Origin of the sequence: Nocardia africana NBRC 100379, assembly GCF_001612635.1 — a bacterium.
GTDB lineage: Bacteria > Actinomycetota > Actinomycetes > Mycobacteriales > Mycobacteriaceae > Nocardia > Nocardia africana.
Map to the genome: position 1 here is coordinate 1 of NZ_BDAV01000017.1, position 57,105 is coordinate 57,105.

A 57,105-nucleotide genomic window follows, 5' to 3' on the forward strand; every position below is an offset into this window, starting at 1 on the left:
GGGCGCGGCCCCCAGCACCGCGCCCGCCAGTACCAGAACAACGGGAATGATGCTGCCGCGCAGCACCTTTCCGAACATGAGAACTCCTTCGTGAGCTGACGGATCGTCGCAGGGACGGCGCCGCGGAGAGGACGAGGCCCGCCGGGCGATGCTGTGTGAGGGCATCGCCCGGCGGGCGCACCACCGTGGGTGTGTGCACTCCTGAGCGCGGATACGAGGCCGGCGTACCTCTGGGTCCGCGCCGGACCCCACGGCGGCATAGGGCCCGCCGGAACGCGGTGGGAATTCAGGGTTGCCGCGTTCCGGCGGGCAGGTCGGACGACTCAGAGCTTGCCGCCACCGCCCAGCAGCCACGGGTTGAAGCTGCAGGTCAGCGCCGTAGTCTGAGCCGGGTCGAGGGTGTTGAGGATGATCGACAGCACCCGCGGCGAGTACATCATCGTCAGGTGATCCGACAGATCCTGCTCGCATCCCTCCTGGAGTGTGACGTTCTTGACCGTCGCACCGGGCCCGGGCTGGAGGAAGGTCAGATCGTACGGCGTGGTGACCTCGTCGTAGCGGGTGCCGACCACCGTGTAGTCCACGCCCGGCATCGTGTCACCGCCGGCGTTGAGCTGATTGACGAAATCCGAACCGACCGTCTGCTGAATACCGGAGTGGCCCACGAAGATCTCGACCAGTCCGAGCACGTCGATGCCGAAGTTGTTGATGGCGCGGCCCAGTGCCCCGATGCCGTCGAGGGTCGTGCCGTGGTTGGTGGCGCCGAAGGTCATCATGTGATGCACCTTCGCCGCACCACCGTCGAACTTCAGATACCAGCGCGACATCGCACCACCCTGCGAATGGCCGACCAGATTCACCTTCTGGGATCCGGTCGCCGCCAGCACCCGATCCACGAACTGCGCCAACTGCTTCGCCGAATCCTGAATCAAACCGGTGCCGTTGGCGCCCGGCAGCACCGAACCGAGACCGCCGCCCTGAATCAGATTGGACTTGCCGTAATTGAAGGTGAAGACGCAGTAGCCGGCGTCCTTGATGGGCTGGCTGACGAAGGAGAAGTTGTCATAGGCGTTCTCCCACGTCCCGTGCACGAGCACCACCGGCTCCGGATGCGCCGTGGTCGGCTTGCAATTCCAGTCGTTGGTCCCCGGCGGGGCAACGTCCGGATGCAGGAGGCCGTATCCGAACGCGGCCAGGAACGAGCTCTGTGCCGGGCCGTAGCCGATGGTGTCGCTGGAGGTTCCACCCGAGGATCCCGAACTCGAGCCGGAACCGCCGTAGCAGTCACCGGAGCCGTTGCCCGAGCCCGCGCCACTGCCCGAGGTGCAGGCCGAACCGGTGCCGGCGCTGCCGGTGTCGGCGATCGGGTGGGCGGCGGGATTCTTCAGTCCCTGGTCGATGAAGTCGACCAGTTGCTGCTCCTGTTGCTGATCGTTCGACGCCACCGCCGGCTCGGCATCGGCGCCGACCCCAGCGAAGCCCGTCATCAACAGCGAAACCCCCACGACGACCGCGGCGCTCAGCGACCGGCGGCGGGTGTTTGGTCTCATGGGTGAACCTTTCGTCAGAACTTCGGCGTTCTTTGTTGCGATGCGCGACCGCGAGCCGCGCAGCCGAAACTGAACTCAGACGCTAAAGTCGCCGACGAGCCGCCGATACGGACGAAGGCAGTCTCTTCGGAATCTCACGAAGAGGCCGAACGGACCGCAGTGAAGTTACACAGCCGGGCGAATTGCCCGGCGACGGAGGAGCTTTCCCGATATCGGCGCAGTCACAGCAGCAATGTCGAATGTGCCGTGAAATATCCAGCGATACAACCAATTACGACGCAATCACGAACAGATATCGGATTCTCACTGGGAATTGTCCGTCCGGTCCGGTCCACGTGGGTACGTGGCACGGACCACGTCGACTGGAGTCCTGATGCCCGGCATTCGTATCGCACTGCGGCCCACTGGTTTTCGCATACTCGCCGCGGCCGCGCTGGCCGTCGGCGCCCTCACCGCGGTCGGGCTCCCCGCCGCCGCGGCCGATCCGCTCACCGATGCGTCCGGCGCCATCCAACAGCTGCGCGACGTGAGCGATCCGCTGCCGCCGCTGCCCGTACCGCACGGGCCGACCACCGCGATCGTGGTGCTCGGTTACGGACTGCTACCCGACGGCGGCATGCGCCCCGAACTCGTCGCCCGGCTGCAGGCGGCGCTCGTGCAGGCGGTGGTATCGCCGGCCTCGCCGATCATCGTCACCGGCGGAAATCCGCGCGGCGGCACCACCGAAGCCGACGCCATGGCCCGCTGGCTCGTCGCCCACGGCACCGCCCCCGAACGGATCCACATCGAATCACGCGCCAGCGACACCATCGAAAACGCCACCAACGCCGCGGAAATGATGCACGCGCTCGGCGCCGGCGATGCGGTGGTCGTCACCTCGGCCGACCACATGCCCCGCGCCGTAGCCGATTTCGTCGATGCGGGCGTGGCGGTGGTGGGCACGGTCAGCCCGCAGAATCTGCCGCCGGTGGTGCTGGAGGTGTTCGGGCCACAGCAGTGAATCCGGAGCAGCGGTGAATCCGGAGCAGCGGTGAATCCGGAGCCGCCGGCAGTCTCAGCGCGGACCCCAGGTCCGCGCGATACCGAGTCCGGCGGCCAGCGCATCCCACGCCGAGGGCAGCGCGGCGGTGAAATCCGGCCAGGAATGTGTCCCGGCGGGGATGTACCGCACGGTGGCCGGGATGTTCAGCTCGGCGAGCCGCGCGGCGAACCGTTCGGTGCACGTGCGCGCCCCCGCCTCCAGCACCACGCCTCCGCCCGCGGATCGCAGCGCACCGGCGATGTCGTGCGCGGTGGCGATCGCGGTCAGATCCGGTGGACTCGGCAGGCCCGTGGCCGCCGACAGATAGATCGGGGTGCCGCGCAGGGTGTCGGCGCCCAGATAACTGTCGTGGGCCGCCCATTCCGGCGAATTCGGTGGGCCCCAGAGGTTTTCGGGGTTCCCCCCGCGCGAGGCCACGGTGATGCGAGTGACGGCCTGGCCGACCTCGTCCGAGGTGGAATAACAGCCGCTGATGCCCGCGACCGCGCGATAGAACCCGGGGTGACGCTGCGCCAGCATCATCGCCGCCTGTGCGCCCATCGACACCCCCGCGACGGCCCGGCGCCCGTCGGCATGCAGATATTTCTCCACGATCGGCGGCAGCTCCTCGACGAGGAAGGTCTCCCAGCGGTTGAGGCCCAGGTTCTGGTCGTAGTGGTCCCAGTCGGCGTACATACTGCCGACGCCGTCACCGGGCAGCACCACGTCCACCGGCTTGCCGGCGAAGAAGCGCGCGGCATAGCCGTCGGTGAGCCAGCCCGAGGTCGCCGCACCCTCCACGCCGTCGAGCAGATAGAGGGTGGGCCGCGGTTCGCTCCCGGCGCCGTGCAGCACATCGATGGGCACCACCCGATGCATCGCGGCGGAGGCGACATACAGCCGCTCCCAGCCCGGCGCGCGTATTTCGCTGCGCACCAATTCCGTTCGCGTCACGGCGGGGTCGACCGCCGGCGGGGCCGGAGGCGGCGGCGCGGCGGGATCGGCGCACACCGGGGCGGCCGCCATCGCGCCGGCGGCCACGGCCAGGGCGGCGCCCAGCGCCGCACGGGTGATCACCGCCGCACCACCGCCGGACCGTCCGCGAACGCCGCTTCCCGGGCGCGCGCTCGTTCCCGCCGTTCCCGGAAGCGGTCCGCCGTCTTCTCCAGAGCGGCCAGGTAGGCGGCCAGTTCGTCGCGCGCCCGCTCCCCCGGACCGGTCAGGTCGGTGCGGTCGAACACGTGCCAATTGCGCAGCACCGGACGCAGCACCGACTCCAGATGCTGCGGCGGATCGTAGATGCCGTGGGCGGCCAGCAGCAGCGCGTGCCGCCGGAAGCCCGGCCGGGCCGGCCCGGGCATGCGGAAGCCCGTGACCGCCTCGGTGATCGCACGCATCATCGCGTCCGGTGCCAGCTCGAGGGCGGCCCGGGAGATGTTGCGGTAGAAAATCATATGCAGGTTCTCGTCGGTGGCGATGCGCGACAGCATCCGGTCGGCGATCGGTTCACCACAGGCGATGCCGGTGTTGCGGTGACTGATCCGGGTGGCCAGCTCCTGCAGTGTCACACAGGCCAACCCGCGCAGCAACCGCGGGGCCTCAGGGTCGGAGACGCCGCTGGTCGGCTGCGTCATCCGGGCACGCTCCAGCGCAACGGGATCCACCGCGCGGGTCACCACCAGGTAGTCGCGGATCACGAGGGCGTGGCGGTTCTCCTCGGCGGTCCAGCATCCCACCCACGTTCCCCATACCCCGCCGGCACCGAACGTGTCGGTGATCACACGATGGTAGGAGGGCAGATCGTCCTCGGCGAGCAGAGTGGTCACCAGCGCTACCCGCGCCACCTCCGGCAACGCCGATTGTTCGGGCTCCCAAACGCTTCCGCCCAGCGCCGCGAAATTGCGGCCTTGGCCCCAGGGCACGTAGTCGTGCGGATGCCAGGCGCGCGACTTGCGCAGATGATCGGCGAGACAGCGTTCGGCGACGGGCTCCAGCTCGTGCAGCAGGGCGCGATCGGTCACGGCGACGGTCACGCGAACTCCTCTGTGCGCGAATCGGTTCCGAGATCCAAGGCCAGCAACGCCAGGCTCGCCCGCGCGAGACCGTCCGGGCGGGCCAGCTCGATTCCGGTCAACCGCTCGATACGCCGCACCCGCTGCGCGACACTGTTCGGGTGAATCGCCATTCGCGCGGCGGTCGATTTGCGGTCCGAACCCGAATCCACATAGGCGCGAAGGGTTTCCAGTAGATCCGGATGCGCCCGCAACGGTCCGAGCACCGCCGCCAGATGCGCACGCGCCGGGCCGGGGCGGGTCAGCTGGTACTCCACCGCTACGTCGGCGATTTCGTAGAGACCCGGCGGGCGGCCCAGGGCGCGGACCAGTTCCAGCAGTTCGTGAGCCTGGGCGGCCAGCTCCGGGATGCGTGCGGTGGGACCGGTGACGACGGTCGCGGTCAGCGGTACCGAGGCCGCCGCGGACAGGACGTCCAGCGTGTCGGCGGTCAGTACCGGGGCGTCGATCCGGGTGGTGGCATCGGGGTCGTCCACCGGCACCAGCACGGTGCCGCCGTCGACCGACAGCAGTGACAGGGCCCGCGAACCCAGCACCGGCGCCAGGGCGCTCTGCAGCCGGCGCAGTTTGCGGCGCGCCACGGTCTCGGCATTGCGACGCGGATCGGATTCGCCGGGATGCGGGGCGATCGACAGCGCCACCACCTGATAGGCGGGCGCGACCGCGATCCCGGTGCGGCGGGCCAGTGCCGCGCGGCCGTGTCCGCTGAGCAGGGCGGTGACCAGGGTCTGGGCCGCGGTCTGATGATGCCGGGCCGCCGAGCGGTGTTCGTCGAGATAGGCGGCCGAGGTCGCCACCGTCACCGTCTCCAGCAGGCGCAGCGCCTGCTCGGCGTCGGCGAACAGCGTCTCGCCGTCACCGCGGCCATCGGCGATATCGCTGAACGCGCGCCGCACCGCTTCGTGGTAGGCGCGCAGCACGGTGTCGAGGTCGATGCCCTCGCGCGCCCAGGCGCCGGCCCGGCCGACCAATTCAGCCAGACGCGCGGCATCGGCCGGTTCCGGATCGGGTGCGGCGACCATATCGGCGGCCAGGGCCAGGCATTCACGCACCCCCGCGCCGAATTCGGCGGTGGAGTCGGAATGCGGCGCGGGCGCGTCGGTGCGCACGCTTCGGGTCAGAGTCGCCACCAGGCTGGGTGCGGATGGTGTCATCGGGTCGCTCCAGAATCTGTGCCCGCGCGAAGTGTGCCCGCCGGATGCCTTGGGGTGAGGGTGCACCCGGCGGGCGGTTCCACTGCTACGCACAGTGACCGCGTCGAGGAAGGGGTTGGAAGTCCTGGTGCCGCGGGTCGAGCTGTGCGCCGTGAGCGGCGGCTTCGAGTCGGGAGCCGCTCACCGGTGGCCGGTCCGGCGTCCGCAGTGCCGACCTCCTCTCCTTCCGGAAGGTGCGGGTGCGCCGGTTGCCGAACGCGGCACCGTCCGCGCAAAAACCGGTGCCGCGTTCACATCACGGTACGGCCACGGAATCGCCTCCAACCCGAAACACCGGCGATCCGATGACAATTCATGAATCGCAGCCGGGGCGGCTGGGGTCGCGGCACAAAGTGGCGCGACCCTGGCACGAGCGACCGAAGCGGCCGTTCAGCATTCGCTGGGGGCCCGCGCCCCCTGCAATCGCTGATCGACCCAGCTCATCGCCTCCGGATATCCCAGTCCCGCCGCGATGATGTGTTCGCCGGGCACGCTGCGATACACCGCCGCGACTCCCAGTGAGCACTGATCACGATAGAATTCGCGCGCCCCGGCGGCCGGAATCCAGAATTCCTGTTCGCCGTTGTAGACATACAGCGGCACAGCGGATTTCATGCCCTGCATCCGGGTCACCCGGTAGATGTCGCCGGCCAGTGCGCTGTGCAGCGGATCGGGGGTGTCGGCGGCGATATCGATCGGCAGTGACAGCACCCCGGGGACGGCGAACACACCGGCGCAGGTGTCCTTGAGCGGCGAGAGGGCCGCCCACCGGGCCAGATTGTTCATCCGGGCCAGGATTTCCGGACGCTCCCGTCCCACCCCGAAGGTGGCGGCCAGGAACACGCCCGAGGCGAAGTTGGCGTTCATGCTCTGCGAGAGGATCTGATAGTCGGCCGGCACCCCGCCCAAGGCCGCGCCGACGATCAGCGGCGCCAATTCCGGTGCGTAGGAATCGATCAGCGCCACCGCGCCGCGGGTGGCGATGGCACCACCGGAGTATCCGTGCATGGCGTAGCGGCTGGCGCCGAATTCCGCGGGCAGCGCCGCGCGCATCGCCCGGATCGCGTCGAGGACGGCGTGTCCGGCCACGAAGGGCTCGGCATAGGCCATCCGCGGTCCCTCGTGATCGGGAATCAGCACCGCGTACCCGCGCAACAGCGCCAAGTGGGTGGTGGGCGGGACGAAATCGGTGGTGCCGGTGTCACCGGAGAAACCGTGCGCGAGCGTGTAGCCGGGCGTACAGGTCCGGCCCAGCGCGTCGATGGGCAGGTTGTTCACCAGCACCGGCCGCGATCCCGGCCCCGTCCACGGTGCGGCCGGAATCGCCAGGGTCGCAGTCGCGTACGAGGGTGCGTCGTGGGCATCGGTGGTGCGGTACTTCACCTGCAGCGCCTGCCGCACGGGCACCACCAGCAGCGGTGCGGCGGTCGCCGTCACATCCCGGGTCGCGATCACATCACCGGGACGCAGCCCGGCGAGATCCGCGGGCCAGTCGTCGAGCAGCGGATCACCCACCGGCGAGGGCATGACGGCCTGCTGCAGCCGGGCCAGGTCGGCGGTGACACCGGTCTCCCCCGCGGCCGCCTGATCGGCCACCGGGATGGGCGGCGGCGGAATCACGACGTTGAGCCACTGCTGCAGTTGCGCGAGCCCCGGCGCCGGCGGATTCGACCGTGCCGGATCCGGATCCTGGGGTGCGAGCGGTTGCGCCGGCGGACCGGGTAAGGCGATCGCCGGTAACGGCAAGGCCGGCAAGGGAAGCGGCGGCTGGGCCGCTGCGGTACCCGCAACAGGACCGCAACCGATCAGCAGTACCGTCACCAGAACATGCCGTATTCGCATGGCGCACCCCACTAAAGCTCACCGCTGGTCCCCGTGCGCTGCCAACCCGAGTTCCGCGCTGAACCAGGTGGTTCGAGACTACCGGCGCGAATCCGGCTGTCCGGGCGGCGTGTTCGGATCGTGTGCGGCGCGAGTCCGCATCGATATCGAATTCGTGGCGCGCGAACGGTGTGGGGCCGGCGCGCTCAGCAGTTGCTCGGCACCGGCTGAGCGTGCATGCGGCCGTCGAGCCAGTTCAGCACCTGCGGCAGGCCCAGCACGGCCGCGGTGAGGTGGTCGGGCACCGGGATGGCCTCCGACTGGACCGTCACCCCGGCCTGGCACCAGCGCCGATCGGTATTGACGATCGAGTCCACCGGGATCAGGCCGTCGATGGGCGAATGCCATTCGAGGACCGGCATATTCGGCACGCTGTCGGTGTAGAGCTCGAGACTGTTGTCCTCGACCACCTTGCGCGCGACCGGGTCCTCGGTCATCGAGGTGGTTTTCGCGAACTCGCTCACCCCGTGCCCCGCACCCGCGGCCAGCAGTCCGTTGGTGCAACTGTTGGCCATCACCTGCCGCACCGCCATGCCCTTGTCGTTGAGCTGGTCCGACAGCGGGAACCGGTCCGGGTATTCGCGTTCCAGGCCGAGGCCGGCCGCCATCGCCAGGCCGAAGGCCGGATGCGAGCCGTATCCCAGGCCCTCCAGCATCTTCACCATGTTCATCGGCACGCCGCCGGCCGCGGCCCCGGCGATGCGCAGGTCCGGCGTGTAGACCGGCGCCAGCGCGGCCGCCCACGCGGTGGCCATGCCGCCGCCGGAGTAGCCGGCCATCGTCACCGGACTGTGTTCGAGTTTCAGATCGGCGGCGTGCTGCACCGCGCGAATGCCGTCCAAGGTGATCTGACCACCCAGACGTGCTGCACCGTAAGCGAATTGCGGCCCGAGATGGTCGGGCATCGCGATACTCCAGCCGCGCTGCAGCACCACGTTGTAGGCCGGCGCCTCGCGCACCATCAGATCCGGGTTCTTGGTGTAGAGCACGTGGGAGACGCCGCAATCGGTGCCCAGGCCATTGATGATGGTCTGATACGACAGCAGCGGGCCGTCGACCGCGCGCCTGTGCGGCGTCAGGACGGTGGTGGTCGCCGCGATCGGCTTGCCCTCGGAATTGGTCGAGCGGAACTTGATCAGCGTGATGTCGGTGTCGGGGAAGATGTCCAGCGGCGGTAGCGGTTTCGTCGCCAGCACATCGCCCGGCTTGTGCTCGGCGATGTCGGCCGGCGCGGCGTAGAACGGATCCGGGTCCGGTGCCGGGTAGATCGGTTGCGCCGGTGCGGAAGTCGTGGCGGCAGCGAACAGCAACAGACTGCCGGCGGCGACGCTCAGCGCCCGCCGGACCGCGGTGAGGCCCATGAGCCAAGAGATTATCGCGCGCGCGAGGCAACCCGAAATCGGCGCCGCCGGTCCTGAGAAATCACAAGTCCGGCGCGCGGCGGCCTGTGTTACGCGATGAATTCCGCACTGAAACCTGTTCGGGTTACCCGCTGGTACGTAGCTTCGTTCCTGCACCGATGCAAAGGAGCACGGCTATGGACATCTCCGAAACGGTCCCCGACGTCCCCACTCGCCGGATCACGGTCTACTTCGGTGGCACCGGCCCAGATGGCGAGATGGTGCTGGAATACGCCGCCACCCGCGCCGAAGCCTGGGAGTTCGCCGCCGCCGCGGTGCATTCCGGGCTGGCCGTCACCGTGGACGGCATGGTCCGGCCCGGCCTGCGACCGCTGCCCTGCCGCCGATTGTGGCATTGAGGAACCGAATCGCGTCCCGGCGACTGTGAGCGATCACAACGGCCCGCCGACCTGCTTCGATTTCCGCACAGACGATTCGCGAAGCACTCTCGGCCCCCGGCCCGCCGGTTAGCGTTATCCGCCGGAACAGATAGTTTGGGAGTAGAAGGAGTCAGTGATGACCGTCGACAGCTCCAGCAGGTCCAGTCTCACCTTCTCGGGACGGCCCATGTCGTCGCCGTTGAAGGATGTGTGGTCGCTGTCGCGGCACATGGTCGGCCACTTCGTCGAAAACGTCGCCCCCTGCGGCACCCTGCCCGGCGACGCCATCCACGGCGACATCACCACCATCACCCGCACCTGCCTCGAACTCGCCATCAGCCTCCTCGACGGCCGCGACATCCCCGAAAAAACCGAACGCCTCAAAGACGCCGCCGCCGCCTGGGCCCGCGAAGGCGTCCCCATCGACACCATCCACCACGCCATCCACGAAGGCTTCAAAATCGGCTTCGACCTCGTCGTCACCAACGCCACCACCAAAACCCGCACCAACACCGGCAACAGCAGCGGTAACGGAGACGGTGGCAGTGGCAGCGGCAGTGCCGGTGGCAGTGCCGGTGGCAGTGCCGGTGGCAGTGGCAGTGGCGGTGGCAGTGGCAGTGGCGGTGGCAGTGGCAGTGGCGGTGGCGGTGGCGGTGAACCCACACTCACCCTCACCCACACCGACTACACCAACCTCCTCCAAGGCGCCAAACTCCTCGTCGAAATCCTCGACACCATGACCACCGCCGTCTCCGGCGCCTACGTCCGCGAACTCCGCGCCGTCGTCTCCGAACACCACAACGCCGTCCACACCCTCACCTCAGCACTCCTCGGCGGCCACCCCACCAGCACCATGGCCCGCGAATGCGGCATCGAAATCGCCGACAACTACCACATCCTCGCCCTCCACATCCCCCCACACCCCGACCAAGCCAACCCCCACCTCGACCCCACCATCATCGCCCGCCGCAAACTCCGCCGCATCCAAGCCGCCCTCGCCACCACCACCCACACCACCACCCTCTCCCTCCTCTCCACCGACGGCGGCACCCTCCTCATCCCCACCACCACACCCACCGACCTCGACACCCTCATCACCCACCTCTCCCACGCCGCCCGCGTCCCCATCACCGCCACCACCACAACCACCCCCACCACCGACATCCCCACCGCCACCGACCAAACCCACCAACTCCTCGACATGGTCACCCGCCTCGGATCAATCCCCGGCCTCTACCGCTTCGACGACCTCGCCCTCGAATACCAACTCACCCGCCCCGGACCCGGCCGCGACCACCTCGGCACCCTCCTCAACCCCCTCGACCACCACCCCGAACTCCTCACCACCCTCCAAACCCACATCGCCAACAACCTCAACCGCCAACGCACCGCCCGACTCCTCCACGTCCACACCAACACCGTCGACTACCGCCTCAAACGCATCGCCCAACTCACCGGATTCGACCCCACCCAAGCCAGCGGACTCTGGTACCTCCGCAGCGCCCTCGTCGCCCGCACCTACACCACCGCATGAAAACGGCACCTGAAAACACAGGTGAAAGAACGCTGCCGACAGCGGCTGTGGAATGATCGAGTTCCCTTGCCAGAGCAGGGCATCGGGGGTAATTCTTCGAGGGTGACAGTCGATCGGGCGCAGACGTCCTCGCGCCGGCGCAACTGGGAACAACTGCCTGCGGCCACCCGTGCGGCGGTCGAAGCGGTGACCGGTCCGGTCGCACGGGCCGATTCGGTGATCGCCGGATTCAGCAGCCAACTCGCGACGGTCATCGAGACGGCCGACGGCCGGACCTTCATCAAGGGTGTGCCGCAACGAGATCCGGAGGTGTGGACCCAGCACCGCGAGGCCGCCCTGGCCCGTCACGTGACTCCGGTGGGCCCACGGTTACGGTGGCAGATCGCGGCCGGCGGGTGGGATCTGCTGGGATTCGAGTTCATCGCAGGACATTTCGCGGACTACCGCGTCGACGCCGATCTCACCGCCACCGCGGCCGCGATGTCCGCGCTGACCCGGCTGCACCCGCCCGCCGAGGTCGAACTCAAGGACGCCGAGGTCCGCTGGGGCGCCTATCTCGACGACGACGCCGACACCGCGGTTTTCGCGGGCGACGCCCTGCTGCACACCGACTGGAACTACAGCAACGTCATCATCGACCACGCCGAGGCCCGGCTTGTGGACTGGCCGTGGGCGACGCGGGGCGCGGCGTGGATCGACCCCGGATGCTGGATCGTCTGGCTCATCTTCGCCGGCCACGATCCGGCCGCCGCCGAGTCCTGGGCCGCGCAGGTCCCGGCCTGGCACCGCGCCTCCGAGCGCGACCTGCGCATCTTCTCCGGCGCGCTGGCCGCGGAATGGACGGCGACGGCCAACCGCAGCCCCAACGTATGGACCCACGGCCTGCGCGACGCCGCCCGCCGGTGGGCCGCCCACCGCGACCGTTGAGCGCCCGGCCGGACTAGCGGCGGGAACCGTTCGCGGCGGCGATCACTCCGTCGAGACGACTCGCGGTGATCTGGCGGGCGGCATTGGACACCGCGGTGATCATCGCACTGCCGAACGCGCCGTGCCGATCGAACAGGGTCGCGGTGCCGGCGGCGATTCCGTTGCGGCTCAAGTGATTATCGGCCTCGAGACCGATGTCGGCGCCGTCGGGCATCCGCACCAGGGCCAGCGTCAGGTCGGTGTTGATGAAGCCCACCCCGGCACTGGACCAGTTGGTCACCATGCTGGTCTGTTCGGCGGCCATCGCGGCCACCACGAACGGCGAGGGCCGCTCCCCGTCGACCACGTTCACCGGATGCTGCCAGCTGCGTTTGCGGCTGCCGTTCTCGTGTTCGGAGGGCACTCGCGACCAGTGTGCGGAATCGTCGCTGTGCCACAGCGGCGCATTCGGCACATCGGAGGGAGGCGCCACCTCGAGCGAGGGCGGCACCGGCGGCCGATCGCGGGTCCAGATATCGCCCGGCGGTTGCTCGGACGGCTGCAGGAAGACCACCGAGGCGCGTGCCGCGGGTTCGCCGTCCTGGGTCACGACCGCATCGGCGAGCCGGATGCGCTTACCGTCGCGCACGCGGGTCGTGGCGACCGACAGTTCCCGCATGCGCGCGGGCTTGAACAGGTCCACGGTCAGCCGCACCGGCACGAAGCCGTCGGTGGCGTGCTCGTTGTCCAGAGCCCGCGCGAGCAGCCCGCACAGCGCCGGCCCGACCACCTGATCGGCCGACCACTGGCTGGCCGCCATTCGGTTCGGGGCGAAGCCCTCGCCGTCCACCGCGAAATATCCGTGCGAGTTGTCCACCGCGCGTGCCTGTCTCCTCGGGCCGCCACCGGTGAGCACCGCGGGCGGCCACCGTCGGCGACAGCCCGCGCTCGCCGTCGGCGACTGATCTTGCTGGTCCAGGCAGATATAGCACGGCAACGAGAACCGGTTCCACGCCGGGCCCGCTGCCCGGGACACCACCGACGCGCTCGGCAGCGCGTCCGATCATGATCGGCGTGTCGTTCTCCGGCGCCAATACCATATTTTTTCGGCGAGAGAACCAGCCGTCCGGTCCGTGTGGAAACAGTGCAGCAAGCCACCCGCCCGCCATGGCCGGCGTGCCGGTCCGCATATCACCCCCGCTATGGGAATCGGCGCCGGAATTCCTGCCGGACGGAGGGCTCTCACACAGGTCGGCAGCAACCCGTCAGCAGCCGAAAACCATGCCCTGACCGGGGATTCGATGTTGCAGATGTGCTTGCATATGATCTCGCGGCCACCCTAGACTCGAGCTGCAAGGCAATGCAGGGGACTACCCGTGAGCCGTAGGGTGAACCGGAAGCCAATTTTCGCTGAAGGAAACCATGCGGCCTGGCGTCAGGGGCGTTCGTATGAACCAGCCAATGGGCCTCGGTCGGCTCGGAGTGATGGACAGGGACCGGACCGGGCATCACATTAATTCGCGGGAAACCGCAACATCTTTCGTCATCAGTGCGGTCGAGTCCACCGGTGCGGCCACACGCGACGATTTCGATATCGATCGCATCGTCACCACCGCGCACGCGATGGTGAACGATTGGGATTTCGACGCGATGCAACCGGAAGCTTTCTGGCGCATCGCATCCAGTTGCATCAAACAGTAGATCGAGACGGAAGTGGTAGCCGCCGACCCTCGGGTCGGCGGCTACTGCTGCCTTCGAGGCACCGAGACATCCCGGCGCCGGATCGGCTCTAGACAGAGTCGGACAGGTCGGCCGCGGCCTTCTTCATCATCTCTCGCGACCGCTCCGGCGGTTCGGCCTGCACACTGAGCCGATCCATGACCTGGCGGTAGAGCTCCAGGTCCTGCTGGCGATCCAAATACAGTGCGCTGGTGAGCTGTTCGAGGTACACGATATCGGGCAGTTCGGGTTCGGCGAAGCGCAGCATCGTGAACGAGCTGCCCGCCGCCGCATGGCCGCCGGCCGCATACGGCAGTACCTGGATGGTCACGTTCGGCTTCATCGAGACCTCGACCAGGTGGTCGAGCTGTGCGCGCAGCACCTGCTCACCGCCGATCGGCCGGTGCAGCACCGCTTCGTCGAGGACGGCCCACAGCGTCGGCGCTCCGGGGCGGTCCAGAATTTCCTGGCGCTTCTTGCGCAGTTCCACTCGGCGGGCGGCCTCGGCGTTCTCGTGACCGAGCGCCACCACCGAGCGGGTGTACTCCTCGGTCTGCAGCAGACCGGGGACGAGCTGACCTTCGAAGGTGCGGATCGACTTCGACGCGTGTTCCAGACCCAGGTAGGTCTCGAACCATTGGGGCAGCAGATCGTTGTAGCTGTGCCACCACCCCGGCTGGTTCGCGCGGCTCACCAGATCGAGGAACATCTCCCGCTCTTCGGCGTTGTCCACGCCGTAGAGCGTCAGCAGATCGCGAACATCGCGTTCCTTGAAACCGGTGCGCCCCAACTCGAGTCGGCTGATCTTGGCGTGTGAGCCACGGATGTGCTCGCCGGCCGCCTCACGCGTGATACCGGCGGCTTCCCGCAGTTTGCGGAGCTGTCCGCCCACCGCGATCCGAAGCGCTGTCGGACCGCGTTCGGCGACAAGCGAATCCACACGGCCGATCCGGACGGGCTCTGCCATCATGAGGTCTACTCCGATGCTCGACGATCACCGGCGATAAGGGTACAGCCACCGAGAGCAGCTGGTCGAACATCAGGTAAGCCTGCCTCGCCGCGTACCGACACCGCGTCGAATGCCATGCTACCGCCGCTCAGGCCAGATCGTCGAACTCTCCGCTCTTCGCGCCACGGAGAAACGCGTCGATCTCGGGACGGGTGTAGACGAGCACCGCTCCCTCGGGATCACGCGAGTTGCGCACGGCAACCAGGCCGTTGGACAAATCGGCCAATTCGACACAGTTCCCGCTCGGATTGCTGAACGTGCTCTTGCGCCACGCGGCTTCGGACAGGCGGCCGGCTGTGGTGGCAGTGGAATCGGTCATGACTGTCTCCAGGGTTCGTGGTGGCCGAGCTCGGCAGCAGTGGCCCGCACTCGGCGATCCGGATTGATCGAGCTGATGCCTATCTTCAGCTCTTGCATATGTTCGAGCAAATGTACTTGCATCTGAAACCGACGCTTTGAACGATAGCACGGGGGTTGGCTCGGATCGAGCCCTCCGGAAAATCACAAAAACCAAGGGCGACAAGGCCTTTTCCATTGACTCGTCATCTTTCGAACCGGCCTCCGGGCACCCGAGAACGGTGTCCGACCGGTCGGTTTCGGGTCTCTACCGGGGCGGATGGCACATTCCGCGCGGATCCGCACACCGGATGCGACCGTTTCGGTTACCGTCTCGCGCACCCGGCATCGGCAACCGCCGGACGGGACTCGAGCGTCGGAACCGGGAGCAGGAGGGAATCGGTGCCGCCAAGACAGCAGCAGACGAGCCGGGAACGTGAGATTCGGACCGATATCCCGCATACCGCGCGGATCTGGAACTACTGGATGGGTGGGCGCCAGAATTACGAGGTCGATCGCCGGGTCGGCAGCGCGGCAACCGAACTCGATCCCGGTATCACCGCCCTGGCGGCCGAGAGCCGCCGCTTTCTCCGGCGCGTGGTCGACCATCTCGCCGGCGACCTCGGGATCACCCAATTTCTCGACATCGGCGCGGGACTGCTCGCCACGGACAACACCCATGAGGTCGCGTGCCGGCGCAACCCGGCGGCCCGGGTCGTGTATGTGGACAACGATCCTCTGGTGCTCACCCACGGCCGGACGCTGCTGACCGATCCGCGAGCCGTCTATCTCGATGCGGATCTGCGCGAACCGGACCGGCTGTTCGCCCGTGCCGCAGACATTCTCGATCTCGACCGTCCGGTCGCGGTCATGTTCATGGGCGTGCTGGGCCACTGCGAACGCATCGGCGAACTTCGCGCGGTCGTCGCGGACTCGATGGCGCGGGTCTGCCGCGGCAGCTACCTCGCCTACTGGGACGGCACCACCGACAGCACAGATTTCGTCCGGATGTGCGCGACGTACGAAAACGTCACGGCCGTACCGTATTTCCCGCGCGACCATTGCGAGTTGCGCTCCATCTTCACGAAGCTGGAGTTGCTCGAACCCGGCTTCGTGCCACTGACTCGATGGCGCCGGCCGGCCGGCGAACCGGTGCCGACCGTGCCGGTGTCGGGCTACGGCGGGCTGGCGCGCAAACCCTGATCACCCGTTGGGGCACAACACTTCCGATCACCGACGAGTGTGCAGATGTACTTGCATTTGCTCCTTGCAGCGCCGTAAACTCGATCGCACGACATGGCCGGACCACGCCGGAGCAGGCAGGCCGGAAGCAGCGGGAGGCCGTGCCGAAAACGTTCGCCTCCGCAATCTTTTCGCCAACGGTCGAGGGCATTTCATGAACCAACTGCTCCAGCATTCCGGTACATGCGATCACGGCATATCCGAGCACCGCACATCCGGTGCCGATCAGGTCGGTGACTGCGCGACCGAACCCCGAGAACTCACCTACCCCCGCGCCCGGGCGATTCTCTACGCACACGACCGGCACCTGTCGTGCCGGCAGTGGATCGCGGCCGCGGCGTATCTGTCCGCCGGACTCGACGACGAGTAGAGCGCTCGACGCTCGGCACACCCGTCAAGGCGGCTGAACGCCTCGAAACCGGTCCCCGACACCGCGATTCCGTATCCACCCTCGCAATCGCCTGTCACCAGGATGAATACGCGCCCTACGATGGTGGTACCCGCACCACACCATCTTGTGGAACGAGGGCATCATGATCCTTCTCGCGATGCACGACGTCATAGTGGCCCAAGTCGGCAACCCGACGCCCGAGACACCTCCGGCGGCGGACAAACTGCTGAAGCTGGTGCGCTACTTCACCTGGTTCATGCTGCTGTCGGGGACCAGTGCGATCATCTTCGCCGGCGGCCGGTTCGCCTGGGAGAAATGGAACGGCGGCCCGCTGGAGTCACCGAAGATGGTGGCCGGCGCCCTCGTCGGCGGCTTGGTGGCGACCAGCGCCGGGACGTTGATGAATTCGATTCTGGCGCAGTGATTGCCGACATTCCGGACGATTCGCCCGGAAGGTGCGCATTCCGGGCCCCGCCCGCCCCAGTAGGCTGAACGCGGACCACCGGCGGATCCGGTGCCGTCCCTCGGTCGAGATGGGAGGCTCCGGTGGCCGGCAGGCGGACCGACACGCGGGACAGAATCCGCTCGGTCGCGATGGAGCTGTTCTCCGCGCACGGGTACGAACACACCTCGATCCGGGAAATCGCCGATCGGCTCGACATCACCAAAGCCGCGGTCTACTACCACTTCCGATCCAAGGAAGACATCGTCGTCAGCCTCGCCGACGATCTGCGCACAGGCATCGACGACCTGCTGACCTGGGCCGCGGACCAACCGCCCGGATCGGAGACCGGCCGCGAGATTCTGCGGCGTTACGGCACCGTGCTGCACCACACCGGGCGTGAGATGACCCGGTTCATGTACGAGAACCAGCCCGCGTTCCGCCGGCTCGGCGTGGGCTCGGTCCTGCGCTACCAGTTTCGCGCGGTCGCCGACGCGATGACCGCACCCGGCCACGAACCGCTGGCGGTCTTCCACGCCCGCCAAGCTCTGCTGGCCATCTCGTGGAGTATCGCGATGATGGGCGACGTCGACCTGACCGACGAGCAATGCCGCCGCGCGGCGGAGGATATCGCGCTGGCCATCTACGAACGGGCACAATGAGAGCCTGATGAAGGTCGGCCCGAGGACATCATGAATACACGCGTAATTCTCCTGGCCGCTGCGACACTCGCGGCGCCTCTCCTGATATGTGGGTGCTCCCACCACAATTCGTCGCCGGTGAGCCAGGCGGCACATCCGGTATCCATCGCCCATCAAGGCGCGCCCGCGGTCGGTCCCGGCCCCTCCGGTACCTACACCGTCGCCCCGCAACCGGCGCCGGGCACCTGCCATTTCGGCAAAAGCGCTGATGGACAGCCACTTCCGGATCCGCACTGCACGCCGGGCGCGATCAATCCGAAGGTCACGCCCGACACCGTCAAGTCGACGATCTGCGTCGGCGGATACACCCAGTCCATCCGTCCGCCCGCCGATATCACCGACCGGGAGAAGAAGGCGAACGCCGAGTCCTACGGTTACACCGGCAATCTGCACGATGCCGAATACGACCACCTGATCTCACTGGAACTCGGCGGCGACCCGAACGATCCGCGCAATCTCTGGGTCGAACCGCCCTCGCCCGACCACAAGGCCGGGTCCGGGCCGAACAATCCCAAGGATTCGGTGGAGAACAAACTGCATTCGCTGATCTGTTCCGGCGCGGTCGGCCTGACGGACGCGCAGAACGCCATCGCGGCCGACTGGACCACCGCGCTGGCGGCGGTCGGCCATCCGGACGGAAAGTAGGTCAGTTCACCGCGGATGCCCGGCGGCGCACCAGCCGGTTCACCACCGGGTATCCGGCACACACCACGACCGCCCAGACCAGGCCGACCGCCAGCGCGGTGCGGCCGCTGTCGGTCCAGAACAGCAAGACCACGACCAATCCGAGGAAGGCCAGCGCCAGCACCGACGTGACGGGCGCGCCGGGCAGGCGATAGTCGCTGGCCGGCAGCTGACCGCGCCGCACGCGGGTGCGGTAGATCAAATGGCAGACCAGGATCATGCCCCAGACGAAGATGATCCCGATGGTCGACACCGAGGTGATGTAATTGAACGCCTTGTCCGGGGAGATCAGGTTGACGATCACGCCGATCACCATCATCGCCGCCGAGAGCACGATGCCCGCGAACGGCACCCGGCGACTGCTCAGGCCACCGAGTGCGGTCGGGGCCTCACCACGCAGCGAGAGACTGCGCACCATGCGACCGGTCGAGTAGATGCCGGAGTTGCACGACGACAGCGCGGCGGTCAGCAGCACGAAGTTGATGATCCCGGCCGCCCCCGGAATGCCGATCTGCTCGAACACCTCCACGAACGGGCTGCGCCCGGAGTGGAAGACCCGCCAGCTCGACACCGACATGATCACGATCAGCGCACCCACATAGAACAGACCGATCCGCAGTGGAAGCGAATTGATCGCCCGGCGCAGGGTGCGGCGCGGGTCGGCGGCCTCGCCCGCGGTCACACCGACGAGTTCGACGCCCACATAGGCGAAGAGCACGATCTGCAATGCCAGTAGCGCTTGGCCGAATCCGTTCGGGAAGACCCCGCCGTCGGCCCACAGATTGGTCACCGTCGGATCGGGCGCGTGACCGAAACCGAAGATCAGCACGCCGATACCGATGACGATCATCGCGACGATCGCGGTCACCTTGATGGTGGAGAACCAGAACTCGCCCTCGCCGAACAGCTTCACCGAGATCAGATTCGCGGCGAACAGCACGCCGAGCACGACCAGCGCGGTGACCCATTCCGGGATCGCGAACCAGTACTTGATGTATTTGCCGGCGACGGTGATCTCGGCCATGCAGGTCGCCACCCACACCGCCCAGTAGGTCCAGCCGGTGACGAAGCCGGCGAAGCGACCGAGGAATTCGTGCGCGTATTCACCGAAGCTGCCCGACACCGGCCGGTAGGTGAGCAGCTCCCCCAGCGCGCGCATGATCACGAAGATCGCCAGGCCGGCGGCGAGGTAGCACAGGATCAGCGCCGGACCGGCCTGTTCGATGGCCCCACCGGATCCGTAGAACAGCCCCGTGCCGATCGCCCCGCCGATGGCGATCATCTGGATGGTTCGGGGGTTGAGGCCGCGCTGGTAGCCCTCTTCACCCGCGGACGCGAGGGCGGGCGCGTCCGTCCTCTCGGGTTTCCGGTCGGTCGTCATATCGCAGCACCGTACCGGGTCGGGGCCGGGGCGCGACCGGTGCAACCGTGCAGTGAACTAGTTCACAGTCCTTGCTCACCAATAGTTGTGCGCGCACAATCATTGTATGCCTACAACTGTTTCCGGGCTGACGCCGCGCCACAAGACGATCGTGCTGGTCACCTGCTGTCTGAGTCTGCTGATCTCGTCGATGGACGCGACCATCGTCAATGTCGCGATTCCGACGATCCGCAGCGATATGGACGCCCCGCTGTCGCGGCTGCAGTGGATCGTGGACGTCTACACCCTCACCCTGGCGAGCCTGCTGATGCTGTCCGGCGCGACCGCCGACCGCTTCGGGCGCAAGCGCATGTTCCGGATCGGGCTGAGCATCTTCGCGCTCGGCTCACTGCTGTGCAGCCTCGCGCCCGATATCGACATGCTGATCGGGGCACGTTTCATCCAAGCCGTCGGCGGTTCGATGCTCAATCCGATCGCGATGTCGATCATCACCACGGTCTTCACCGGCCGTATCGAACGGGCGCGGGCGGTGGGTGTCTGGGGCGCGGTGGTCGGCATCTCCACCGCCATCGGCCCGATGGTCGGCGGCGTGCTGATCGACGCGCTGGGCTGGCAGTCGGTGTTCTGGATCAATCTGCCGATCTGCGCGGTCGCGCTGGTACTGACCACGATCTACGTCCCCGAATCGAAGTCGCAGACGGCACGCGGTATCGATCCGCTCGGCCAGGTGCTGGCGGTCGTGGTCATGTTCACGCTGGTCTTCGGGCTGATCGAACATCGCCCGGCGATCTTCGGCCTCACGGCCGTGGCGCTGGCGGGATTCCTCTACGCCGAACGGCGGCATCGCTCGCCGTTCATCGATCTGCGGTTCTTCCGCAGCGTGCCGTTCGCGGCGGCCACCGTCACCGCGATCTGCGCGTTCGCCGGACTGGGCGCCTTCCTCTTCAGCGCTTCGCTGTATCTGCAAGGCGTGCGGCATTATTCGGCTGTGCATACGGGACTTCTCTACCTGCCGATGGCGCTGGCCATGCTGGTCTGCTCACCGCTGTCGGGCCGGCTGGTCGGGCGCTTCGGGACCCGGCCCTCGCTGGTCGCCGCCGGAATTCTGATGACGACGGCCGCGGCGCTGCTGACCACACTCCGGCCCGATACCCCGATCTGGCAGCTGGTGGTGATGTTCGCGATCTTCGGCGCCGGTTTCGGCGCGGTGAACCCGCCGATCACCACGGCGGCGGTGAGCGGGATGCCGATGGATCGGGCGGGCGCGGCCTCCGCGGTCGCCTCGACCAGCCGCCAGATCGGGGTCAGCGTCGGTGTCGCCCTGTGCGGGCTGCTGTCCGGGGCGGGATTGTGGTGGGTGGTGGCCGCCCTCGCGGCGGGCGTCGTGGTGCTGGGCATCGCCGCCAACACCGGATGGGCACTGCGCTCGCGCGATCGGGTCGCTCCCCTGCTCGAACACAAGGAGCCCGTCCGTGTCTGACGACGCGATCACCTCCGTTCCCGAACCGACGCCCGACGAGGTCTGGCGCGTGCTGACCGACGTGGTCAAGGACACCCGCGACACCTGGAAACGGGCGGTGGTCGATCGAACGGGCATGCCGTTCAGCAGATTTCGAGTACTGCGCCGACTGGCTCCCGGCCCGCTGCCGCTGAAGGAACTGGCCCGGGTGGCCACCATGGACGCGCCGGCCACCACCGTGGTGGTCAACGATCTCGAGGCGCGCGGTCTGGTATCGCGCGACACCGCTCCCGACGATCGGCGGCGCAAGCTGGTGACCATCACCGACGCCGGGCGGGAGGTACTCGCGCAGGCGATGGCCACTCCCGACCCGCCGCCGCCCACCCTCACCGCGCTGTCCGCCGAGCAGTTGCGCACCCTGCGCGATCTGTTGCGCCTGCTCTAGGCTCGAGTCGTGGCCGAAGAGACAACACCGGAGTGGGCGCCCGGCCTGTCGTCGGGCTTCGAACTGGGCACCGACGGCCCACGGGTGATCATGGTCGGCATCGACGGTTCGGATGCCTCCTGGCGCGCGACCGCCTATGCGGCCGGATTGGCCCGGCGTCAGAACTCGCTGCTGGCAATGGTTTACGTCCAACCCTGGATGGCCATGGCCGGCGCCTACGGCGTCGACGTCCAGGGCGCGACCGCCGAGATGGCCGAGGACCTCGCCCGCGAGGTGCGCGAACACGCGGAAAGGGTCAAGGACGTCTACCGCACCCGCTGGAAGTTCATCACCCGCCGCGGCGATCCGTTCACGGTTCTGGCCGAGGCCGCCGACGAACTGAAGGCCGACGGCGTCGTGGTCGGCGCGTCCGAGAAGGCCGGGCACCGAATTATCGGGTCGGTCGCGGTGCGTCTGGTGAAAGCGGGGCGCTGGCCGGTTACTGTCGTGCCCTGAGCTCCGTCGGCGTCCCGCTGTGATTGGGACGCGGCATCGGGGGAACCCGCCGGAACGAGACCGTTGAGGAAAGGGTTTTCACTATGTTGATTCGCCGCCTTGCCCGACCGCTGCTGGCATCGGTGTTCGTCGTCGACGGAGTCGACACTCTGATGCATCCCGAGCCACGGGCGCAGGCCGCCAGCACCTTGGTATCCCATGGGGAACAGCGTCTGCCGGATTCGGTATCGGCCAAACTGCCCGCCGATCCGGCGAAAGTGGTGCGGATCAATGCCATCGTCCGGGTCGGGGCCGGAACCCTGCTGGCGCTCAACCGCGCACCCCGGCTCTCGTCGCTGGCGCTGGCGGTCACCGTCATCCCGGCCACTGTGACCGAGCAGGATTTCTGGAACGAATCGGATGCGCAGCAGCGTGCCGCCAAGCGCACCGCCTTCATCAAGGACGTCGGCCTGCTCGGTGGCCTGCTCATCGCCGCCGCCGATACGGAGGGCAAGCCCTCGCTGGGCTGGCGGGGTCGCCGCGCCGCGCGCAAAGCCGCCGCAGCCCTCCCGTTCACCGCCGCCACCACCGAAACGGTGCGGGATCGCCTGCAGCAGCAGGCCGTCCGCGGCCGCGAACTGGCCGCGGTGGCCGCCGACAAGGGCGCCGATCTGGCCTCGGTGGCGCAATCGCGCGGCGCCGAACTGGCCTCGGTGGCCCAGTCGCGCGGGGGTGAACTCGCCGAGGCGGCCCGCGAGCACGGCACCGAGTGGGCGGAACTGGCCCGCAGCCGCGGCGCCGAGTTGGCCGGCACCGCTCTCGACCACCGCGGCGAGTGGGCCGAGGTGGCCAAGCGGCGCGGCGCGGATCTGGCCGACGCAGCCCGCGAACACGGAGGCGAATGGGCCGAGCTGGCCAAGCGCAAGAGCACTGAGCTCGCCGACGCCGCCGGCGATCACCGGGGCGACTGGGCCGAGATCGCGAAGCACCGCGGCAGCGAATGGGCCGAGGCCGCCCGCGAACACGGAGGCGAATGGGCCGAGGTCGCCAAGCAGCGCGGGTCGATCTTCGCGCGCCAGGCCCGCAAGCGCGCCGAGAAGGCGGCCGAGGCCGCCCGCGAGCGCGCGGAGACGGCCCGCGAGCGTCTGGCCGAAGCTCGAAACGGCAAGTGACACCGGCATTCTCACCGGCGCCCGATCAGGCGCCGGTGAGAAACGCCGTCAATTCCGCGGCCACGGCCTCGGGCTGATCGAGCATCGACAGCACGTAGGCGTCCTCGATTTCCACCAACCGGCCCGCGGGCAGGAGTTCGGCGAGGCGGCGCCCGTGCTCGCGCGGCATCGGCGCGGCCGCCGGGGACCACAGCACCAGAGCGCGGCCGGGAAAGTTCCGCAAGGCTTCGGTATCGGCGATCAGCTGCGCGGCCGGTGGCAATGCCCGGCCGTATTTGCGCACATCGCGGCCGATAGCCGGATTCCGCAGGGCGGGTTCGGTCCAGCCCCGCATCAGATCGTCGGGGACCGGATAGCGCGCCATCTGCCCATAGATCAGCGACGAGCGGCGCAAGAACCCGATCCGCAACTGGCGCAGGGCGATCGGTAACGCGCCCGGAACGCGCAACGCCAGCACGGCCAGCTTCCCGGGCAGTCCGGGCGGAAAGTTGTCGAAGGCCTCGCACGGCAGCACGACGAGCTGCGCGACCCGCTTGTCGAGGCCGTAGGCGGTGAGGAACAGACCGCCGCCCCAGTCGGAATGCACCAGGGTCACGTCGCGAAGGTCCAGCGCGTCGAGGAAGTCGGCGAGCACCACGTTCTGCCCGCGCATACTCAGGTCGGCGTCCGGCCGCATCGGTTCCGGATGCGAGCCGAGCGGCAGCACCGGCCGCACATAGCGAAAACCGCTGGGCAGCAACGGCATCACGCGGTCCCACACGGTGTGGTCCATGAGCAGTCCGTGTAGCAGCACGACCGGCGGCCCCTGCCCCTCCTCGACGTAGTGGATCGGCCCGGCGGGAACTTCGACGACCGGCATACCTGCCACCTCCGCATCGCAATCGCGCGGCCACGCCGAGAAAAGACGCGTCCACCTGCTAGAACATTCGCTCTAGAGCGTGTGTTCTAGTATGGGAGGATGTCCGAGACCGTGTCAACCCCGACGGCTGAGCGCATCGTCACCGCGACCGCGGAACTGATGCGCCGCCAGGGCTACGGCGCCACCAGCGTCAAACAGATCACCGCCGCCGCCCGGGCCCCGATCGGGTCGCTGTATCACCATTTCCCGCAGGGCAAGCAGCAGATCGCGGCCGCCGCACTGCGCACCAGCGGCGCCGCCTACATCCAGCTGCTACCGCTGCTGATGGATCCGTATCCGGACCTGCGCGTGGCGGTGAGGGCCGCGTTCACCGCCGCCGCGGAACAGATCGAGCAGTCCGGCTGGATGAACATGTGCCCGGTCGGCACCGTCGCGGGCGAGATCGCCGACAGCGAACCGGCGTTGCGGGAGGTGACCGCCGAGGTGATGCAGTCCTGGATCGACCAGGGCAGCGCCTACTTCCGGGCACGCGGACTGTCCGCGCCCGCGGCCCACACCTTCGTGATCGCGATTCTGGGCGCTCTGGAGGGCGCGTTCATTCTCAGCCGCACCCTGCGCTCGACCGCCCCGATCGAATCGGCCGGGCGAGCGATGGCCGCCTACCTCGACACACTCGTCGAAACCCGGTCCCCGGCCACGATATCCGAGGGATGAGACAACCGCTCAGCCCACGCTGAACTCGGCCGTGGTGCCGGTGAACGGGATGGTGGCCTCGCCGTCGCGGCGGTCACCTCGGTATTCGATGCGGTAGCGCCCCGCCTCCGCATCGGCGGGCACGGTCCAGTGGATGGCGACCCGCGAGGCCGCGGGCTGCCCGGGCGGGCGCGACCAGTGCAGTTCGGTGCACCAGTCGTTGTCGTCGAAGACCGCCCGCCACTGCTCACCCTCGGCGCGCTGCACCTCGAAATAGCTTCCGCCGGTATGGAAGTCGTTGGCCGGGTGCGCACCGCAGAACTCGGCCGTCACCGTATCGCCGCGAGAGTAGCCGGGCTTCGGCGCGGTGATCACCTCACCGAATGCGCGCCCGGTCATCGGCACATCGGCCGGTACCGGCGGAAGGAGGTTCGGCTGCACGCCCGCCGTCCAGTCCAGCGGGGCCGGACCGCGGCCGAGGTCGACGCGGGCGGCCACCGCGCGGGCCAGGCGATCGAATTCCTGCACATAGGCGGGCAGAGTCCAGCGGCCGAACAGCGTTTCCCCGCCCTCGTACTGCTGGGAGGCATATTCCTCCGGCGTGGTCACGTAGCCGCAGTAGCCGTTCGAATAGCCTTGCAGCAGCACGTTTTCCAGCGGCACCGACAGTGCGTGCGCCACCACCCGCCGGATGCGCAGCCCCGAGACCACGGTGTATTCCGCCGGCCCCGACGCGAGCACCAGATCGCCGATCCGCAGAATCTGGATCGGCACCGTCAGCGGCACCCACGGGCGCGGCGGCAGCACGCCCAGCGGCGCCACGATCAGCTTGGGCGCCTGCACATCCCGCATCCACTGCTCGACGGGTCCGTCCAGTCCACCGAGCGCCGCGACGACCGGATCGGCATTGCCTTCCTGCAGGAACGACAGCTGCGTCTTCCAGTTGTCCTCCGAACTGGTCGCGGCGGCCGCGGCGCCCATCATGGCGGGCGCGGTGCGGGCCGGTTTACCGTCGGGTGTGTAGGACCCGTCGATGGCGATATCGGCCATGTTCAGATAGCGCAGCGCGGCGTCCACTCCCCCGCTGCGCATCGGCCGGGCCGCATCGAAAGCCGCTCGGCCCGCGCGGTATTGGCGTTCGCCGATGAGAGAGCAGTTGAGCCGGTTGTCCTCGGTGGGCCCGGACGGATGCCACGGCGTGAGTCCGATGTTCGGCGTCATGTCACCGGCGTTGGTCTGCGCGAACGCCGCGATGAAACCGGGTTTTCCGGCGCCCGGCCGCACCCCCATCTCGTCGTGCTCCCAGCGGTAGCTGGCATAGCCCTTGTTGTCGGCCGAGATGAGCGTATTGGCGTCGGTGAGCGATGTGCCGTGCGTCGCGAACCAGGTGATCGCGCCGATGTCCTTGCCGCCCTGCCGCAATCGCAGCACCGTCACCTGCGGATCGATGGCATTCGGGAAGGCGGCCTTGTCGTCCGGCGGATTCAGGTCGAAGGCCACCCGGGAGCGGTTGGCCGAGGCGTCGTGCAGTTCGCCGTGACCGAGCGACAGTGAGCCTGGAGCCAGATTCTCGTGCGCCGCGACCAGCGCCGCGACGATACCGTCCACCTCGGCCTGGTGGGAATTGTTCTGGAAGCCGTATGCGGCAAGGGAATAGGCGTATTCGCGAGCGGTGCCACCGCAGGAATTGTGGTTGTGGGTGGCGTTGAGGTTGACGTTGCGCTCGGTGTACAGCGCACCGAACCGCTGTGCCAGCCGCTGCATCACGGCCAGATGCACCGACTGGAACAGGCACGCGATATCCGCGTTGACGAAGGCCACCCGCTCGCCGCTGGCCCGGTCGACCACGATGTAGGCGCGAGCCCAGGTCCGCATGAGCAACCCGGTCGCGACCTGGTCGAGTTCGGAGTAGCCCATCATGCCCTGCCCGGCGACCGCACCGGTGACATCGGCGATGCCGGCGCCGACCAGATATCCCGCCTCGTCGCCGGTCACCCGGATCGGTGCCGCCCCCGCGGAAGCGGTGGCCCCCACTCCCGCGGCCACGGCCGCGGTCACGGTGCCGGCCAGCATCGATCGCCGGGTAAACGTCACTGATCGCTCCTTCGATTCCGGCCGCCACGCTGCGACCGCCTCCTCCAACCGTGTGCACCGGAGATTACTGGTCACTCGTCCAGTACGCCAGCCCCGATTTCGTGGCGAGGGCCGTGCTACTCGATGGACGCGGTCAACGGCAGCGCGATCACCGACGTGCCGACGTGCACGGTGAAGGGACCGGGTTCGGTATCCCACCCCGCGTCGGTCCAGTGCTGAAAGGCCCGCTGCGGCAGGGTAATTCGCACCCGGCGCACCCCGCCTGGTTCGGCGGTGACGCTGGCGAAGGCGGCCAGCCACCGCACCGGCCGCTCGATGGCGCTGTCCTCGCGGGACAGATAGACCTGCACCACCTGCTTACCGGTCCGCTCACCGATATTGGCCACGGTCACCTCGATATCGTGGCCGTCCACCGCGAGATCGCTCAGTTCCCACACGGTGTAGCCGAGTCCGTGGCCGAACGGGTACGCCGGCTGCACACCGGCCCGCAGCCAGGCGCGGTAGCCGATGTGCACGCCCTCGTCGTAGGTCAGGGTGCCGTCGGCAGCCGGGGTGGTGTCGCGGACCGGCACGTCGGCGAGTTCCTTCGGCCAGGTCGTCGGCAGCCGGCCGCCGGGTTCGGCCGCGCCGGTCAGCACATCGGCCAGTGCGGCGCCGAATTCCTGACCGGGAAACCAGGTCAGCAGTACCGCGGCCACGTCGTCGCGCCACGGCATCTCCACGGGCGCACCGGAATTCACGACCACTACCGTGCGCGGATTGACCGCGGCGACAGCGGCGACCAGGTCGTTCTGGCGGCCGGGCAGCGCCAGCGTGGTCCGGTCGCGGCCCTCACTCTCCAGCTGTTCGGTGGTGCCGACGACCACCACCGCGACCTCGGACCGGCGCGCGGCCTCGACCGCCGCGGCGAATTCCTCTTCGGGTGCGCGTTCCGGCCGCGCCACGACCAGTCCGGCGCCGAGAATCATGCCCAGCCCGGCGGTCGCCGACGCGCCCGAACCAACGGTGATTCGGACGTCGACCTCCTGACCGGCCGCGAGTTCGCGCTCGACCCAGCGTTGCGGCGGATCCAGCAGTGCGGCAACGGGATCCGATCCCTCGAACGCGATGTCGGTGTCGATCACGGTTTCGCCGTCGAGCTCCACCACACAGTGCCCCAGCGCCGCGACACCGAGCCGCCACTCACCCGCCACATCGGCGCGCAGCCGCGCGCGCAGTTCGATCGCCGACGCGGCGGCCGCGTGCGGGTCACCGAACAGCACCAGCCGGCCCGCCGTGCGGTGCTGGGTGTCGAGGACACGCTCACCGTCGAGGTAGCGCAGGCACAGTCCCGGCGTCTCGGTGGCCGGGTCGGTGACCAGCTCCAGCGGCACGGGAATCAGATCGTCACCGGTGCGCACACCCGGTGTGTGGGTGACCGGCAGCACCGCCGACAGCCCCTCGACGGGCGTGACGGTGTGATCGGGGATCACGGTCGCGCTGCCACCGCCCATGTACCGCGGCTGCGCGGCGGCGGGCCCGAGCAGCGCCACCGAGGTCTGCGGCGGCAGCGGCAGCACACCGTCGTTGTGTACCAGGACCATCGCGGCCGCGGCGGCGCGGCGTACCAGATCGTGGGCTTGCGCGGCGGTGAAGTCCGGCACCGGGTCGGGCTCGCCGGGCGCCAGGGCGCCGACGCGATCGGCGAAACGCAGGATGCGCCGGACCTTGTCGTCGATCGCGGACTTCGGCACGGTGCCGGCCGCCAGGGCATCGGCGAGGGCCGAATCCCACAGCGGCGACGGGCCCGGCATGGCCAGGTCGGTGCCACGCGCGGCGCCTTCGGTACTGCGCACGGCGGTCCAGTCCGAGACGACCACACCGTCGAATCCCCAACTGCCCTTGAGGGGTTCGTCCAGCAGCGGCGATTCGGTCATGGTGATGCCGTCGACGCTGTTGTAAGCCGCCATCACCATCCACGCGCCGGCCTGCACCGCGCGTTCGAACGGATACAGGTACAGCTCGTGCAGGGCGCGCGCGGCGACGCGGACATCGACGGTGAAGCGATCGGTCTCGGAATCGTTGGCCACGAAGTGTTTCGGGCAGGCGGCGACCCCGTGTGCCTGCACCGCACGCACATACGCGGCCGCGATCTCCGCGGTGAGCATCGGATCCTCGGAGAAGCATTCGAAATGCCTTCCGCCGAGCGGGGATCGGTGCAGGTTCACGGTGGGCCCGAGGACGGCGTAGACGTTCTTCTGCCGGGCCTGCGCCGCGATCAGGGCCCCGATCTCGGTGAGCAGGCCGCGGTCCCAGGTGGCGGCCAGCGCGGTTCCCGACGGCAGGCTGACCGAGGGATCGCGTTCGTCCCAGTTCTCGCCGCGCACACCCGACGGCCCGTCCGACACCGGCATCTCGGCGAGGCCGATCGCGGAATCCCCGGCCAAGCGGAACATTCCGGCTCCGGAGATGAGTCGTAGTTCGGCCGCCGGATCCAATTGTGTTGCCAGCTGCTCGATCCGGTCGTCCATCGGGTGCCCCGTTTCGTCTCGACTGCGCATCGGCCTCGACGCTACGGGATATCGGCGGGTCGGCGCCGTATCGGCCGCCGCGCGTCGGGGCTACCGCAGCCGTAACCGGACCATCGGCAGCGTGTCGACCGGCGCGCCGGTCGCTCGTTCGATCACGGCGCGCAGATTCCGCCAGGCCTTCGGGTGCTCGCGAATGTAGTGCGCGAGCGCCGTGGCCGATTCGGCCTCGGTCATCGGCGTGGCCGTCGCGGGCACCGCGCGCCGGGTGCCCACCCACAGCCGGACTGACGAGTCGGCCTGGATGTTGCGGTACCACTGGGCGCGCGTGCCGAAGCCGGACACGATGACGTACTCGCGCGGGCCCGGGTGGTCGACCACCTCCAGCACCACGTGCCGCTTGGCGCCGCTCGTGCGGCCGATGTGTTCCATCATCAGCAGCCGTCGTCCGAAGACGAATCCGAGACCCGCGCGGTACAGCCCGATGGGCGCGCGGACCAGTGCCCGAGTGTGCAGCGCCCGCGCACCCAGCCCTGCGGCGAGGTCGGTGAATGCCATGGTGGTCTCCTCCTAGTCGACGGTGGGTCGGGGCCGCTCGTCCCCGGGGCCGACCCGGACGCCCGCGATCCGCAGCAGCGGCGGCGCGAGGTCCAGCTCGCGCAGTCCCGGATCGATGAGCCGATGCAGCACCAGGCCGTCCAGGGCGGCCACCAGCACGACCGCGGTCGCCTCCGGATCGGGGACGGATTCGTCGGCGCGCAGCCGGGCGGCGATCGTGGCGCGGAATTCGGCGAGGACGGTGGCCAGGCCGTCGCGCAGCCGTTCGTGCCGGGTGGCGGCGAGCAGCATCTCGCTGAACACCCGGGTGTCGGCGCTCGACTCGTCGTAACCGCCGATCAGCGACAGCAGCGCGGTGATGCCGGTCGCGGTGTCACCGAGCAGGTCCGCGGGGACATCGCCGACCAGCCGCCGCATCATTCGCAGCGCCGCGTCGATCAGCAGATCATCCACCGAGCGGAAGTGATAGTGCACCAGCCCGGCACGCACCCCGGCCCGTTCGGCGACGAGCCTGGTCGTCACCGCTCCCCAGCCGCGCTCGGCGATCAGCTCCGTCGCGGCGTCCATCAGCCGGGCCCGTGTCTCGCGGCCTTGTTGTTCCGCGGTGACCATCGCTGCTCCTTGGACGTTCGCCTTGGGCGGATGACCAAACCATAGCGCGGCATTGAGCCTGGTCACAAGAGGCCGTCGACTTACCGCACGCCACGCTCGGCGGAGTTGGTCCCGGGTGAGGACGGTGTGATAGGGAATTGTCGTGTCATGCCCCCCTTCCGTTCATCCCGACTACACCGCCGCGCCGCCATGCCCGCGACGATGACGGAGGCGGCCGTCGATCGCGCGCGAGCGCTCGGCTATCGCCGGGACCTGGACGGACTACGCGGACTGGCCATCGCGCTGGTGGTGGTGTTCCACATCTGGTTCGGCCGGGTGTCGGGCGGGGTGGACATCTTCCTGGTGCTGTCGGGCTATTTCTTCACCGGATCGCTGATACGCCGGGCCGAATCCGGAGACGTCGGCATCGGCCTCACCCTGCGGCGTACCGCCCGCCGGCTGCTGCCCGCGCTCGTCACGGTGCTGGGCGCCGTCGTGGTGGCGACCGTCACGCTGCGGCCGTACACCCAGTGGGGTGATCTGGCCGGCCAGACCCTGGCCTCGCTGCTGTACTACCAGAACTGGCGGCTGGCGACGACGTGGTCGGACTATCTGGCCGCCGATCCCTCGGTGAGCCCACTGCAGCACCTGTGGTCGATGTCGGTGCAGGGGCAGTACTACCTCGCGGCCCTGCTCGTGGTGGCCGGCACGGTGTGGGTGTGCCGGCGCCTCGGGCGCGAGCGGGCGATGCGACCGGCGCTGGCCGCTGTCATCGTGGTCGCCGCGCTCGCCTCGTTCCTGTACGCCGCGCAGGGTTCGGCGACCCATCAGGGCTGGAACTACTACGACAGCGCGGCGCGGGCCTGGGAACTGCTGGTCGGCGCCGGATTGGCACTGGCCGCCGCCTCGCTGCGCGTGCCGCGGATACTGCGCGCGGTGCTGGCGGCCGCGGGCCTGCTGGTGGTCGCGGTGGGCGGCTGGATCACCGACGGCGCGAATCAGTTCCCGGGGCCGCCGGCGTTGCTCCCGGTCGGTGCGGCGGTGGCGTTGATCCTCGCCGGCGCCGGAGTCGGCGCGGAGGAACAGCCGCAGCTCATCCGGCTGCTGGCTTCGCCTGCCCTGGTCCGGCTCGGCGATCTGGCCTACTCGCTGTATCTGTGGCATTGGCCGTTGCTGATCTTCCTGCTCGCCGAACGCGGCGGCGCTCGCGCCGGGGTGAGCGGTGGCGCGGCGGTGATCGCCGTCTCTCTGGGTTTGGCCTATCTCACCCACCGCTATATCGAGCAGCCGCTGCGCCTGCGCCCCCGGCAGGAGACGGACGCGCCGGCGTTCGGGCCGCGGTATCGCCGCACCGCCGGGGTCGCGTTGTCGGTGACCGCGGCGGTGGTCGCCTCCGCGGCGGTCACCTGGAGTGCGGTCGTGCAGACGCATCCGCCACGGGCGGTGGGCGCCCTCGACCCGGTGCAGTATCCCGGCGCCGAGGCACTGGTCGGCGGCGCGTCGGTACCGCAGGCGCGCATGCGGCCGACGCTGTACGAGGCGCCGGCGGAACTGCCCCGCCCGACCGTCGACGGATGTATCGCCGATTGGGATCACCGCGAGGTCGTCACCTGTACCTACGGGGCGGCCGATGCCCCGCACACGCTCGCGGTGGTCGGCAACTCCCATGCCGAGCACTGGATGCCGGCGCTGCAGCAACTGGCCGAGCAGCACCATTTCAAGATCCTGGTGCATCTGAAGATGGGCTGCCCGCTCACCCTCGATCAGAACGCCATGTACAAGGGCGAACCGAATCCGGACTGCCGCGACTGGTCGCGCGACGTGATCGATCTGCTGGGCACCGAGCGGCCCGAGTGGGTGTTCACCACCGGCACCCGCCCGGTCGACGCGGGCGGCGACGAAACCCCGGCCGACTATCAGGACGTATGGAAGGCGTTGTCCGACAAGGGCATCCGCGTCATCGCGATCCGCGACACCCCGTGGCTGCGCCGCGACGGTGTGCGCTATCGCGCCATCGACTGCCTGGCCCGCCACGGCGATCGGATCAGCTGCGGCATGCACCGCGCCGACGCGCTCTCACCGGTCAACCCGGCCCTCGACGCGGCCGCCGCCTTCCCGAACGTCTTCCCCATCGACCTCACCGACGCCGTCTGCGAACGCGACGTCTGCCCGGTGGAGATCGGCAATATCCTCGTCTACCACGACGAACACCATTTCACCGCGAGCTATGCGCGGTCGCTGGCCCCCGAACTCGGCCGGCAGCTCAGCCCCCTGCTGGGTTGGTGGTGACCAGCGACGCCAGCGGTGGACGCTCGGCCGACGACACCGGACTCGTCACCCGCCGCCACCCCGTCGCCTCGGGCCGGAACTGGGTCAGCCCCACCCCCGAATCGGGAATGTCGAGGCGCGCGAGCAGTGTCGCGATGATCTGACGGCTCATCACGGCCAGTTCGTGGGTCGGCCGATTGCGATGGATGCGGACGCCGAGGTCGACCTCGTCGATGGCCGCGCGCCCGTACCGGTGCAGCGTGTCGAGCAGGATCCCGATCTCGACGCCGTAACCGGGCGCGAACGGAATTGCGGTGAGCAGCGCGCGGGTGGCGGCGTATTCACCGCCGAGCGGCTGCCGCACATCGGCCACCTCGGGAGCGAGCGCGGTCAGCAGCGGCCGGGCCACCAGCTGGGTCACCCGCCCGCCGCCGTCGGTGTCGCCGTGCGGATCGTCGCCGAGCGGACGGCGATAGAACCCCTTCACCAGCTGTATGCCCGGATCTCGCAGCAGCGGCGCCACCAGCGCGGGCACGAAGCCCGGGTCGGGATCGTGCAGGTCGGCATCGACGAACACGACGATATCGCCGGTCGTCACCGCCAGCGACCGCCACAGCACCTCCCCCTTGCCGGTCCGCACCGGCACCCCGGGCAGCGCCTGCTCGCGGGTGTACACCGCGGTCGCACCGGCGGCGCGGGCGCGGGCGATGGTGTCGTCGGCCGAGCCGGAGTCGACGACGACCAGTTCGTCGACGAGTCCGCCGACCAGATCCCGGATCGAAGCGATCACGCCCGCGACGGTGGCGCGTTCGTTCAAGGCCGGGATCACCACCGACACGGTCCGGCCGCCTTCGGCCCGGATCAGGTCGCGCGCACCGTCTTCCATTGCGGGAGAAACGGTTTCGATAGCGGGTGCGGCATGCGTCATCGATATCTCCTCAGATACCCGGGTCCAGAATGTCGGTCGTCAGCTCCGGCCACAGCCGCGCCCAGGTGTCGCGCGGCCCGGCGCACCGCCAGATGGTCACGTGGGCGTCGATACCGGGGAATCCGCGCGGATCGTCGAGCCGCACTAGCGGCTCGACGGTGGAAAACGTTCGGCGCAACCGTGTTTCGGCGCTGTCGGTGTCGACGTAGATGATCGTGGTGGTGCCGGGCGGCGGCCGGCCGAACTCCGCGTAACCGCGATCGGGGCTGTAGATCGGCGGCAGTCCGGGTGGCCCGAAACGATCCAGCGCCGCGGCCTGCCAATAGGTCCGGGTCAGTATCGCGGTAGGGGCGTGATCCGGACCGGCTCGTTCGGCGGCCAGCGACGTGCCCGCGACGAGAGCGTCCCAGCCGGTGGTGCCCGAAATCCGCATGCGGGTGGACAATTCGGCCCGCGTGGTCACGGGTCGCGGCGGGTCGCCTGATGGCAACAGCAGCACCACCCCCAGCGCGATGACGATCGACACCGTCGCGGCGGCGCACGCCGTGACCCGCGACCATCGCACGGGGAATCGCTGCACCAGCACGCAGGCACCCGCCGCGAACAGCACCGGCAGCAGCCCCGCAACGTAGTAGGGACGCCCGCCGGTGACGGCCACGAACAGCACCACGACGCAGGTGGCGACCGCGAGGAAGCGATGATCGCGCAGCCGGCGACCCGCGAATCCTCCAGCGGCACACCCGATCAGCACCACACCCAGCACTCCGGCCATGGTCAGCAGCTGCACCGGCAGGCCGGCCGTACCGCCGATCGCCGCCCGCTGTTCGTCGCGGATCACCGCCCCCATGGCCACCTGTGGCCAGCCGTGGCGCGCTTGCCACAGCAGCGCGGGCGCCGCCGACACGGCCGCGATCCCGGCGCCGGCCCACAGCGCGGGCCGGCGCACGATCTCTCGCGGTCCACAGCACGCGATGCCGGCGGCGAGTGCGGCCACCACAACGGGCAGCAGCAGTTTCACCTGCAGGTCGATCGCCGCGACCATGCCCGCGATCAGCAGCAACCGGTCCGCCCGGGTCCGCACCCAGCGCGCCGACAGCCAGGCGAGGACGGCGACAGCCGTGGAGTCGAGGGCGAATGTCGACAGCGAGGCGGTCTGGGTGACCACATACGGGCAGCAGGCATAGCCGACCGCGGCGAGGATCCGCGGGGCGCGGCCGCCCCCGAATTCCCGCGCCAGCGCCGCGGTGACGACGATCGCCACCATCCCCGCCAGGATGGCGGGCAGTCGCAGCACGGTCGGCGACTCGGGCGCGAGAGCGTGCGCGGCACGCGCGAGCAGCGGGATCAACGGTCCCTGATCGACGAATCCGGCGGCCGGATGATGTCCGGCGGCGACGAAGTACAACTCGTCGCCGAACCAGTCGTACCGCGCGGCCCGGATCGTGAGGACCGCCGCGGTGAGCATCGCGATCACACCCACCCAGACCGCCGTCCCCTGCCGCGAGATATGCTCCAGCACACGGTCTTTCAGCTCCACTCGCGGTCGGCGGGGAGATGGTGAGGGCGACCAGCTCGCCGCGTCCGAGCCCGGATGCGGTCTCGCGGCCTTCGCGGACGACTCTCGGGATCGGATATCCACAGCAGGTTGCCGGTCCTGACGTGCCGGTGGATGCGGAGCCGGCGTCGCGGCATCATCGCCGACATGCTCTTCGGCCGAGCGAGTTTCGCCTGTGGCGGCGCGCCCCCGTTTCCGGCCGGGGATCCCGTCCCGGTCCCTCGACCGCGAGGTCCGGGTGCCGCGTCCGGAGATCCCACTCACACGCACCTCGCCGGTCGGTGGCCCGGTGCGATCCGGCGTGTCACAGTAATGCGGCATCGACCCGTTCGGTGCCGGTCAGAGCGATATCGCGGCACAGCTTCGTCAGCGTCGAAAGATAGTGCGCCACTGCCTCGTGCGCACGGGGAGTATCCGGGAACACCATGCTCAGCTGGGTGACGTCGGGGAAGCGGTTGATCCACAGGTAGACCTCGCTGGAACTGGCCCGATTGCCGTACAGCCCGCCGTTGATGCGATCGAACATCTCCGCACCCGCCATCCGCCGAACGTCGACGTAGGAGACCATCGGCGCCGAGAAGCCGAGCCGGGTACGGATGCGCGGATCGTCGGCGGCCAGTTCCAGCACCCGGTGGACGCACACCTGTGCCAGCTCCTTCGCCGCATCGGCCTGGGCCTGGGCGCGGCCGACCAGCGAAGTGAACGTCTCGTCCGGACGCACCGCCACCGCGACCGGCACCAGGCTGGTGTACCAGCCGATCGCCCCCTGCTCCCCCGGGGTCGAGCGCGTGTTGACCGGCGTGAACACGAAATACTGTTCCCTGCCGGTCAATTCGTGTTCGGTCAGCGCGATCGCGGCGAACACACCGCCGAGGAACTTCCCGCCGAAGTCCTGGCACACCTGCTCGAACCGCAGCGCCTCCGCCTCCTCGAACAGCGGCACGGTGATCTGCGCGCCGCGGGTGAATCCGCTCGCGCCCGGCGCCACGCCGAGGTCCATCGGGAACGACGGCACCGCGCCGCCGTGGCGGATCAGCAACTCCAGCCAGCGCTGCACGGGCGCGGATTCGGTGGTGAGCTCGGCGTTGTAGCTCAGTTCCCGCTCGCAGTAGGCGATGTGGCCGTCGACCGGTTCGATCGGCACCTGACCGCCGGACAGTTCGTTGCCGTAGAGCAGCAGCAGATCCACGCACGACAACGCCTGCCCCACCCCGTCGGTGTGCAGGTGGTCCACGGCCGCATAGACGGTGAACGCGTCGCCGCGATCGATGACGCCGAAACCGAAACAGTCCCAATCGAATACGTCGCGCGCGTGCCGCTGCACATGATCGCGGACGGCATCGCTGTCGGTGATCTCACCGTAATCGCGCGGCTCGAATTCGATATCGGCCGGGTCGGCGACGTGACGCGCGATCCGCTCACCGGGCTCACAGGAGAACCAGCTCCAGAACGTGTCGTGGCGGCGGGCGAACGCGGTGATCGTCCGGGTCATGGCGTCGCGGTTCAGGGGGCTGGGAAAGTCGAAGGCGATCATGCACAGCCGCGACGCGCGAGATCCGCTGTCGCGCTGCCGGTATGCCGCGCGCAGATATTCGCGCTGCTGGTACGACGGGCCGACCGGGTGCTCCGGGGCGGCCATGACCGCCGCACGCGACTGCGCTGTGGGTGCCCAGGCGATCAGTCTGCCGGGCTGCGGATGCCAATCGTCGAAGAAACCGAAACCGACCATGGAAACCCTCGTTTCGTCCAGATGTGACGATCCGCCGGCGCCGGCCGCGCCGCCGAATCACGCGGACCGAGTCAACGGCACCCGCGCCGATACGCCAACCGTCGCCGTGGAAGTTTGTGACCTTCCCCAGATCCGGTCGAGTCCGATAGGCCGCCGGTCCCAACAGTCGGCGGAATACCTTGCGACCGTGACCTTCGCGGGCCTACCTTGACCGCCGTCCGGACCCGACGGAACGAGAGAGGTAGGCGGATGATTCGCCGCACCCTGCCCACCGCCCTGCTGGCGTCGGTGCTGACCGCGGCGCTGTGCGCGGCACCCGCGGTGGCCGACGATCCGCCGCCCGCTCCGGTGAGTATCGCCGCGCTCACCGCCGCCGCCGAGCCCGCCGCCGACGGCGCCCACCTGCTGGGGGCCGAGCAGGAGTCCGACGGCATGCTGAATCTGCGGGTGCACTCGGCGGCGATGAATCGTGAGATCGAGGTGAAAGTCCTTCGGGCACCGGATGGTTCGGCACCAGCGCCGGTGCTGTATCTGCTCAACGGCGCCAGCGGCGGTTCGGAGGCCAGCAGCTGGCCCGAGCAGACCGATATCGTCGACTTCTTCCGCGGCAAACAAGTCACGGTCGTGACGCCGATGGGCGGCAACGGCAGCTATTTCGCCGATTGGCGCGCCGACGATCCCGTGCTCGGGCGGCAGAAGTGGTCGAGTTTCCTCACTGCGGAACTGCCACCGATCATCGATTCGGCCTTTCACGGCTCCGGTGCGAATGCGGTGGCCGGCATCTCCATGGCCGGCACCTCGGTATTCCAGCTGGCTCTGGCCGCCCCGCAGCTGTACCGGGCGGTCGGCTCCTACAGCGGCTGCGCGCGGACCAGCGATCCGCTGGGCCAGGCGTTCGTCGACGGTGTGGTGCTGCGGTGGCAGGGAGACCCGCTGAATCTGTGGGGTGCGCCCAACGATCCGCTGTGGGCGGCCCACGACCCGTACGTGAACGCGGACCGGCTGCGCGGGCTGGCGATCTACGTCTCGACCGGCAACGGAATTCCCGGCCCCCTGGACAATCCGGACGGCCCCGGAATCCACGGCAACACCCGCAAGCTCATCGAGCAGCTCGTTTACGGCGGCGTGCTCGAGGCCGCCACCCACAACTGCGCGATCGCGCTGCGGGACCGGCTGACGCAGTTGAACATTCCCGCCACCTTCGACCTGCGCGCGAACGGCACCCACTCCTGGGGTTACTGGCAGGAGGATCTGCACCGCTCCTGGCCGCTGTTCGAGCAGGCTCTCAACCGCTAACCCGCCGCCGCGATTCGCCGTGCGGCGGAGACGGTTTCGCGCACGTACTCGGCGCGCTCGGCCGCGCCGACGGCGGCGCTGAGCGGGCCGATCTGGACCTCCATCGCCACCCGTTCGCCGTCGAAGACCGGGACGGTGAGATAGCTGATCGGCAATGGGCGATCGCTGTCGAGATCGGCCCGGCTGTGCGCCGCGCCACCGATCGTGGCCAGCAGGGCCAGAACCCGCTCACGCAACGCCTTGTCCGCGGGACGGTCGGACAGATGATCGACCACCTCGGCCAGCACCCGCAGCGTCGGCAGGCTGGCCGCGTCCAGGCCCCACGCGCAATATCCCAGTGCGCGAACGGTTTCCAGCACCTGTTCGAATTCGGCCCGGCGATCGGGCGGCGCCTGCTGTAACCACGCGCGCTGCGCGGGCAGGCCGGCATGGGCCAGAACGGCCGCGCCCGCCGGAGGGCGCAACGGTATCCGGGTGCCCGCCTCGATTCCGGCCGGGATCAGCCCGGGGCCGCCGGCCACCGCGACGAAGATCACCTCGCTACCCGCGATGGATGTGAGGGCCGCCCCGCAGCCCACCCGTTCGGCCAGCCGGCGCAGTTCCGCCTCGAGGCGGTCGTGATCGCGGAGGCGGTCCCGCAGCCGCCCGCCCAGTACCAGCAACGCCGGACCCGGTTCGTAGCCGAGATCGGGAAGCCGCCGCACCCAACCGGTTTCCTCCAGGGTGCCCAGGATCGCTCCCATGGTGGAGCGACTCAATCCCAGCGTGTCGGCGATCTCCGCCGAGGTCAGCGCGCCGTCGTGCGCGGCGAGCAGTTCCACCACCGATACCACCCGCCGAGTCGGGGGCGAGCTTTCGGCCCGCCCGGTGTTGCCAGTCGGCACGGGGTCTCCTAACCTGTCGCGATACGAATAATTGAATCATTCGATACGAATAATCATATCGAGGAGTGCTTGTGCGACGTAAGGGCTTTATCGAGGGCGCGATCACCTCGATCGCGGCCGCCGCGGCGGCGATACTGACCATCGGCGCGGGAACCGCGAACGCCGCGTTCGGCCCACCCCCTCCGGTCGATCCGTATCTCGGGCCGGTCGGCACCGCCACCATGCACGGCGATGCCGAATCCTCCGACAGCACTCCGCTGCCGGGCGTCGGTACCGGCGCGGTCAACGCACAGTTCCGGGAACTGGCCGCCGCGTGCCCGACCATTCTGCAGGGCGCCGACGGCATGCCGCAGGCGTTGTGCACCACCGTCACCGACCGTTCGCCCAAGATATTCCTGCTCGACCCGAACAGCGGTCAGCCGCTCACGTCGCTGTCGCTGCCCAAGGGCGGACTGCTGGGCGGGGTGTACGCCTATCTGGACAATGCCGACCGCATGGTCATGGTCGACGGTGACGACAATCTGGTGCGGATCGCGCATACGAAGGAGGGCGACGGCTGGAAGCTGGCCATCGCCTCCTCGACTCCCCTCGGCGCCGCGGTGACCGGTCACTGCGGCGGGAACGGCTGCGACAGCGTCGCCTCGCTGATGCCCGATCGCGACGGCCGGGTGTGGTTCGCCACCGCCAACGGCGCGGTGGGCGCGGTCGACCCGAAAACCGGTGCCGCGCAATCGGTCACGCTGCCCGGCGAGCACGTCGACAACAGCATCTCGACCGCCCCGGAGGGCACCGCGGTCACCACCGATCATGCCACCTACCTGTTCACCGCGGACGCGTCGGGTGCTCCGCACCAGGTGTGGCGGCAGTCCTACGATCGCGGTCCGGCGCGCAAGCCCGGGCAGCTCAGCTGGGGCAGCGGGGCCAGTCCGACCTTCTTCGGACCGCGCGACGGTACCGACTATCTGGCGATCACCGATAACGCGGTGCCGCAGGAGAATCTGCTCGTCTACGACACCCGCACCGGCCGCCCGGTCTGCTCGATACCCGCGGTGGACGGCACCGAGAACTCGCCGATCGGCTCGGGCAACAGCGTCTTCGTGGCGAGCACCTACGGCTATCCGTATCCGGCGCTCCCGGACAACGCCGGGCCGAGCGAGCCGGACAAAGCCGACTTCACCGGCGGCATGGTCCGCATCGATGTGAATGCCGACGGTAACGGCTGCACCCGGAAATGGACCAGTGATGTGAAATCCGCTGCGGTCCCCCGGCTTTCCCTGGCGGACGGCAAGATCTACACGGTCGCCCGCAAGAATCAGATCGCCGGCATCGATACCGGCAGCGCCGGAGCGGTGATCGACACCTATCACCTCGTCGTGATCGACGCGGAAACCGGCACGGAGAATTCCAGCCGGTTGATCGGCACCAGCACCGTGCACGACACCCTGCAGATGGTCGGCACGATCGCGCCGGGACGCGTGCAATACCAGGGCACCACGACCGGGCTGTTCCGCATCACACCGAGCTGAACGAGATTTCGGCTGCACAGGGGCGAGACCGCTACCGGTCTCGCCCCTGTGCGTTTTCCGGGTCGCTCGAAGGTTGCTACTGTAACCGTTCGATGCACGCGACCCTCTACTAAATGCGTACGTACATAGTCGTATAGCCGCAGCAGCGTCCGGAATCCACTCGTCCCATTCGGTTCTCACGTTAAATGCTTATTACGCAGCTGTATCTGCTTGGTTAGCAACATTTCTCAACCGTAAACGTTTCTGCGTCACACCTTTACGCCGGGTTGGTAGTCGTTAATCTCAGTTCGCGCGATCCGGATAATCCGGATTTCGCACCGGCAGCGGATAATTCGGCAATTCTTCCCCTGGAATTCCCGGCCGCTCGCCGCCTTATCCGATCGACCACGATGAGGATCCGATGAACAAGACCACCCGTTTGGTCTCCGGCGCGACCATAGCTTTGATGGTGACCGGTGCCGTAGCCACCACCGCCACCACTGCCAACGCCGCCACCGGCACGCCCGCGGCCCCCGCCGTCGGCGCACCGATCGCCGCCGACCCGTTCACACTGACCACCGACATCCTTCCCGGCGTGCGCTACTCCAGCAACATGCAGGACGGCTCGGTGAGCATTCAGACCGGACTGGGCTCGCTCACCACGGTGGGCACCCAGTTCCAGGTCAAGGACGGCAGCGGCGCTCTCGTCGCCGGTACCGCCCTGGCCACCTCGCCCAAGGCCGAGCAGGCCGCCACCGCACCCGCCTCGCTGCCGGAGACCCAGCAGGCGGCCGCCGAGCTGCCGGCGCCCCAGCCGGCCGCCGTCGAACAACCGGTCACCTCCGCCCAGCCGATCTACACGCAGGACGAGTTCAACTCCGCCCTGAGCGTGGCCGCCACCCAGTTCGGGCTGGCGACCGGTATCGGCAGCCTCGCCGGCGGCCTGGTGGGCGGTGTCACCGGATGCGTCCTCGGCGCGACGATCGGTGCCGCGCTGGTGCCGGCGTTCTTCCTGGGCACCGGCCCCGCCGGCTGCCTGGTCGGCGCCGGACTCGGTGCGACGGTCGGCCCGCTGCTCGGTGCCGCCATCATCGGCATCCCGGTCGGTATCGCCAGCGCGGTGCAGATGTACAACACCCTCAACGCACCTGCTCCGGCCGCTTCCTGAACCGGCTCTCCTCCCCTGTGGCCCCGTCGTTCCGGCGGGGCCACAGCCGTTCCCGGGGGCCGAGAATGGGTACTATCCCGGTACGTAGTCGATGGTGGAGAGGTGCGATGGCACATCGTTTCGGGGATCTGGAGGCGGTGGTGATGGACCGCATCTGGTCCGCTCCCGACACCATCACCGTGCGGACCGTGTTCGAGGACCTGCTGCGCAGCCGGGAAATCGCCTACACCACGGTCATGACCACCATGGACAATCTGCACCGCAAGGGCTGGCTGGAACGCGAACGCGAGGGCAAGGCCTATCGCTATCGAGCGCGCCTGAGCCGCGAACAGTACAGCGCCCAGCTGATGCGCGAGGCGCTCGGCGGCGGCCGCTCCGATCTGGTACTCGCCCACTTCGTCGAGCAGATCTCCGACGACGACACCGCCGCACTGCGCAAGGTGCTGCGCCGCATGAAAACCCGGAACGCCCGCACCGAACAGCCGGGCACCGAGGTCGCCGAGTGACCCTCGCGCTGTGCCTGCTGGGGTATTCGGCACTGGTCTGCGTGCTCGGACCGCCGATCCTGACCCGGCTCACCGCGCACGGCAGCGTCCCCGCGCTCGGGGTGGTTGCCTGGCTCACCGCGATCGCCGCCGTCCTCGGCGCCTGGGCCGCTGCTGCCGTGGCCCTCACCGTGCAGGTCGCCCACACCTGGGATCTGCCGATGGCCCACCTGTTCGACGACTGCTGGGTGGCCGTGCACACTGCCGCCGACGGCAGCCACGGTCCGGTCGCGCAGTTCGCCGCGCTGATCTCGGCACTCGCGGTGATCGGGTTCGTCGCCGTGCGGGGAGTGCGGGTGATCGGTGCCGTGGTGCGCGCGGGACGCAGCAGCGCCCGGCACGCCCGCTCGGCATCGCTGGTCGGGCGGCGGCTGGACGACGCAGGCACGGCCGCGGCGGTGGTCATCGATGCGCCGCAGCGAGCGGCCTACTGTGTCGCGGGGCGACCGGGGACGGTCGTGGTGACCAGCGCCGCGGTGGCCGCGCTGGACCGTCCGCAGCTGGCGGCGGTTCTCGCCCACGAGGACGCGCACCTGGCCGGGCGGCACCATCTGATCCGGGCGTCGACCCGGGCGCTGGCCACCACCCTGCCGCGCATTCCGCTGTTCGCGGCCGCCGACGACCGCATCGCCCGGCTGCTGGAAATGTGCGCCGACGACCGCGCGGCCGGTCGTCACAGCCGCACCGCCGTACTCACCGCGCTGCTCACGCTGTCCGGAGCCACCGGCGACGCCGAGATCCGCTCGCTGCTCCCGGATACCGCGCTGGGCACCAGCACGCTCGCCGTCGCCGACCGGGTGCACCGGCTGGTGCGCGCCGAGTCGCGCGCCGGCCGGGCCGGCCGCGGACTTCCGCTCGCGCTGTTCGCGGCAGTGGTCGCCGCGGCGCCGGCCTCCGGATATCTTTTGGTGCATTTCGGGATGGCGGGCTGTCTGCCCTTCGTCCACTGACACGGCGCGGGGACCGGTCCACTCGAAACCGGTCCCCGCGCAGGGTCGTTCAGTTGTAGATTGCGCCGAACGACGGAACGGAGATCGTGCCCAGCTGGTACTGGAAACCGTCGGGGTTGGCGTCGGAAACCGGGACCGGCCACCGGTGCCACAGCGTCCCGTACACCGCGGCCACCACCATGCCCGCCCCCGGATCGAAGACCGGGGTGCGGATGGTGGTGTCCACCGGCACGTCGGTGTGTTCGATCAGCGTTTGGGTGCCGCTGCGCCCGTTCGACAGGTTGTACCAGACGACCTGCAGGCTCGCCCCGCTCTGATTCGGGGCGATGGTGCCCGGGCCGCCGAAGAAGCCGAGGCGGAAGCCGTCGTAGTTCAACGCGATTCCGGACCCGTAGACGCCGGGGCCGGTGCCGCGCCCGATGTCGGATTGGGCCGGAATCTGGAACGGCTGGGCGGGCAGCGCCGCCTGCTCGACGGTCGGCCCCGCAGCGAGCAGCCGATCGATCGCCTGTTCGGCGGCCGGATTACCGGCCGCCGCCGCACGCAGATGGGCGGTCGCCGCGGACCAGTCCACCGCGGCCGGTTCCGCCGCGACGGGACCGGCGAAGACCGCGGCGGCCGCCGCGGCCGCCGCCGCGGCCGCGGTGAGACGATGGGTGACACTCAGTCGACGCATAACCAGTTCTCCTCGAGTTTTCCGGTACAGCTTGCTGAGATATTGCGATATATCCGGTCACCGTAGCTTTTTCACCCCCGAGTGCGTGGGTGCGGCGCGCTGCAAACGGGCGCCGAGTTCGCGGATATGGTCGGCGACCTCGGGCGGGGAGTCGACGCGGAAGTCGTGGCCGAGCCGCAGCAGCCGGAAGACCAGCCACTGCATGGTGTCGGCCTCGGTGCGCAGCCGGCAGCTGTGTTCGTCGACTTCCTCGACCTCGCCGAGCGCACCCGCGGCGGCGCGGATATCGTCCGCCGGGGCGAACACGGTGACCTCCGCGCGGTACACCGGTGCCAGCGAATACAACGAATCGCGAACGTAGGTGGCCGCATCCTCGGCGGGCAATTGCCGTGCCTCGGTGCGCAATCCGATCGGCTGCGGATTCTCGATGCGATCGATCCGAAAGATCCGCCAATCGTCGCGCTCGCGATCGAAGGCGACCAGATACCAGCGCTGTCCCGCGGCGACCAGACGATGCGGGTCGACCAGTCGCCGGGTCCGCGCACCGGAGTTCGAGCGGTAGCCGAACCGCAGTTGTTCCCGCCCTCCGATCGCGGCCGCCAGCACCGTCAGCACGGCGGTGTCGACTGGCGAATCCGATTCGGCGGCAAGGGTTTCGGTAGCGGCGCTCACCGAGCGCACCCGGGCCCGCAGCCGGGTCGGGAGCACCTGTTCGAGTTTGGCCAGCGCTCGCACCGCCGCCTCGTCCGCACCGGGCAGCGCATGCGCGGCGACGGTGCGCAGCCCGATCGCGGTGGACACCGCCTCGTGGTCGTCGAGCAGCAGCGGCGGCATCGCCGTCCCCGCGGCCAGCCGGTATCCGCCGTACACACCCATCGTCGCCTGCACCGGATAGTCGAGTTCGCGCAGCCGATCGATATCGCGCCGCACGGTGCGGGGACTGACGCCCAGTCGCTGCGCGAGCTCGCTGCCCGACCACTCGCGCGGTGTCTGCAGCAACGACAGGAGGGTGAGCAGGCGCTGCGTCGTATCGGTCACCACCCCATTCTGACGCGGAACTAGGACAGTTCCCGACCGTTATGCACGAGGCCTGCCGAGCGCGTGGTCCGCCACGTCGCCCGGTTCAGCGCTGGGGACAGCGATCGATCTGCGGCAGAATGCCTGTGCCGCAACCTGATCGGCAGGTCACGGCACAGCGGAGGCGGGAATGACCGAGGAAATTCTGGGCCAGCATGCCGAGGTCGAGGTGGACGGATCACCGATGGCGGTCTATCTGGCGCGGCCGGTGCGCAGCGGCCGGTTGCCGGTGGTGCTGGTCGGCGCCGAATTGTGGGGTCTGACCGCCGAGGTGCGGGCGGTAACCGACCGGGTGGCCGCGCTGGGTTATGTGACGGTGGTCGCGAACCTGTATCACCGGTGTGGTCCCGAGACCGCCGCCGGCCTGGCCGAATCCGATGAGAACCGGGCGCGGGCCTTCGAGCTGCTCGGCAACCTCACCCGCGACGGTGTGGAGGCGGATCTGCGGGCGGCCGTGGCCTTCGCCCGCGCGGAGGGTGAAGGCGGCGACACCACCGGCGCCCTCGGCTTCAGCCTCGGCGGGCACATCACCTACTTCGCCGCGACCCGGCTGGAGCTGGCCGCCGCGGCGATCTTCTACCCCGGCTGGCTGCCGGTCGCCGGTACCGCGCTGAGCATTCCGGACCCGCTGCTGGCCCACACCTCGTCGATCGCAGAACGCGGCACCCGCCTGCTGATCCTGCTGGCCGAACGTGACCACGTGATCGACGCCGAACAGCGCACGGCCATCGATACCGCGCTCGCGCAGGCAGGAGCGGAGTACGAACTGGTCGTCTATCCCGGTGCGCAGCACGCCTACTTCTTCGCCGGACGGCCGGTGCACGACGCGGTTGCCGCGGCCGATTCCTGGCAGCGCGTGACCGAGCTGTTCGCCACGACACTGGGGTCGGTGACCGATGATTTTCCGGCGCCCACCCCGTCTTAGGAGCATGCAGACACAGATCCTCAGCACCCCCGAGGCCGAGCTCACCTACGACGTCCGCGGTCCGCTGCCGACCGCCGACGGGCGCGCGCCGCTGCTCATGGTCGGCCAGCCGATGACGGCCGACGGTTTCGCGACCCTCGCCTCCTACTTCCCCGACCGCACGGTGATCACCTACGACCCGCGCGGACTGGGACGCAGCGTGCGCAAGGACGGGCGCGTCGACCATTCGCCCGTCGTGCAGGCCGAGGATCTGCACGCGCTCATCGAGGAGATCGGTGGTCCGGTGGAAATCTTCGCCAGCAGCGGCGGAGCCGTGACCGCACTGGCCCTGGTGGCCGCCCACCCCGGCGACGTGACCACACTCGTCGCGCACGAACCGCCGATCCTGCCGGTGTTGCCCGACGCGGAAGCGGCCCGCCGCGCACAGATCGCCGTGCGAGATATCTACGAGGCCAAGGGGTTCGGCGCGGGGATGGCCGCCTTCATCGCGATGGCATCGTGGCAGGGCGAATTCACCGAGGAGTTCTTTGCCCTGCCCGCCCCCGACCCGGCCCAGTTCGGAATGCCCACCGAAGACGACGGCTCCCGCGACGACCCGCTGGTCTCGGACCGGTCCTGGCCGGTCAGCGGCTACGAGCCCGACGTCGCCGCCCTGACCGCAGCACCCACCCATGTCCTCATCGCCGTCGGCGAGGAGTCGGCAGGCGTCCTGACCGCCCGCACCGCGGCCGCGACAGCCGCCCTCCTCGGCCAACAGCCCACCGTCTTCCCCAGTCACCACAGCGGTTTCGTCGGCGGAGACGCCAGCTACGCGGGCCGGCCGGAGGCTTTCGCGAAGCGACTGCGAGAGGTACTCGACGCGCACCGCTGATCCGGAAACCGTTCACGGCGAGCGCTTTACGATCACGCGATCTCGCCGCGGCGGCCCCGGACGCGGCAATATCGGATGTCCTGGACCGCTGGGGAGAACGATAGGTCGGATATCTCCTCCCAAGGTCTCGGGGCGAGGTTACCTTCGGCCCTGGGGCATTTACGGAGCTGTGCCGATGATGGATCTATGACGACGGGATCCGGTGTCGGCCCCATGCTGATCGAGTCCGCGGTGCCGGCCTTCGACGCCGGCCTGATCGAGCATCTGGTGGTGCACGCTGATCCGCGTGCGACCTACCAGGCGGCACGCGGTCTGGATTTGCTGAGCGTGCGTACGCCGCTGACGACGGTCTCGATGTGGATTCGGGGGCTGCCCGCTCGCTGGAGCGGCCGGGCCGTCCCCACTCCGCGGCGACTGGTGGTGGGTGAGGGCGTCGGGCTGCCGGGCTGGCTGCTGCTCGGCGAGATACCGGGGCGTGAGATCGCGTTCGGTGCGGTCGGCAAGTTCTGGCGGCCGGATATCGAATGGCGCGACGTACCACGGGCGGACTTCGCCGGCTTCACCGAGCCGGGTTGGGGGAAGATCGCGGCGAACTTCACCGTCACCGGTTATGGCGAGCATGCCAGCCTGCTCGGCTACGAGGTTCGCACCGTCACCACCGATCCGGTATCGCGGCGGCGATTTCTGCGGTACTGGTGGTTGATCCGCCCGTTCGTGGCGCACATAATGCGGGCCACGTTGCGCACGATCGCTACGGATGCGGAAACACGGGGATGATGGATATCGACCGACAGTCGTTGCGAGCCGGCGGATTCCGATCGCACGCCGACAGTTCACGCGGAGGCCGGATCGACCGAGCCGGGCCGGCGGACCTGACGGTGCTGGCCGCAGACCATGCCTCGGTGCCGATGAACCTCGGCGCAATTCTGATCTTCGACGGTGCGGGGCCGACTCCGGCCGAAGTCCGCGCGTTGCTGCACGAACGTGTCCCGCATGTCCCGCGTCTGCGGCAGGCACTGCGCCGCACCCCTTTCGGCTGCGGCCGGCCGATCTGGGTCGACGATCCGACGTTTTCGGTGGATCGGCATCTGACACATCTGGGGTGGCCGCAACCAGGCACTCGCCGGGCACTGTTCGATATCGCCGCCGACCTGCTGTGCCGTCCGTTCGCACCCGATCTTCCACTGTGGCAGGCGTATTCGGTGACCGGAACCGGCCGTGCCGCACTCGTCGTCGTCCTGCATCACGTGCTCGCGGACGGCCTCGGCAGTCTGGCCGTCCTGACTGCCCTGGCCGACGAAGGCGACCACGCAGCCGTCGCGCGCTTTCCACGCCCAGCGCCGAGCATCCGGGAACTTGCGGTGGACGCGACACTGGCGAAGCTGCACGCGATCGGCTCGCTTGCGGCCGGTCTTCGGCGTGGCCGTGCGGGACTGCGGGAATTGACCTTCGGGGCGCCCTTACTGCCTCCGGCCGAACGGATCTCGCTGATCCGGCCCACCACACACCGCCGCAGACTGGCATCGACCGCCGTGGCGCTGAACGAGGTGGCCGCCACCGCACACCGGTTCGGGGGCACCGTCAACGATGTCGTCCTCGCCGCGGTCACCGGTGCCCTGCTCGAGATCCTGGACGGGCGCGGGGAACGACCGCACCGGCTGGTGATGTCGATTCCGGTCTCCGGGCGCCGTACCGCCACCGTGAGCGATCTCGGCAACGACACCGGCGTGCGCCCGCTGGCGGTGCCGGCCATCACCGATGATCCGGCTCGGCTTACCGCGATCGTCACCGCGACCACCGCCGCGCGAGGATCGTCGACCCGGGCGAGCTCGGCGAGGCCGCTGGGGTTGGCATTCCGGCTGCTTCATCGCTTCGGCTTGTTCCGGCTGTTCATCGACCATCAACGACTGGTGCATACCTTCGAAACGAACCTGCGCGGCCCCGGCACGGCCCTGCACCTGGCGGGCCACCGGATCGACGCGCTCCTGCCACTGGTAGCGACACCGGGAAACGTCGGCGTCACCTTCGCGGTGCTGTCCTACGCGGGCACCCTCACAGTCGACACCATCGCCGACCCCGACATCCTCCCCGAGCAAGACACCCTCACCCGCGCACTACACGCAACCTTCACCCGCCTTGCGCACACCCGGCCGTGAATCACCCTCTCGGAGAAGGACGTTCCGTGGATGCGGCCGTCCGCTCGATGTTGCGCTTCAGCACGGCCAGCATGCGCGCCTGCATGATCCACACCACTACGGGAAAGGCCCAGTCGTACATCAACCGCTCGAACCACCGGGGGCGGGCGGCTTGGTAGCCGCCGATGACCAGTCGGGTGCGTCGGCCAGGCAGCTCGGTCAGGCGAAAGCCCCACAGCCCCTCCATGTAGGCCGAGGGCCGCGGCCGGCTCGGATCGAGCAACTGTCCCCGGAGATCGGCTAGCCAGTAGAGCCCCAAGAATCGGTTCGGTTCAAGGGTCACCACCGCATAAGAGGCGAGACCGAGGCACTTCAGACGGTCCCCGACGCCGAGACCCTGCCACTCCGGGTGAACCTCCCGTGCGCTGGGACGGCCCGCGTTGTCGAAGAGGTCCCAGGAATAGAAGCCTCCGCGGTCCCAACCCATTTGAACCAGCCACGGCCATACCTGCTCCGCGGCCGCCTCGATGGTCACGGCCATGGTTGCTCCCCGCTCGCCCTCGGGGACAAGGTCACGACCAGGAAAGGGGCCGGCAACTTCGTCATCGGTCGCACCCCACGTCATCAGTCGAGGCGCCAGAAGGCGCCGGTAGGCCACCGCAGCCGCTATGCCCACTGCCGCGGCACCCGTGATCTCGTGCACACCGGTCATACGACAACCATGCGACACCGCGCAGGCAAGCCACCAGGGCCGAACGTCATACCGTTCGAGCGGACCCGAGACCTCGGTCGACGACTCGGCACACGACGCGTCCTCGATCTCCGACGCGCGCTGATCGCTGCCTGCGCGGAGTGCTTCTCTTCGGAAGCCACTGCCCTGTCGCGGAATTGACGGATCCCGCCATCACAGGGAGCACCATCTCCCGTATTCGGACCGAGATCCGTAGCGCAGGACAACCTGTACGTGGACTTGTTCACGACGCGGCTGATTCCCGGTCTACCGTGGATGGGTATGGGCAACAGGGAAATCCTGGTCACGGTGAGCGAGGACGAGTGGCTCACCCTGCAGCAGGCCGCCGAGGCCGCCGGCATGAGCGTGCCTGCCTACCTGGCGTGGGGCGCGCGGATCCTGGCCATGCAGGCCCGCCCCGGCATCCGAAGCCGCGAAACCCCGGCAGGTCCACCGGCTCGGCGTCGCCATGGCGAGCCCGCGGAGGAATCGGCCGCGGCGGCATGGGCGGAAACCTTCACCCAGCGGCTGTCGCACCACGCCGCTCGCCTCCACGAAACCGAGATCTGACCGCCCGGCGGGCGAATCCACATGCGCCGCTAAGCGCCTCCGCCGGGTGTCGGAGCGGGCCGTGGTTGACTTTCGAGGGTGCTCAGGAAGCTTTCGGCAGCATCCTGGACCCGGTCGCGGTCGCCGGTGGCGAGCAGATCCATGTTCTGATCACCGCGGCGTCCAGCGCTGTTGGACTGGCCGCCATCCAGATCGCCAATCAGATCGGCGCAATCCCCCTCGCCGTCACCCGCCATACCGCCAAGCAGGACACCCTGCTGGCAGCCGGCGCCGCCGCAGTCATCGTCACCGACCACGACGATCTCGTCGAGGCCACGCACCGGCACACCGCCGGCGCCGGCGCCGACATCATCCTGGATTCCGTCATGGGCCCCGGCCTGGCGGAACTGGCGAACGCGGCAAAACCGTTCAGCGGCACCCTGGTCACGGTCGGCTGGCTCGACCCCAGGCCCGCACCGTTCCCCGCCGCCCCGATCACGATGATCCGGTACATGAGCTTCGAGCACACCCTCGATCCGGCGGCGGTCCACCGCATCGCCGCCTTCCTCGACGCCGGAATCCGCACCGGCGCAGTGCAACCCACGATCGACACGGTGTTCCCCCTCGACGACATCGTCGCCGCCCACCACTACCTGGAAGAGGGCAAACACATCGGCAAAATCGTGGCCACCATCTGACAGACGATCTTCGAACTCGCTGTCGGCCGCGCGGGGCCGAGACCGCCTAAGCGGGTAGATGATCGTAAGCTTGCCGTCCGGTATTCAGGAGGTGTGTCTACCGTGCCGTTTCCGCCCGAGATCACCCAACGGTTGCGCAGTACCCCGGAACAGATGGCCGCCGCATGGGTGGGAGGGAGCCGCCCGGCGATAGAACCCATCGTTCTCGTTCCTTACGACCCGAACTGGCCACGAATGTTCGACGAGCAGGCCGAAACAATCCGGGAAGTCCTTGCCGGCCAAAGGATCACCATCGAGCATGTCGGCAGCACCGCAGTCCCCGGCCTGGCCGCCAAACCGATCATCGACATCGACCTCATCGTGGCCGACTCCGCGGCCGAGGCCAGCTACGTACCCCACCTGGAACGCGCCGGTTTCCGCCTGGTTCTGCGGGAGCCCTTCTGGCACCAGCACCGTATGCTCACCCGCACCGGCCCGGCGGTGAACCTGCACGTCTTCAGCCCGAACGCGCCCGAGCACATCCGGCATCTGATCTTCCGGGACTGGCTACGCACCCACGCCAGCGATCGGGACCTCTACGAAGCCGCCAAACGCACTATCGTCGCGAAAACCGTTGCTACCCCGGCCGACTACAACCTGGCCAAGAATCCGATCATCGACGAAATCTACGGCCGAGCCTTCGAGCACGCCGATCGGGAATGAAGCGGAACGAACAAGGCCCGGTTTCGCACGTCGATCGGTAGCTGCCGGGACAGCTCGGATGGCCTGTTCGCAGCAGAGCGACGTCTCAGCTCAGCGGCGCCATCCACGGCACGGCGTTGTGGGCAAAGCTCTGCTTGACCGGAATCAGCCCGGAATGATCGTCCAACGCCGTGATCGTGACGCCCACCAAGCCCGCTTCGTCACCCTTGGACGCGACCGAGGAACCGCACTTCGGACAGAACCCGCGGCAGATCTGCGGGAACGTCTCGAACCAGGTCGGCTCACCGCCCGGACCGGTCCACTCGAATCCCTTCTCCGGGAAGGACACCCACGCCATCACCGGGGCGCCCGAGAGCCGCTGACAGTGTTCGCACGAGCACAGGTGAGGAAAGTCCGGGTCGCCCATCGCGGAGAACCGGATGTTGCCGCAGAGACAGCCGCCGTCCATATCGCCCCTTCCCGCGCCCGACACCATGCCGGTTCCGAACGACCCTACGAGACAGGTCCGACAGACCGGGGCGCAACACCTCGGAAAGACGCGGACAAGATATTCCTTGACAGGAATATTCTTCGAAGTGAATACTTTCCTCATGGATCAGATCTTCTCCGCCTTGGGCGACGGTTCGCGGTGGCGGATCGTCGAACTGCTGGCCGAGCGGCCTCGGTCGGTGGGCGAGTTGGCGGAGGCGACCGGGTTGCGGCAGCCGCAGACGACCAAACATCTGCAGACGCTGGCGCGGGCGGGGGTGGTGGCGGTCTTTCCGTTGGGGCAGCGACGGGTGTACGCGCTGGAGGCGGGACCGCTGCGCGAGCTGGCTCGGCGACTCGGCGAGATTGTGGAGACGGCCGAGGCGCATGCCGGCGAGCGGGATGTGGTTGCCCGATACCGCGCGGCGATCGAGACGGAAATCGCTGCGGCACAACAGGATCGGTGGGCGGACGGGCGGACGTTCAGCTTCGAGCGCTCACTGTCCGCGCCGCGTGCCACCGTCTGGCGGCACTGGGTCGAACCCGATCTGCTGGCGGCCTGGTGGGCCCCGGCGCCGATGCGCATCACCGAATGCGTGCTCGAACCCGTCTCCGGCGGCCGAGCCGTACTGGACTATCGCGACCCCGAAGGGCAGCGCTATCGCTCGCAGGGGCGCGTGCTGGCAGCGGAGAAGGACGAGCGCCTCGCCTTCGACCTGTCCGTTCTGGATGCCGCGGGCGCGGTGGCTTTCACCGGCCGCTACAGCCTCACCCTCAGCGAGAGCGCCGGGGGCACCCGGCTGCACCTGGCACTGACCATCACGGAAACGACCGTCGAGGCGGCCGCCTTCATCGCCGGAATCGAAACCGGTTGGGCCACAGTCCTCGACAACCTCGCCGACGCCGTCGGCGCCGCGACATCCACCGAATAACCGGACGAACAACAAAGGAGCCCACCATGAGCGACACCCGCAGAGTGACCGCCAACCTCAGCATCACCCTCGACGGCCGGTACCACGGTCCCGGCGGCCCCGCCGATATGGGTCCGATCGTGCGCTATGCGACCACCGAGGTCGCGCGCGACCACCTCACCCGGATGCGGGAGAACGCCACGACGGCGGTGCTCGGCCGGCTCAACGCGGAGGGTTTCCTCGGCTTCTGGCCCTCGGTCGCCACCGACGACACCGCCGACCCGCGCGACCGCGGCTATGCGAAATGGCTGGTCGATACGGAGAAGGTGGTGCTGTCCCGGACACTGACCGACGCGCCGTGGGATCGCACCCGCATCGTCAACGCCCCGGCCGCCGACGTGATCGCCGATCTGCGCAGCACCGGCACCGGCGACATCCTCGTCAACAGCAGCGCGAGCGTCATCAAGGATCTGCTCGCCGCCGATCTGCTCGACCGCCTCTACCTCATCGTCTGCCCCGAGATCGCCGGTGGCGGACCGCGCCTGTTCGACGACGGCCTGCCGGCGACGACATGGTCACTGTCCCACCAGGAAACGGGAGCACTGGGCGAGATGGCCGTCGTCTACGACCGCGTGCGCTGACCGGGTTGCGCCCTCACGCCCCGAGGGCGTCGGCGAACAGCGGCCACGAGGTGTGCAGGTCCTCCTGCCAGTAGCCCCAGGAGTGGGTGCCGGTCGGCCGGAAGTCGAAGGTCGCGGGCACACCGAGTTGTTGCAGGCGATCGTGCAGCTGATGGGTGCAGATATTCGTGACGCCTTCGAGCGCCGCACCGAAGACCAGTTGGTAGGCGAGCTGCGTCGCGTCGTTGTGCGCGCCCTCGAACGTATCGAGCGGACCCGGGATCCCGGTACCGGTGGAGACGTAGATCGCGGTGCCGCGCAAGCGATCCGCGTGCAGATAGGGGTCGTTGGCCGCCCACGCCGGGTCCGTCGGTGGCCCCCACATGTTCACCGTGTTTCCCATCCGATTTCCGACCACGGCGTCGACGATCAACTGCCCCTGCGGGTCGCTGGTGCGCACACATCCGGAATACGAGCCGACCGCCTTGTACAAACCGGGGGCGGCCAGCGCCAGCTGGAATACCGAGGTACCCGCCATCGAGATTCCCGCGATCGCGTTCACCCCGGTACCGCCGAAACCGGAATCGATGATGGGCGGCAGTTCCTTGGTCAGGAAGGTGCGCCACCGCTGCCTGCCCAGCACCGGATCGTCGGCGCGCCAATCGGTGAAGTAACTGCTGGCGCCGCCGAACGGCACCACCACATTCACCTGCTTGTCGGCGAAGAATCCGGCGATATCGGTGCGATCGGACCAGCTGCCGTCGCTGATGCCGCCGTTGGCGCCGTTGAGCAGATACAGCGTCGGCGCCGGCCGGTCCGGGTCGGCGGCGCGAATCAGTTGTACGCGAGTCACATTGCGCATCGCCGCCGAGTACACGCCGATATCGAGGACCCGGTCGTCGCGCCGGTGAATCTCGCTGATGTGTGATCCGTCGGGTGCGGTGACCGCCGCCGGATCGTCGGGCTCGGCGGTCGCGCGATCGTTCGAGGCGGTGATCGCGGCCGCCACGGTGATCACCGCCGACAGCAGCGCGACGGCACGGACGATGCGCATTCTCCGCGGACGGCTGACCATCCTCGCACTCCGATCTCGACATGTGTTCGCGGCACGACTCCCCGACGGCCGACCACAGTCAACGACGCCGGCCACTCCCCCGCCATCCGATGACACGGAATTTGTGGCCATTACCAGACCGGGCGCGCCCGCGCTGGCATACGGGCCAAAGCCGGTGCGGTGTGATTGCCGGGCAGCACCGCTGCGGCCTATCGTCGGCGTGAGCGGCTCCCCGGTGTCGGACCCAGGAAAGGCGGCGCGTGAATCCTGCTGTGTTGCACGGCATCTGCCGCACCTCTGCGCGACTGGCCGCCGCTCTGTCGATGACGGCCGGGCTCGCCTGCGGCACGGCCACCGCACAACCCCCTGCCGCACCCGATCCGACTGCGCCCGCTTCTATTTCGGCCGCTCGAGCCCTGACGGACGCCCAGCCCTCCACCGACGGGTCCGTCCTGACGACGGCAGCGCCCGGTTCACCACGCGCCCTCACGGTCACCGTCCACTCCGCGGCGATGAACACTCCGATCCGGCTGGAAGTGCTTCCGGCGCCGGACCGCTCGCGACCGGCACCCACCGTGTACTTGTTGAACGGTATCGACGGCGGCGCCGACGGAAACTGGATCAACCGGACCGATATCGCCGAATTCTTCGCCGGCAAACAGGTGAATGTGGTGGTGCCGTTCGGCGGAGCGAGCAGTTACTTCACCGACTGGCGCGCCGACGACCCGGTCCTCGGCAGGCAGCGGTGGACGACGTTCTTGACCGAGGAACTACCACCGATCATCGATTCCGGTTTCGGCGGAAACGGCACCAACGCGATCATCGGAATATCCATGGCCGGCACCTCGGTATTTCAGCTGGCACTGGCCGCCCCGGGCTTGTACCGGGCGATCGGGTCGTATTCGGGCTGCGCGCGCACCAGCGATCCTGCGGGTCAGCTCATCGTCGACGCGGTCGTGGGCGGCGGTAGGGGCAGTACGGTGAACATGTGGGGCCCGCCGACGGACCCGGCGTGGGCGGCCAACGACCCGTATCTGCACGCGGACCGCTTGCGCGGCACCGCGATCTACGTCTCCACCGGCACCGGGCTGCCCGGACCTCTCGACACCCTCGACGGTCCCGGAATCCGGTCCAGCCCAGCGAAATTGGCCGATCAGATCCTGATCGGCGGCGCTCTGGAAACCGGCGCGGTCCGCTGCACCCGCGAACTCCACAGCCGGCTCACCGAGCTGGCCATCCCCGCCACCGTCGACATGCGTCCCACCGGCACCCATTCCTGGGGCTACTGGCAGGAGGACCTGCACCGGAGCTGGCCGATGTTCGCCCGGGCACTGGGACTGTGAACCCACCCGAGTTCGGCGCGCTGCCCCGGTCCGGCCCGGGCACGGCGCGCGGGCGCTACGCTGCCAAGAATGGGTAGTACCGCCGATTCGGACGCCGAACGCGGCCCACAGGGCGAGCCGGCGGTCCCGGAGCCGATCGCGGCAGCCGAACGCGCGGCCTCCGAATCGGCCGGCGCGCAGCACCCGCACGGGCGGCCCGGCCCCCGGTTCAACCGCAATTCCCCGTTCGTGATCGGCGTGACCGGCGGCCTCGGTGTCCTCCTCGCGATCGGCATCGTGGACATGCTGTCGACCGCACGACAGGCCCTGGTGCTGGTGGGCGTCGCACTGTTCCTGGCGATCGGGATCGAGCCACTGGTCGCCTGGCTGACTCGGCATCGGCTGCCCCGCTGGGCGGCCGTGGCCGTCGTATTCGGCTGTGCCACACTGCTCATCGCCGGATTCCTGGCCGCGGCGATCACACCGCTCGTCACCCAGGGCGGCGACTTGGTCGATCACGCCACCGACCAGCTGCACGACCTGGAGAACCAGTACCCTCTGATCCGATCGTGGTCGCAGCGGCTGCACCTGGATCAGGAACTCGCACACGGCCTCACCGACAATCCCTCGCTGCGCCACGGTCTGCTCGGCGCCGGTGAGCGCGTCTTCGGCGCGCTGGCCAGCGCGTTGATCGTGGCGGTGCTGACCATCTACTTCTCGGCGAACTTCCCGCGGATCCGGCACAGCCTGTACCGGTTCTTCCCGCAGTCGCGCCGACCCCGTGCCATCCTGCTCGGCGATGCCATCTTCGCCAAGGTCGGCGGATACGTCCTGGGCAATCTGCT

At 68.8% G+C, this 57,105-nt stretch carries 56 protein-coding genes (1 of these 56 only partly in view); 32 read left to right on the forward strand and 24 right to left on the reverse strand.

Translation table 11 applies throughout. The features are described 5' to 3' along the window. Positions 1–323: 323 nt before the first annotated feature. Positions 324–1,550 carry an esterase/lipase family protein gene (locus tag NA3_RS28395; RefSeq protein ID WP_062966791.1) on the reverse strand — a complete coding sequence of 409 codons (1,227 nt, stop codon included), beginning with the start codon at positions 1,548–1,550 and terminating at the stop codon, positions 324–326. 373 nt (positions 1,551–1,923) lie between these two features. Between NA3_RS28395 and NA3_RS28400 the strand changes: the two genes are divergently transcribed. Next, the gene (locus NA3_RS28400) at positions 1,924–2,550 is read left to right on the forward strand and encodes a YdcF family protein (RefSeq protein ID WP_062966793.1); all 627 of its coding nucleotides are present in this window, start codon (positions 1,924–1,926) and stop codon (positions 2,548–2,550) included. Positions 2,551–2,604: 54 nt separating this feature from the next. On the opposite strand, the gene NA3_RS28405 is transcribed toward NA3_RS28400, so the two are convergent. The 5 genes from NA3_RS28405 to NA3_RS28425 all read right to left on the reverse strand — a co-directional run bounded on the left by NA3_RS28405 (position 2,605) and on the right by NA3_RS28425 (position 9,078). After that, positions 2,605–3,648 (reverse strand): alpha/beta hydrolase, encoded by a 1,044-nt coding sequence (locus tag NA3_RS28405; protein ID WP_063917800.1) that lies wholly within the window; start codon positions 3,646–3,648, stop codon positions 2,605–2,607. Then, positions 3,645–4,604, reverse strand: a complete 960-nt coding sequence (locus NA3_RS28410) for an acyl-ACP desaturase (RefSeq protein ID WP_062966795.1) — start codon at positions 4,602–4,604, stop codon at positions 3,645–3,647. The genes NA3_RS28405 and NA3_RS28410 overlap by 4 nt, the downstream gene beginning before the upstream one ends. Continuing rightward, positions 4,601–5,797, reverse strand: coding sequence for a PucR family transcriptional regulator (locus NA3_RS28415; protein ID WP_128145191.1), 1,197 nt, complete (start codon positions 5,795–5,797; stop codon positions 4,601–4,603). The genes NA3_RS28410 and NA3_RS28415 overlap by 4 nt, the downstream gene beginning before the upstream one ends. 429 nt (positions 5,798–6,226) lie before the next feature. Continuing rightward, a complete protein-coding gene (locus NA3_RS28420) occupies positions 6,227–7,678 on the reverse strand; it encodes a lipase family protein (RefSeq protein ID WP_062966799.1) in 1,452 nt (483 codons plus the stop codon). Between the two features lie 185 nt (positions 7,679–7,863). Next, a complete protein-coding gene (locus NA3_RS28425; protein WP_062966801.1) occupies positions 7,864–9,078 on the reverse strand; it encodes a lipase family protein in 1,215 nt (404 codons plus the stop codon). Between the two features lie 176 nt (positions 9,079–9,254). Between NA3_RS28425 and NA3_RS28430 the strand changes: the two genes are divergently transcribed. From NA3_RS28430 to NA3_RS28440, 3 genes are all read left to right on the forward strand, one after another. Continuing rightward, positions 9,255–9,476 carry a hypothetical protein gene (locus tag NA3_RS28430; protein ID WP_227995275.1) on the forward strand — a complete coding sequence of 74 codons (222 nt, stop codon included), beginning with the start codon at positions 9,255–9,257 and terminating at the stop codon, positions 9,474–9,476. A gap of 157 nt (positions 9,477–9,633) precedes the next feature. Continuing rightward, entirely contained in the window at positions 9,634–11,031 is a 1,398-nt protein-coding gene (locus NA3_RS38855; RefSeq protein WP_227995276.1) for a PucR family transcriptional regulator, read from the forward strand. 102 nt (positions 11,032–11,133) lie between these two features. Continuing rightward, the gene (locus NA3_RS28440; RefSeq protein WP_062966805.1) at positions 11,134–11,958 is read left to right on the forward strand and encodes a hypothetical protein; all 825 of its coding nucleotides are present in this window, start codon (positions 11,134–11,136) and stop codon (positions 11,956–11,958) included. Positions 11,959–11,971: 13 nt separating this feature from the next. Here the strand turns inward: NA3_RS28440 and NA3_RS28445 are convergent, their stop codons facing one another. Then, complete coding sequence (locus NA3_RS28445) at positions 11,972–12,814, reverse strand: acyl-CoA thioesterase domain-containing protein (RefSeq protein WP_063917801.1); 843 nt, start codon at positions 12,812–12,814, stop codon at positions 11,972–11,974. A gap of 545 nt (positions 12,815–13,359) precedes the next feature. Here NA3_RS28445 and NA3_RS28450 point away from each other — a divergent pair. Next, on the forward strand, positions 13,360–13,638 hold the full coding sequence (locus tag NA3_RS28450) for a hypothetical protein (RefSeq protein ID WP_227995277.1): 279 nt from the start codon (positions 13,360–13,362) through the stop codon (positions 13,636–13,638). A gap of 88 nt (positions 13,639–13,726) precedes the next feature. Here the strand turns inward: NA3_RS28450 and NA3_RS28455 are convergent, their stop codons facing one another. Together NA3_RS28455 and NA3_RS28460 are read right to left on the reverse strand one after the other, a co-directional pair. Continuing rightward, the gene (locus NA3_RS28455; RefSeq protein WP_062966807.1) at positions 13,727–14,626 is read right to left on the reverse strand and encodes a Sco1979 family transcriptional regulator; all 900 of its coding nucleotides are present in this window, start codon (positions 14,624–14,626) and stop codon (positions 13,727–13,729) included. A gap of 127 nt (positions 14,627–14,753) precedes the next feature. Next, positions 14,754–14,984 (reverse strand): DUF397 domain-containing protein, encoded by a 231-nt coding sequence (locus tag NA3_RS28460; protein ID WP_030515774.1) that lies wholly within the window; start codon positions 14,982–14,984, stop codon positions 14,754–14,756. Between the two features lie 419 nt (positions 14,985–15,403). On the opposite strand from NA3_RS28460, the gene NA3_RS28465 reads away from it, so the two are divergent. The 5 genes from NA3_RS28465 to NA3_RS28485 all read left to right on the forward strand — a co-directional run bounded on the left by NA3_RS28465 (position 15,404) and on the right by NA3_RS28485 (position 18,422). Then, positions 15,404–16,204 (forward strand): SAM-dependent methyltransferase, encoded by an 801-nt coding sequence (locus NA3_RS28465; protein WP_062966809.1) that lies wholly within the window; start codon positions 15,404–15,406, stop codon positions 16,202–16,204. A gap of 193 nt (positions 16,205–16,397) precedes the next feature. Then, a complete protein-coding gene (locus tag NA3_RS28470) occupies positions 16,398–16,613 on the forward strand; it encodes a hypothetical protein (protein WP_062966811.1) in 216 nt (71 codons plus the stop codon). 163 nt (positions 16,614–16,776) lie between these two features. Continuing rightward, positions 16,777–17,058, forward strand: coding sequence for a hypothetical protein (locus NA3_RS28475; protein ID WP_030515776.1), 282 nt, complete (start codon positions 16,777–16,779; stop codon positions 17,056–17,058). A gap of 122 nt (positions 17,059–17,180) precedes the next feature. Beyond that, positions 17,181–17,738, forward strand: coding sequence for a TetR/AcrR family transcriptional regulator (locus tag NA3_RS28480; RefSeq protein WP_084491948.1), 558 nt, complete (start codon positions 17,181–17,183; stop codon positions 17,736–17,738). 117 nt (positions 17,739–17,855) lie between these two features. After that, positions 17,856–18,422, forward strand: coding sequence for a hypothetical protein (locus NA3_RS28485; protein ID WP_227995278.1), 567 nt, complete (start codon positions 17,856–17,858; stop codon positions 18,420–18,422). 1 nt (position 18,423) lies between these two features. Here NA3_RS28485 and NA3_RS28490 read toward each other — a convergent pair whose 3' ends face one another. Then, complete coding sequence (locus tag NA3_RS28490) at positions 18,424–19,842, reverse strand: amino acid permease (RefSeq protein WP_062966815.1); 1,419 nt, start codon at positions 19,840–19,842, stop codon at positions 18,424–18,426. A gap of 106 nt (positions 19,843–19,948) precedes the next feature. Here NA3_RS28490 and NA3_RS28495 point away from each other — a divergent pair, with 106 nt between their 5' ends. From NA3_RS28495 to NA3_RS28510, 4 genes are all read left to right on the forward strand, one after another. Continuing rightward, entirely contained in the window at positions 19,949–21,322 is a 1,374-nt protein-coding gene (locus tag NA3_RS28495) for an MFS transporter (protein WP_062966817.1), read from the forward strand. Next, positions 21,315–21,746, forward strand: a complete 432-nt coding sequence (locus NA3_RS28500) for a MarR family winged helix-turn-helix transcriptional regulator (RefSeq protein ID WP_062966819.1) — start codon at positions 21,315–21,317, stop codon at positions 21,744–21,746. The genes NA3_RS28495 and NA3_RS28500 overlap by 8 nt, the downstream gene beginning before the upstream one ends. A gap of 9 nt (positions 21,747–21,755) precedes the next feature. After that, a complete protein-coding gene (locus NA3_RS28505; RefSeq protein WP_227995279.1) occupies positions 21,756–22,241 on the forward strand; it encodes a universal stress protein in 486 nt (161 codons plus the stop codon). Positions 22,242–22,324: 83 nt separating this feature from the next. Next, positions 22,325–23,392, forward strand: a complete 1,068-nt coding sequence (locus NA3_RS28510; RefSeq protein ID WP_062966820.1) for a DoxX family protein — start codon at positions 22,325–22,327, stop codon at positions 23,390–23,392. Between the two features lie 25 nt (positions 23,393–23,417). On the opposite strand, the gene NA3_RS28515 is transcribed toward NA3_RS28510, so the two are convergent. Next, positions 23,418–24,251, reverse strand: a complete 834-nt coding sequence (locus tag NA3_RS28515; RefSeq protein WP_062966822.1) for an alpha/beta fold hydrolase — start codon at positions 24,249–24,251, stop codon at positions 23,418–23,420. 99 nt (positions 24,252–24,350) lie between these two features. On the opposite strand from NA3_RS28515, the gene NA3_RS28520 reads away from it, so the two are divergent. Next, positions 24,351–24,965 carry a TetR/AcrR family transcriptional regulator gene (locus NA3_RS28520; protein ID WP_062966824.1) on the forward strand — a complete coding sequence of 205 codons (615 nt, stop codon included), beginning with the start codon at positions 24,351–24,353 and terminating at the stop codon, positions 24,963–24,965. Positions 24,966–24,974: 9 nt separating this feature from the next. On the opposite strand, the gene NA3_RS28525 is transcribed toward NA3_RS28520, so the two are convergent. The 4 genes from NA3_RS28525 to NA3_RS28540 all read right to left on the reverse strand — a co-directional run bounded on the left by NA3_RS28525 (position 24,975) and on the right by NA3_RS28540 (position 30,715). Then, positions 24,975–27,038 carry a neutral/alkaline ceramidase gene (locus NA3_RS28525; protein WP_128145190.1) on the reverse strand — a complete coding sequence of 688 codons (2,064 nt, stop codon included), beginning with the start codon at positions 27,036–27,038 and terminating at the stop codon, positions 24,975–24,977. Between the two features lie 116 nt (positions 27,039–27,154). Continuing rightward, complete coding sequence (locus tag NA3_RS28530; RefSeq protein WP_227995280.1) at positions 27,155–29,578, reverse strand: beta-glucosidase family protein; 2,424 nt, start codon at positions 29,576–29,578, stop codon at positions 27,155–27,157. 60 nt (positions 29,579–29,638) lie between these two features. Beyond that, positions 29,639–30,103 carry a nitroreductase family deazaflavin-dependent oxidoreductase gene (locus tag NA3_RS28535; RefSeq protein ID WP_062966830.1) on the reverse strand — a complete coding sequence of 155 codons (465 nt, stop codon included), beginning with the start codon at positions 30,101–30,103 and terminating at the stop codon, positions 29,639–29,641. A gap of 12 nt (positions 30,104–30,115) precedes the next feature. After that, complete coding sequence (locus NA3_RS28540) at positions 30,116–30,715, reverse strand: TetR/AcrR family transcriptional regulator (protein WP_062966832.1); 600 nt, start codon at positions 30,713–30,715, stop codon at positions 30,116–30,118. Positions 30,716–30,916: 201 nt separating this feature from the next. Between NA3_RS28540 and NA3_RS28545 the strand changes: the two genes are divergently transcribed. Further along, a complete protein-coding gene (locus NA3_RS28545; RefSeq protein ID WP_227995281.1) occupies positions 30,917–32,983 on the forward strand; it encodes an acyltransferase family protein in 2,067 nt (688 codons plus the stop codon). Here the strand turns inward: NA3_RS28545 and NA3_RS28550 are convergent. The 3 genes from NA3_RS28550 to NA3_RS28560 form a co-directional block, all read right to left on the reverse strand. Further along, complete coding sequence (locus tag NA3_RS28550; RefSeq protein ID WP_084491949.1) at positions 32,958–33,890, reverse strand: glucosyl-3-phosphoglycerate synthase; 933 nt, start codon at positions 33,888–33,890, stop codon at positions 32,958–32,960. The two genes, NA3_RS28545 and NA3_RS28550, sit on opposite strands and share 26 nt — an antisense overlap. 10 nt (positions 33,891–33,900) lie before the next feature. Next, a complete protein-coding gene (locus tag NA3_RS28555) occupies positions 33,901–35,409 on the reverse strand; it encodes an ArnT family glycosyltransferase (RefSeq protein ID WP_167355057.1) in 1,509 nt (502 codons plus the stop codon). 340 nt (positions 35,410–35,749) lie between these two features. Next, positions 35,750–37,174, reverse strand: a complete 1,425-nt coding sequence (locus NA3_RS28560) for a condensation domain-containing protein (protein WP_062966840.1) — start codon at positions 37,172–37,174, stop codon at positions 35,750–35,752. Positions 37,175–37,423: 249 nt separating this feature from the next. Between NA3_RS28560 and NA3_RS28565 the strand changes: the two genes are divergently transcribed. After that, positions 37,424–38,470: an alpha/beta hydrolase gene (locus tag NA3_RS28565; protein ID WP_062966842.1), complete on the forward strand. Its 1,047-nt coding sequence runs from the start codon at positions 37,424–37,426 to the stop codon at positions 38,468–38,470. On the opposite strand, the gene NA3_RS28570 is transcribed toward NA3_RS28565, so the two are convergent. Then, positions 38,467–39,354, reverse strand: coding sequence for an IclR family transcriptional regulator (locus NA3_RS28570; protein ID WP_062966844.1), 888 nt, complete (start codon positions 39,352–39,354; stop codon positions 38,467–38,469). The two genes, NA3_RS28565 and NA3_RS28570, sit on opposite strands and share 4 nt — an antisense overlap. A 65-nt stretch (positions 39,355–39,419) precedes the next feature. Between NA3_RS28570 and NA3_RS28575 the strand changes: the two genes are divergently transcribed. From NA3_RS28575 to NA3_RS28590, 4 genes are all read left to right on the forward strand, one after another. After that, the gene (locus tag NA3_RS28575; RefSeq protein ID WP_372464232.1) at positions 39,420–40,880 is read left to right on the forward strand and encodes an NHL repeat-containing protein; all 1,461 of its coding nucleotides are present in this window, start codon (positions 39,420–39,422) and stop codon (positions 40,878–40,880) included. A 400-nt stretch (positions 40,881–41,280) separates the two neighbouring features. Continuing rightward, positions 41,281–42,027 carry a DUF8020 domain-containing protein gene (locus tag NA3_RS28580; RefSeq protein ID WP_062966848.1) on the forward strand — a complete coding sequence of 249 codons (747 nt, stop codon included), beginning with the start codon at positions 41,281–41,283 and terminating at the stop codon, positions 42,025–42,027. A gap of 107 nt (positions 42,028–42,134) precedes the next feature. Beyond that, on the forward strand, positions 42,135–42,533 hold the full coding sequence (locus tag NA3_RS28585; protein ID WP_062966849.1) for a BlaI/MecI/CopY family transcriptional regulator: 399 nt from the start codon (positions 42,135–42,137) through the stop codon (positions 42,531–42,533). After that, entirely contained in the window at positions 42,530–43,522 is a 993-nt protein-coding gene (locus NA3_RS28590) for a M56 family metallopeptidase (RefSeq protein ID WP_062966851.1), read from the forward strand. Before NA3_RS28585 ends, NA3_RS28590 begins: the two co-directional genes overlap by 4 nt. Before the next feature lie 49 nt (positions 43,523–43,571). On the opposite strand, the gene NA3_RS28595 is transcribed toward NA3_RS28590, so the two are convergent. Together NA3_RS28595 and NA3_RS28600 are read right to left on the reverse strand one after the other, a co-directional pair. Further along, positions 43,572–44,198, reverse strand: coding sequence for a hypothetical protein (locus tag NA3_RS28595; RefSeq protein ID WP_062966853.1), 627 nt, complete (start codon positions 44,196–44,198; stop codon positions 43,572–43,574). Between the two features lie 57 nt (positions 44,199–44,255). Continuing rightward, positions 44,256–45,236 carry a helix-turn-helix transcriptional regulator gene (locus NA3_RS28600; RefSeq protein WP_062967093.1) on the reverse strand — a complete coding sequence of 327 codons (981 nt, stop codon included), beginning with the start codon at positions 45,234–45,236 and terminating at the stop codon, positions 44,256–44,258. A gap of 169 nt (positions 45,237–45,405) precedes the next feature. Between NA3_RS28600 and NA3_RS28605 the strand changes: the two genes are divergently transcribed. The 4 genes from NA3_RS28605 to NA3_RS28620 all read left to right on the forward strand — a co-directional run bounded on the left by NA3_RS28605 (position 45,406) and on the right by NA3_RS28620 (position 49,227). Next, complete coding sequence (locus NA3_RS28605) at positions 45,406–46,200, forward strand: dienelactone hydrolase family protein (protein WP_062966855.1); 795 nt, start codon at positions 45,406–45,408, stop codon at positions 46,198–46,200. A 4-nt stretch (positions 46,201–46,204) separates the two neighbouring features. Then, complete coding sequence (locus tag NA3_RS28610; RefSeq protein WP_062966857.1) at positions 46,205–47,071, forward strand: alpha/beta fold hydrolase; 867 nt, start codon at positions 46,205–46,207, stop codon at positions 47,069–47,071. 186 nt (positions 47,072–47,257) lie between these two features. After that, the gene (locus NA3_RS37820; protein ID WP_062966859.1) at positions 47,258–47,848 is read left to right on the forward strand and encodes a hypothetical protein; all 591 of its coding nucleotides are present in this window, start codon (positions 47,258–47,260) and stop codon (positions 47,846–47,848) included. Further along, positions 47,845–49,227 (forward strand): wax ester/triacylglycerol synthase domain-containing protein, encoded by a 1,383-nt coding sequence (locus tag NA3_RS28620; RefSeq protein ID WP_167355058.1) that lies wholly within the window; start codon positions 47,845–47,847, stop codon positions 49,225–49,227. Before NA3_RS37820 ends, NA3_RS28620 begins: the two co-directional genes overlap by 4 nt. A gap of 1 nt (position 49,228) precedes the next feature. On the opposite strand, the gene NA3_RS28625 is transcribed toward NA3_RS28620, so the two are convergent. Beyond that, positions 49,229–49,918 carry a hypothetical protein gene (locus NA3_RS28625; protein WP_062966862.1) on the reverse strand — a complete coding sequence of 230 codons (690 nt, stop codon included), beginning with the start codon at positions 49,916–49,918 and terminating at the stop codon, positions 49,229–49,231. A 300-nt stretch (positions 49,919–50,218) separates the two neighbouring features. Between NA3_RS28625 and NA3_RS28630 the strand changes: the two genes are divergently transcribed. The 3 genes from NA3_RS28630 to NA3_RS28640 all read left to right on the forward strand — a co-directional run bounded on the left by NA3_RS28630 (position 50,219) and on the right by NA3_RS28640 (position 51,885). Further along, entirely contained in the window at positions 50,219–50,506 is a 288-nt protein-coding gene (locus NA3_RS28630; protein WP_157126604.1) for a hypothetical protein, read from the forward strand. 65 nt (positions 50,507–50,571) lie between these two features. Further along, entirely contained in the window at positions 50,572–51,183 is a 612-nt protein-coding gene (locus NA3_RS28635) for a zinc-binding dehydrogenase (protein ID WP_062966866.1), read from the forward strand. 102 nt (positions 51,184–51,285) lie between these two features. Next, positions 51,286–51,885 carry a GrpB family protein gene (locus tag NA3_RS28640; RefSeq protein WP_227995282.1) on the forward strand — a complete coding sequence of 200 codons (600 nt, stop codon included), beginning with the start codon at positions 51,286–51,288 and terminating at the stop codon, positions 51,883–51,885. Positions 51,886–51,970: 85 nt separating this feature from the next. Here NA3_RS28640 and NA3_RS28645 read toward each other — a convergent pair whose 3' ends face one another. Beyond that, on the reverse strand, positions 51,971–52,360 hold the full coding sequence (locus tag NA3_RS28645; RefSeq protein WP_062966871.1) for a GFA family protein: 390 nt from the start codon (positions 52,358–52,360) through the stop codon (positions 51,971–51,973). A gap of 115 nt (positions 52,361–52,475) precedes the next feature. Here NA3_RS28645 and NA3_RS28650 point away from each other — a divergent pair, with 115 nt between their 5' ends. Then, positions 52,476–53,285, forward strand: coding sequence for a metalloregulator ArsR/SmtB family transcription factor (locus NA3_RS28650; protein ID WP_062966873.1), 810 nt, complete (start codon positions 52,476–52,478; stop codon positions 53,283–53,285). Positions 53,286–53,311: 26 nt separating this feature from the next. After that, complete coding sequence (locus NA3_RS28655; protein ID WP_062966875.1) at positions 53,312–53,905, forward strand: dihydrofolate reductase family protein; 594 nt, start codon at positions 53,312–53,314, stop codon at positions 53,903–53,905. A 13-nt stretch (positions 53,906–53,918) separates the two neighbouring features. Here NA3_RS28655 and NA3_RS28660 read toward each other — a convergent pair whose 3' ends face one another. Beyond that, on the reverse strand, positions 53,919–54,959 hold the full coding sequence (locus NA3_RS28660) for an alpha/beta hydrolase (protein WP_062966877.1): 1,041 nt from the start codon (positions 54,957–54,959) through the stop codon (positions 53,919–53,921). Positions 54,960–55,261: 302 nt separating this feature from the next. On the opposite strand from NA3_RS28660, the gene NA3_RS28665 reads away from it, so the two are divergent. Then, positions 55,262–56,281 (forward strand): alpha/beta hydrolase, encoded by a 1,020-nt coding sequence (locus NA3_RS28665; protein WP_084491971.1) that lies wholly within the window; start codon positions 55,262–55,264, stop codon positions 56,279–56,281. A gap of 69 nt (positions 56,282–56,350) precedes the next feature. Then, positions 56,351–57,105: the 5' portion of an AI-2E family transporter gene (locus NA3_RS28670; protein ID WP_062966879.1), read on the forward strand. Its footprint extends 433 nt past the window's final position; 755 of the gene's 1,188 nt are visible here — the first part of the coding sequence; the start codon lies at positions 56,351–56,353; its stop codon lies beyond the right edge, outside the window.

Bases quoted from the DNA above. Each gene is read 5' to 3' on its own strand.
- NA3_RS28560 (WP_062966840.1), bottom strand. From the start codon at position 37,174: ATGGTCGGTTTCGGTTTCTTCGACGATTGGCATCCGCAGCCCGGCAGA.
- NA3_RS28605 (WP_062966855.1), top strand. From the start codon at position 45,406: ATGACCGAGGAAATTCTGGGCCAGCATGCCGAGGTCGAGGTGGACGGA.
- NA3_RS28665 (WP_084491971.1), top strand. From the start codon at position 55,262: ATGACGGCCGGGCTCGCCTGCGGCACGGCCACCGCACAACCCCCTGCC.
- NA3_RS28645 (WP_062966871.1), bottom strand. From the start codon at position 52,360: ATGGTGTCGGGCGCGGGAAGGGGCGATATGGACGGCGGCTGTCTCTGC.
- NA3_RS28610 (WP_062966857.1), top strand. From the start codon at position 46,205: ATGCAGACACAGATCCTCAGCACCCCCGAGGCCGAGCTCACCTACGAC.
- NA3_RS28650 (WP_062966873.1), top strand. From the start codon at position 52,476: ATGGATCAGATCTTCTCCGCCTTGGGCGACGGTTCGCGGTGGCGGATC.
- NA3_RS28580 (WP_062966848.1), top strand. From the start codon at position 41,281: ATGAACAAGACCACCCGTTTGGTCTCCGGCGCGACCATAGCTTTGATG.
- NA3_RS28450 (WP_227995277.1), top strand. From the start codon at position 13,360: ATGCGGCCTGGCGTCAGGGGCGTTCGTATGAACCAGCCAATGGGCCTC.
- NA3_RS28400 (WP_062966793.1), top strand. From the start codon at position 1,924: ATGCCCGGCATTCGTATCGCACTGCGGCCCACTGGTTTTCGCATACTC.
- NA3_RS28565 (WP_062966842.1), top strand. From the start codon at position 37,424: ATGATTCGCCGCACCCTGCCCACCGCCCTGCTGGCGTCGGTGCTGACC.
- NA3_RS28455 (WP_062966807.1), bottom strand. From the start codon at position 14,626: ATGATGGCAGAGCCCGTCCGGATCGGCCGTGTGGATTCGCTTGTCGCC.
- NA3_RS28535 (WP_062966830.1), bottom strand. From the start codon at position 30,103: ATGGCATTCACCGACCTCGCCGCAGGGCTGGGTGCGCGGGCGCTGCAC.
- NA3_RS28540 (WP_062966832.1), bottom strand. From the start codon at position 30,715: ATGGTCACCGCGGAACAACAAGGCCGCGAGACACGGGCCCGGCTGATG.
- NA3_RS28470 (WP_062966811.1), top strand. From the start codon at position 16,398: ATGAACCAACTGCTCCAGCATTCCGGTACATGCGATCACGGCATATCC.
- NA3_RS28475 (WP_030515776.1), top strand. From the start codon at position 16,777: ATGATCCTTCTCGCGATGCACGACGTCATAGTGGCCCAAGTCGGCAAC.
- NA3_RS38855 (WP_227995276.1), top strand. From the start codon at position 9,634: ATGACCGTCGACAGCTCCAGCAGGTCCAGTCTCACCTTCTCGGGACGG.
- NA3_RS28515 (WP_062966822.1), bottom strand. From the start codon at position 24,251: ATGCCGGTCGTCGAAGTTCCCGCCGGGCCGATCCACTACGTCGAGGAG.
- NA3_RS28395 (WP_062966791.1), bottom strand. From the start codon at position 1,550: ATGAGACCAAACACCCGCCGCCGGTCGCTGAGCGCCGCGGTCGTCGTG.
- NA3_RS37820 (WP_062966859.1), top strand. From the start codon at position 47,258: ATGACGACGGGATCCGGTGTCGGCCCCATGCTGATCGAGTCCGCGGTG.
- NA3_RS28490 (WP_062966815.1), bottom strand. From the start codon at position 19,842: ATGACGACCGACCGGAAACCCGAGAGGACGGACGCGCCCGCCCTCGCG.
- NA3_RS28415 (WP_128145191.1), bottom strand. From the start codon at position 5,797: ATGACACCATCCGCACCCAGCCTGGTGGCGACTCTGACCCGAAGCGTG.
- NA3_RS28595 (WP_062966853.1), bottom strand. From the start codon at position 44,198: ATGCGTCGACTGAGTGTCACCCATCGTCTCACCGCGGCCGCGGCGGCG.
- NA3_RS28620 (WP_167355058.1), top strand. From the start codon at position 47,845: ATGATGGATATCGACCGACAGTCGTTGCGAGCCGGCGGATTCCGATCG.
- NA3_RS28460 (WP_030515774.1), bottom strand. From the start codon at position 14,984: ATGACCGATTCCACTGCCACCACAGCCGGCCGCCTGTCCGAAGCCGCG.
- NA3_RS28625 (WP_062966862.1), bottom strand. From the start codon at position 49,918: ATGACCGGTGTGCACGAGATCACGGGTGCCGCGGCAGTGGGCATAGCG.
- NA3_RS28510 (WP_062966820.1), top strand. From the start codon at position 22,325: ATGTTGATTCGCCGCCTTGCCCGACCGCTGCTGGCATCGGTGTTCGTC.
- NA3_RS28495 (WP_062966817.1), top strand. From the start codon at position 19,949: ATGCCTACAACTGTTTCCGGGCTGACGCCGCGCCACAAGACGATCGTG.
- NA3_RS28430 (WP_227995275.1), top strand. From the start codon at position 9,255: ATGGACATCTCCGAAACGGTCCCCGACGTCCCCACTCGCCGGATCACG.
- NA3_RS28520 (WP_062966824.1), top strand. From the start codon at position 24,351: ATGTCCGAGACCGTGTCAACCCCGACGGCTGAGCGCATCGTCACCGCG.
- NA3_RS28655 (WP_062966875.1), top strand. From the start codon at position 53,312: ATGAGCGACACCCGCAGAGTGACCGCCAACCTCAGCATCACCCTCGAC.
- NA3_RS28660 (WP_062966877.1), bottom strand. From the start codon at position 54,959: ATGGTCAGCCGTCCGCGGAGAATGCGCATCGTCCGTGCCGTCGCGCTG.
- NA3_RS28425 (WP_062966801.1), bottom strand. From the start codon at position 9,078: ATGGGCCTCACCGCGGTCCGGCGGGCGCTGAGCGTCGCCGCCGGCAGT.
- NA3_RS28545 (WP_227995281.1), top strand. From the start codon at position 30,917: ATGACGGAGGCGGCCGTCGATCGCGCGCGAGCGCTCGGCTATCGCCGG.
- NA3_RS28530 (WP_227995280.1), bottom strand. From the start codon at position 29,578: ATGCGCAGTCGAGACGAAACGGGGCACCCGATGGACGACCGGATCGAG.
- NA3_RS28630 (WP_157126604.1), top strand. From the start codon at position 50,219: ATGGGCAACAGGGAAATCCTGGTCACGGTGAGCGAGGACGAGTGGCTC.
- NA3_RS28420 (WP_062966799.1), bottom strand. From the start codon at position 7,678: ATGCGAATACGGCATGTTCTGGTGACGGTACTGCTGATCGGTTGCGGT.
- NA3_RS28585 (WP_062966849.1), top strand. From the start codon at position 42,135: ATGGCACATCGTTTCGGGGATCTGGAGGCGGTGGTGATGGACCGCATC.
- NA3_RS28550 (WP_084491949.1), bottom strand. From the start codon at position 33,890: ATGACGCATGCCGCACCCGCTATCGAAACCGTTTCTCCCGCAATGGAA.